Here is a 54839-nt window from a genome sequence, read left to right on the forward strand (position 1 = left end):
CCGTATAGTCCAGGTCAAGTTGGAGAGCCATAATAAAAAACGGATTCATGTTTTGAACATGAATCCGTTTTAGCTCAAGCCACCAAGAGGTCAATGCCTTAAGTGACAGGCATTAGGCCGGATTCCCGGATCAGCTTCTCCTGCGCGATCTTGCCGCGGAAGTAGCCGCTGCCGGCCAGGCGGTCGGTGCCAACCACCGACAGCGCCACGTGGTGCCGCACGCCCGCCCTGGCCGCGGCGGCCAGCAAATTGCGTCCCGAGGTCGTGAAGAATTCCAACACGGCCTCGTCCGCGAACGAGGGCGAGTTCGCCACGTCCACGACGACGTCGGTGCCGGCCAGCGCTTCGTCCAGCCCTTCGCCGGTGATGGTGTTGACGCCCGAGTTGGGCGATGCCGCGACCGCTTCATGGCCGCGCTCGCGCAGGATGCCGACCAGTTTGCTGCCGATCAGGCCGGTGCCGCCGATGACGACGATTTTCATGAACATTCCCCTTGTTTGCCAAATACGTAAGCAAATGGTAGTGCTGCGTCGGCTGGACCGGCAATGACAAAAATCCGCTTTTTTCTGCCACGCGCGGCCGTGCCGATACCCCAGAGGTATCGAGTGCATACCAAATCAGTGTTGGACTGCCTTCCCGGGCTTATCTACTCTGCATTGCAGGAAGCGCCCACGACGGCGCCTCGTCCAAAAAACATCATGGAGACAGCATGCAAGGTCAGGGCCATCACAGCCGTGGCGCGGGCGCAGCCATTCCCGCGCTGTCCGGTGCGCAGCAGGACAGGGCAAGCGCCATGCTGCCCGCCATCGTGGCCGGTTTCCTGGCCGTCCTGGTGTCCTTCTCGGGCCCGCTGGCCATTTTCTTCCAGGCTGCCCAGGCCGCACGCATCTCGAATGAGATGTTCGCGTCCTGGGTCTGGGGCATCTCGGTCGGCGCAGCCGTCGCCGGCATCTTCCTGAGCTGGCGCCTCAAGGTTCCCGTCATCACTGCCTGGTCGGCGCCGGGCACCGCACTCCTGATCACGCTGTTCCCCGAACTGTCGCTGAACGAGGCGGTCGGCGCCTACCTGGCGGCCGCCGTGATCCTGCTCGTGATCGGCTTGTCGGGTTGGGTCGAGCGCGTCGCCGCCTGGGTGCCGCCCGGCGTCGCCAGCGGCATGATGGCGGGCATCCTGATCCCCTTCGGCTTCAAGGCCTTCACCGGCCTGCAGACCATGCCGGTGCTGGTGCTGGGAATGCTCGCCGCCTACCTGTTCTTCAAGCGCGTGTCGCCCCGCTACTGTGTCGCGCTGCTGCTGGCCACCGGCGCCGCGATCGCCTGGGCCGGCGGCGCCACCCATTTCGGCGGGCTCGCACTCGAATTCGCGATCCCGCAATTCATCCGGCCGGCCTGGTCCTGGTCCAGCACCTTCAGCCTGGCCCTGCCGCTGGTCCTGGTCACCCTGACCGGCCAGTACCTGCCGGGCATGACGGTGCTGAAGACCTCGGGCTACGACAGCCCGGTGCGCCCGATCATCGCCACCAGCAGCCTGGTGTCGCTGCTGGTGGCGTTTGCCGGCGGGATCACGATCGCCATCGCCGCCATCACCGCCGCCATGTGCACCGGGCGCGAGGCCCACGAGGATCCGCGCCGCCGCTATATCGCCGGCATCGCCAACGGCGCCTTCTACCTGGTGGCGGGCCTGTTCGGCGGCTCGATCGTGATGCTGTTCGCGGCCTTTCCGAAGGAACTGGTGATGACCCTGGCCGGGCTGGCCCTGCTCGGGCCGATCCTGGCCAACCTGGGCGGCATCGTGGCCGCCCATGATCACCGCGAAGCCTCGGCGATCGCCTTCGTGGCCACCGCATCGGGCACCAGTTTCCTCGGGCTCGGTTCCGCCTTCTGGGGCATCGTCATCGGGATGCTGGCCTGCAGGGTGCTGCACGGCCCTTGGAAATCAACATAAGACAATTCAAACGACAGGAGACGACAACATGCGACACATCGACGTACACAAGCTGGCCGACGGGGCCCGCTTCAACCGCTTCCACATGGGCATCCTCGCCTGGTGCGCGATCATCATCATCTGCGACGGCTACGACCTGGCCGTGGCCGGGATCGCGCTGCCCTCGATCATGCAGGAGATGGGCGTCACCGCCCAGAACGCGGGCTTCATGGTCAGCTCGGCCCTGTTCGGCATGATGTTCGGCGCCATCTTCCTGGGCACCATCGCGGACAAGATCGGGCGCCGCCTGGCGATCGTCATCTGCCTTGCGCTGTTCAGCGTCTTCACGGCGGCCGCCGGTTTCGCCAGCGATCCCTATACCTTCAGCGTGATGCGCTTCCTGGCCGGCCTGGGCATCGGCGGCGTGATGCCGAACGTGGTCGCCCAGATGACGGAGTACTCGCCCAAGCGCATCCGTTCCACCATGGTCACGCTGATGTTCAGCGGCTATGCGGTCGGCGGCATGCTGGCCGCCCTGCTGGGCAAGGGCATGATCGAAGCCTACGGCTGGCAATCGGTGTTCCTGGCCGCCGGCGTACCGGTGATCCTGATCCCCTTCATCCTGAAGGGCATGCCGGAATCGATGCCCTTCCTGATCCGCCAGGGCCGCCATGCCGAGCTGCAAAGCATCCTGGTGCGCATGGACCCGGCTTACCGCGTGCAGAAGGAAGACAGCTATACGCTGCCGGCGGCCGACCGTGCCGAAGGCACGCCGATCGGCAAGCTGTTCCAGGACGGACGCGGCTTCTCCACCATCATGTTCTGGGTCGCCTTCTTCATGTGCCTGTTCATGGTGTACGCGCTCAGCTCCTGGCTCGCCAAGCTGATGGCCGGCGCCGGCTACAGCCTGGGCTCGGCCCTGAGCTTCGTTCTGGTGCTGAACTTCGGCGCCGTGATCGGCGCGGTCGGCGGCGGCTGGCTGGCGGACCGCTTCCACATCAAGTACGTGCTGGTGGGGATGTACCTGCTGGCGGCCGTATCGATCACGCTGCTGGGCGTCAAGGTCTCGACGCCGGTGCTGTTCCTGCTGGTCGGCCTGGCCGGCGCCTCGACCATCGGCACCCAGATCGTCACCTATGCCTATGCGGGCCAGTTCTACCCGATGGCGGTGCGCTCCACCGGCATCGGCTGGGCCTCGGGCGTCGGCCGCAGCGGCGCGATCCTGGCGCCGATCGTGATCGGTACCCTGGTCGGCATGTCGCTGCCGCTGCAGCAGAACTTCCTCGCCATCGCCATTCCCGCCGCGATCGCCGCCGTCGCCGTGGCCTGCATCCGCCACGGCCGCTCGGCCTCGGCGCTGCCGGCACTGCGCAGCGCCCCGCTCGCGGAAGCCACCAAGGCCTGAGCCATCTACAGGAGACACGCATGAAAGCAGTACCAGCATTAGCCTTTGCCCTCGCCATGTTGTGCGGCGCCGCCATGGCCCAGACCCAGGTGACGGTGTACGGCATCGTCGATGCCGCCGTGGCCCGCACCACCAATGCCGACGCGGCCGGCAACGCCGTCACCAAGGTCTCGTCGCTGTCCGGCAGCCTGCCCTCGCGCATCGGCTTCCGCGGCAGCGAAGACCTGGGCGGCGGCCTGTCCGCCGTGTTCGCGCTGGAAGGCGGCTTCAATCCCGACACCGGCGTGTCGGGGCAGGGCGGGCGCCTGTTCGGGCGCCAGGCCTGGATCGGCCTGAAGGGGAACTGGGGCACGCTGCAGCTCGGGCGCATCCTCAACATGACTTTCCTCGCCACCGCGAAGAGCGACGTGCTGGGGCCGAACCTGTTCTCGATCAACAGCATCGACCTCTATCTGCCGAACGCGCGCAGCGATAACGCGGTCGGCTACCTGGGCAGTTTCAAGGGCGTCACCGTGGGCGCCACCTACAGCCTGGGACGCGATGCTTCCGCAGCCGGCGGGCCCTCGGCCACCAACTGCGGCGGCGAAGTGGCGGCCGACAGCAAGGCCTGCCGCCAGCTGACGGCGCTGCTCGGCTACGACAATGCGGCGTACGGTATCAACCTCAGTTACGACAAGCTGTACGGGAATGCCGGCGCGGCCGGCGGTCTGACCAGCAGCGAGCGCTTCGACCGGCGCGTTACCGTCAACGGCTATGCCATGCTCGGTGCGACCAAGCTCGGTGCGGGCATTATCGACCGCAAGACCAATGCCGTTACCGGCATCACCGAGTCCGATCTGGTCTACGTCGGCATCAGCCATCCGCTGGCCCCCGGCCTGACCCTGGATGCGCAGGTGGCGCGCAAGGACGTGAAGCGTTCAGCGGACGATACGAAGATGGCTGTGGCGCGCCTGACCTACGCGTTCTCGAAACGTACCGCGGTGTACGGAGCGGTGGGCCGGATGGACAACGCGGGCCTGGCCGCAGTCGCGCTCGATGCGGGCGGCACGGTGGCGCCGGGACGGGTGCAGAACGGGCTCATGGCGGGCTTGCGCCACGCCTTCTAGAGCGTCTCCTTGGTGTGCGGCAGCCCGTAGTCGTCGTAGATGGCGTAGATCACCGCCAGCATCTGCTCCAGCTCGGGCGTGCGGTCCATGTGGCGCACGCTGAAGAAGATCGGCGAGAACGCGTGCTTGTCCTCGATCTGGCGGTACACCACGTTCCGGTGATGCATGCCCTGCACGCTCGCCGGCACGATCGACAGGCCCTGCTCGGCCGCCACCAGACCCATCGCGATCTGCAGTTCGCGCACTTCCACCACGTGGTCGGGCCGCAGGTTGGCTTCGTTGAACAGCCCGAGCACCTGGTCGGCGAAGCTGGGGCGCGGCGTGCTCGGATAGACCAGCAGCGGCTCCTGCACCAGGTCGACCAGGCGCAGCGGCGCCTCGTTCGCAGCCAGGCGGTGGCCGGGGAACAGCGCCACCACCATGCGCTCCTCGCGCAGCAGGATGCGGCGGATGCTCGGGTCCTCGCTCTTCAGGCGCCCGAAGCCGACGTCGATCCGCCCCTCTTTTAACGCCTTCATCTGCTCGACGGTGGTCATTTCGTGCAGGACCACTTCGACTTCGGGATAGGCCGCGCGGTAGCGCCGGATGATGTCCGGCAGCAGGCCGTACAGGGTCGAGGCGACGAAGCCGGCATTGATGGTGCGTTCGAGCTTGCCCACGCGCTGGGTCATGCTCTTGAGGTCGCGCACCTGGTCGAGGAGGGGCTTGGCATGCGCCAGGAAGAACTGGCCGGCCTCGGTCAGGCGCAGCGGACGCGTGCCTTTCTCGATCAGGGCCACACCCAGGTATTCCTCGAGTTGCTGGATCTGGCGGCTCAGCGGCGGCTGCGCGATATGCAGGCGTTCGGCCGCCCGCGTGAAGTTGCGCTCTTCCGCCACGGCGACGAAATAGCGCAGGTGACGCAGTTCCAACATCATACCTCCCAGGTATCGAATCGATACTAATACAGTCTTGGACGACGCTCTTGAGCAGGATTATCGTGTTTCTACCGACAGAATTATACGCATTGAATATGGAAACCAACATCGCCAACATCGAAACTTTCCTGGTCGACGTCCCGACGATCCGTCCCCACAAGCTGTCGGTCGCCACCATGAACACCCAGACCCTGGTGCTGGTGCGGGTGCGCTGCGAGGACGGCATCCATGGCTGGGGCGAGGCCACCACTATCGGTGGACTGGCCTACGGCGAAGAGAGCCCGGAGAGCATCAAGACCAATATCGACACCCATATCGCCCCGCTGCTGGTCGGCATGGAAGCCTCCGCAGTGGCCAAGGCAATGGCGAAAGTGCGCAAGGCAGTCCAGGGCAATCGTTTCGCCAAATGCGCGATCGAAACTGCGCTGCTCGACGCCCAGGCACGCCGCCTCGGGGTGCCGCTGTCCGAGCTGCTCGGCGGCCGGGTGCGCGACGCGCTGCCGGTGGCCTGGACCCTGGCCAGCGGCGACACCAGCCGCGACATCCAGGAAGCCGAGCAGATGCTCGAGCTGCGCCGCCACCGCATCTTCAAGCTGAAGATCGGCCTGCGCAGCGTCGACCAGGACGTCGACCACGTGCTGGCCATCAAGCGCGCCCTGGGCGACCGCGCCAGCGTGCGGGTGGACGTCAACCAGGCCTGGAGCGAACTCGATGCGGTGCGCGGCATCGCGGCCCTCGAAGCCGGCGGCGTCGACCTGATCGAGCAGCCGGTCAAGGCCGGCAACGTCGCCGCGCTGGCCCGCCTGAAAACACGCTTCGACGTGGCCATCATGGCCGACGAGGCCCTGCACGGTCCGGACGATGCGATGGCGATCGCACGCGCCGACGGCGCCGACGTCTACGCCGTCAAGATCACCCAGTCCGGCGGATTGACCGCGGCGCTCGAGGTGGCGACCGTCGCACGCCTGGCCGGCATCGGCCTGTACGGCGGCACCATGCTGGAAGGCGGCATCGGCACTGCGGCCACCGCCCACGTCTGCGCCACCTTCGCCGACCTTGCCTGGGGTACCGAACTGTTCGGCCCCCTGCTGCTGACCCAGGAAATCCTGGCCGAACCCCTGGTCTACCGCGACTTCATGCTGCAGGTGCCGACCGGCCCGGGACTCGGGGTCGAGCCCGACCTGGACAAGCTGCACGCCATGCAGCGCCGCTGAAGAACACACGAGGAGACCAAGACATGCTGTTCCACGTCCGCATGAACGTTCAATTGCCGCCCACGATGCCGCCGGACGAAGCGGCGCGCCTCAAGGCCGACGAAAAGGCGCTGGCCCAGCGCCTGCAGGAAGAGGGCGCCTGGCGCCACCTGTGGCGCATCGCCGGCCAGTACGCCAACGTCAGCATCTTCGACGTCGAGAGCAACGAGGCCCTGCACGCGCTGCTCATGTCGCTGCCGCTGTTCCCCTACATGCAGATCGAGGTGACGCCCTTGTGCCGGCACCCGTCTTCCATCCGGCTGGATGACCGCTGAACCCACCACCCACTACAAAGGAGACTGAAATGAATCACGCAGACATCGAAACCCTGGCAAGGAACTGGGTCGTGGACGCCGCCTCGAAACCGGCCGACGCCCGAGTGCAGCAAGTCGTCGTGCGCCTGCTGGGCGACCTGTGCAAGGCCATCGAAGACCTCGACATCAGCCCGAGCGAATTCTGGAGCGGCGTGTCCTACATGTCCGCCGCCGGCGCCGCCAACGAGCTGGGCCTGCTGGCCGCCGGCCTGGGCCTGGAGCGCTTCCTCGACATCCGCGCCGACGAGGCCGAGGCCAAGGCCGGCCTGGAAGGCGGCACCCCGCGCACCATCGAAGGCCCGCTGTACGTGGCCGGCGCCCCGGAAAGCACCGGCTTCGCGCGCCTCGACGACGGCAGCGAGAGCGAGCAGGCCGAAGTCCTGTTCATGCAGGGCAGCGTGTTCGACGGGGACGGCCAGCCGCTGGCCGGCGCCAAGGTCGAGGTCTGGCACGCCAACCTGATGGGCAACTACTCCTTCTTCGACCGTACCCAGTCGGACTTCAACCTGCGCCGCAGCATCGTCACCGACGCGAACGGCCGCTATGCCTTCCGCAGCATCCTGCCCAAGGGCTATGGCTGCCCGCCGAACGGCACCACCCAGCAGCTGCTCGACAAGCTGGGCCGCCACGGCCAGCGCCCGGCGCACATCCATTTCTTCGTGTCCGCGCCCGGCCACCGCAAGCTCACCACCCAGATCAACATCGACGGCGACGAGTACCTGTGGGACGACTTCGCCTTCGCCAGCCGCGAAGGCCTGGTGCCGCCCGTGACCCGCGTCGACGACCCGGTCCAGCTGGACGCGAAACGCGTCAACGCGCCTTTCGCCTCGATCGATTTCGATTTCCGCCTGTACCGCGACACCGCCGCCGCGCCTAGCCCGCTGGTGGAACGTCCGCGCGCCGCCGCCTGAGGAGAACACGATGATCCCGATCCGTCCCGTCAGCGCCTTCGCACCGAAGCGCATCGACGACTACCTGATCGAAGACGAAGCCAGCGGCGACTACCGCCTGCACCGCAACGCCTTCACCGACGAAGCCCTGTTCGAGCTCGAGATGAAGCATATCTTCGAGGGCAACTGGGTCTACCTGGCCCATGAAAGCCAGGTCCCGAACGTCAACGACTACTACACGACCCACATCGGGCGCCAGCCGGTGTTCATCGCGCGTAACCGCCAGGGCGAGCTGAACGCCTTCATCAATGCCTGCAGCCACCGCGGCGCCCAGCTGTGCCGCCACAAGCGCGGCAACAAGGCGACCTATACCTGCCCCTTCCATGGCTGGACCTTCAATAACAGCGGCAAGCTGCTGAAAGTGAAGGACCCGGAAGACGCCGGCTATCCGGAGTGCTTCAACAAGGAAGGCTCGCACGACCTCAAGAAAGTGGCGCGCTTCGGCAACTACAAGGGCTTCCTGTTCGGCAGCCTGAATCCTGATGTGTCTTCGCTCGAGGAATTCCTCGGTGACGCCGGCAAGATCATCGACATGATCGTCGACCAGTCGCCGGACGGCCTGGAAGTGCTGCGCGGTTCCTCGACCTATACCTACGAGGGCAACTGGAAACTGCAGGCCGAGAACGGCGCCGACGGCTACCACGTGAGCGCCGTGCACTGGAACTACGCGGCCACCACCAACCGCCGCAAGGAAGAGCAGGCGGCGCGCGAAGACAAGATCCGCGCCATGGATGCCGGCAAGTGGGGACGCCAGGGCGGCGGCTTCTATGCCTTCGACCACGGCCACATGCTGTTGTGGACCAAGTGGGCGAATCCCGAAGACCGCCCCAACTATCCGCGCCACGCCGAATACGCGGCGCAGTACGGCAAGGCCACCGCCGACTGGATGGTCGAGCGCTCGCGCAACCTCTGCCTGTACCCGAACGTCTACCTGATGGATCAGTTCGGGTCGCAGATCCGCCTGCTGCGCCCCCTTGCCGTGAACAAGACCGAAGTCACGATCTACTGCATCGCGCCCAAGGGCGAACCGGACGAAGCGCGTGCGCGCCGCATTCGCCAGTACGAAGACTTCTTCAACGTCAGCGGCATGGCGACACCGGACGACCTGGAAGAGTTCCGCGCCTGCCAGGAAGGCTATGCCGGCGGCGCCATGCAGTGGAACGACATGTGCCGCGGCGCCACCCACTGGGTCAAGGGTCCGGACGAGGCGGCCCGGGAGATCGGCCTGCAGCCCGTGATGAGCGGCGTGCGCACCGAGGACGAGGGCCTGTACACGGTGCAGCACCGCTACTGGCTGGACGTGATGAAGCGGGCACTGGCCGCGGAAGGAGGTTCCAAGTGAGCGAACCGAGCATGCAGGCGCTGTGCGCCTTCCTGTACCGCGAGGCGCGCCTGCTCGACGACGAGCAGTGGGACGACTGGCTGGAATGCTATGACCCGGACGCGCAGTTCTGGATGCCGGCCTGGGACGACGACGGCAAGCTGGTGTCCGACCCGCAGCGCGAGATCTCGCTGATCTACTACCCGAGCCGCCAGGGCCTGGAAGACCGCGTGTTCCGCATCAAGACCGAGCGCTCCAGCGCCACCATGCCGGACACCCGCACCAGCCACAACATCGCGAACGTGGAAGTCGAGAAGACCGAAGGGAGCCGGGTAACGCTGCGCTTCAACTGGCACACCCTGAGCCACCGCTACAAGACGACCTACAGCCATTTCGGCATGTCGCGCTACGTGATCGACACCGCCGGACCGGACTTCAGGATCCTGGACAAGTACGTGGTCCTGAAGAACGACTACATCAGCCAGGTCATCGACATTTACCACATTTAAGCATCAGTAACGCATCGCAGGAGACGACGATGAGCCATACGATCGCACTGCAGTTCGAGGACGGCGTGACCCGTTTCATCAGCTGTAACGTCAACGAAAAACTGGCGGATGCCGCCTATCGCCAGAAAGTGAACATTCCCCTCGACTGCCGCGACGGCGCCTGCGGCACCTGCCGCGGGCTGTGCGAATCGGGGCAGTACGAGATGCCGCCGGAGAGCTATATCGAGGACGCGCTCGAGCCCCAGGACGCGGCGGCCGGCTACGTGCTGGCCTGCCAGATGCGTCCGACCTCGGACTGCGTGGTGCGGATTCCGGCAACCTCCAGCGCCTGCAAGACCGGCGTGCACAGCTTCGGCGGCAAGATCGCCGAAGTGACGGCGCTGTCGCCGTCGAGCTTCCGCTTCTCGGTGGCGCTGGACGCCCCGGACGCGCTGGACTTCCTGCCCGGGCAGTACGTGAACGTCACCGTGCCGGGCACGGACCAGACCCGCTCCTACTCCTTCAGTTCCGCACCGGGCGCGGCGCTGGCCAGCTTCGTGGTGCGTAACGTGCCCGGTGGCCTGATGAGCGGCTACCTGGCCCAGGCCAGGCCGGGCGACGCGGTCAGCTTCGCCGGCCCTTTCGGCAGCTTCTACCTGCGTCCGCTCCAGCGTCCGCTCCTGCTGCTGGCGGGCGGCACCGGCATCGCACCCTTCCAGTCCATGCTCGACGTGCTCGACCGGCAGGGCTTCAGCCAGCCGGTGAAGCTGGTCTATGCGGTCACCAACGACCACGACCTGGTCGAACTGGAACACCTCGAGCGCATCGCTGCCGCGCACCCGCAGTTCGAGTATGTCACCTGTGTCTCCAGCGACGCCAGCTGCCACCTGCGCAAGGGCTATGCCACCGCCCACGTCGAGCCGGCCTGGGTCAATGGGGGTGACGTCGACATCTACCTGTGCGGTCCGGTGCCGATGGTGGAGGCGGTGCGCGGATGGCTGGACAGCGCGGGCGTCAAGCCGGCCAATTTCTACTTCGAGAAATTCTCGGCCAGCAGCGGAGGCGCCGCATGATGCATCCGGAGCGTTTCAAGGACCAGGTCATGGTCGTGACGGGCGCGGCGCAAGGCATCGGCCGCGGCGTCGCACTGGGCGCGGCGCGCGAAGGCGCCCAGCTGGTGCTGGCCGACCGCTCGGCCCTGGTGCACGAAGTGGCACAGGAGGCCATGGCGCTGGGCGCCCAGGTGGTAGTGGTCGAGGCCGACCTCGAAACCTGGGCCGGGGCAAGCGGCATGGCGGCCCGGGCTCTCGAGGATTACGGCCGCATCGACATCCTGGTCAACAACGTCGGCGGCACCATCTGGGCCAAGCCCTACCAGGACTACGACGAGGCGCAGATCGAGGCCGAGATCCGGCGCTCGCTGTTCCCGACCCTGTGGGGGTGCAGGGCGGTGCTGCCGGCCATGCTGGCACAGGGCGCGGGCGCGATCGTCAACGTCTCTTCGGTGGCCACGCGCGGCATCTACCGCATTCCGTATTCGGCGGCCAAGGGCGGCGTCAACGCCCTGACCGCGAGCCTGGCCTTCGAGCATGCCGAACATGGCATCCGCGTGAATGCGGTGGCGACCGGCGGCACCGAGGCGCCGCCGCGCAAGATCCCGCGCAATCCGCAGCCGCTGAGCGAGCAGGAGCAGGCCTGGTATGCCGGCATCGTCGAACAGACCCGGTCCAGCAGCCACATGCACCGCTACGGGACCATCGACGAACAGGTCGGCGCGATCCTGTTCCTGGCCTCGCGCGAGGCTTCCTACATCACGGGAACCGTGCTGCCGGTCGGCGGCGGTGACCAGGGCTGAGGACCATCATGGCATTCGCACACCTCCACGACATTCAGCTGTACTACCAGACCGACGGCAACCGCAGCAAACCCTGCCTGGTGCTGTCCAATTCCCTCGGCACCGACCTGGGCATGTGGGACCGCCAGGCGCCGGCCCTGGCAGCGCATTTCTTTGTGGTGCGCTATGACACCCGCGGACACGGCCGCTCCGGCCGCGCGGGCCCGGTCACGATCGCCCGGCTCGGCCAGGATGTAGTGGGCTTGCTGGACCACCTCGACATCCCGCGCGCGCATTTTTGCGGCATTTCGATGGGCGGCATCACCGGGCAGTGGCTGGGCATCCATGCCGCCAGCCGGATCGGCAGTCTGGTGCTGGCCAACACGGCGGCGCGCATCGGTGCGCCGGAGGCCTGGTTGGCGCGCGCCGCCCAGGTTCGCGCCGAAGGCATGAAGGGCGTGGCCGACGGCGCCGCCGGGCGCTGGTTCACCCCAGGTTTCATCGCACGCGAGCCGGCCGCGGTGGATCGCCTGGTGCAGGGGCTGCGCGCCACCGCGCCGGACGCTTATGCCGCCTGCTGCGAAGCGCTGGCCGGGGCCGACCTGCGCGCGGAGGTTTCCGCGATCGCGAACCCGACGCTCGTGATCGCCGGACGTGACGATCCTGTCACGACCGTGGACGATGCGCGCTGGCTGGCGGCGCAGGCGCAGGACGCGCGGGTCGAGGAACTGGCGGCTTCGCATCTTTCCAACATTGAATGCCCCGAGGAGTTCAGCGCCTTCCTGCGCCGCTTCCTTGCCAACTGATAGAGGACACCATGATCGACAAGACATGCGCATCGCTGGAGCAGGCGGTGGCCGGCATCCCCGATGGCGCCACCATCATGATCGGCGGCTTCGGCAATGCCGGCATGCCGGCCGCGCTGATCGACGCGCTGCTGGCCCAGGGCGCGCGCGAACTCACCATCGTCAACAACAATGCCGGCAACGGCGAGACCGGGCTGGCGGCGCTGATCCGCGAGCGGCGCGTGCGCAAGATGATCTGCTCGTTCCCGCGCCAGCACGATTCCCACCATTTCGACGCGCTCTACCGCGCCGGCGACGTCGAGCTCGAGCTGACGCCCCAGGGCAACCTGGCCGAGCGCATCCGCGCCGCCGGCGCCGGCATCGGTGGTTTCTTCACGCCCACCGGCTACGGCACCTTGCTGGCCGAGGGCAAGGAAACCCGCGTCATCGACGGCCGCCATTACGTGTTCGAGACGCCGATCCGCGCCGACTTCGCCCTGATCAAGGCGCTGCGCGGCGACCGCTGGGGCAACCTCGTGTACCGGAAAACGGCGCGCAACTTCGGGCCGATCATGGCGATGGCCGCCAAGACCACCATCGCCCAGGTGGCGGAGGTGGTGGAACTGGGGGAGCTCGATCCGGAAACCGTGGTTACCCCAGGCATTTTTGTCCAACGTGTCGTGAAGGAGGCAACATGAGCCGCTATAGCCGTGACCAAATGGCCGAGCGCGTCGCGCGCGACATCCCCGAGGGCGCCTACGTCAACCTCGGGATCGGCCTGCCGACCAAGGTGGCCAACTACCTGCCGCCCGAGCGCGAGGTCTTCCTGCACAGCGAGAACGGCCTGCTCGGCATGGGCCCGGCCCCGGCGCCGGGAGAAGAGGACGAAGACCTGATCAATGCGGGCAAGCAGGCGGTGACCCTGCTTGCCGGCGGCGCCTACTTCCACCATGCCGACTCCTTCGCCATGATGCGCGGCGGCCACCTCGACATCTGCGTGCTGGGCGCGTTCCAGGTGGCTGCGAACGGTGACCTGGCCAACTGGCATACCGGCGCTCCCGATGCGATTCCGGCCGTGGGCGGCGCCATGGATCTCGCGATCGGCGCCAAGCAGGTGTTCGTCATGATGGAACACCAGACCAAGAACGGCGACAGCAAGATCGTCGGCGCCTGCACCTATCCGCTGACCGGCATTGGCTGCGTCAGCCGCATCTACACCGACCTGGCGGTGCTCGATGTCACGCCCGAAGGGCTGCGCGTGCGCGAGATGGCGCCCGGCCTGACCTTCAACGATCTGCAGGCGGTCACGCAAGCCCGGCTGCTGCCTGTACTGGGAGAACCGGCATGAACGACGCCTACATCTGCGATGCGATCCGCACCCCCATCGGCCGCTACGGCGGCGCCCTGAAGGACGTGCGTGCCGACGACCTCGGCGCCGTGCCGATCCGCGAGCTGATGCGCCGTAACCCGGACGTGGACTGGCGCGCCGTCGACGACGTGATCTACGGCTGCGCCAACCAGGCCGGCGAAGACAATCGCAACGTGGCGCGCATGTCGGCCCTGCTGGCCGGCTTGCCCTCGGAGGTGCCCGGTTCCACCGTCAACCGCCTGTGCGGTTCGGGGCTGGACGCGGTGGGCAGCGCCGCGCGCGCCATCCGCAGCGGCGAGGCGCGCCTGATGATTGCCGGCGGCGTCGAATCGATGACGCGCGCGCCTTTTGTGATGGGCAAGGCCGACAGCGCCTTCTCGCGCAATGCGGCGATCTACGACACCACTATCGGCTGGCGCTTCCCGAATCCCCGTATGCAGGAGCTGCACGGTCTCGACGCGATGCCGGAGACGGCGGAAAACGTCGCCGTCGACTACCGCATCTCGCGCGCCGACCAGGACCTGTTTGCCCTCCGGAGCCAGCAGAAGACGGCGCAGGCGCAGCGCGACGGGCTGTTTGACGACGAGATCGTCCCGGTGCTGGTGCCGCAGAAAAAAGGCGAGCCGCTCAGCTTCGCGCGCGACGAGCACCCGCGCGAAACCAGCCTCGAGGCCCTGGCGAAACTGAAGGGCGTGGTCCGTGCGGACGGCAGCGTCACGGCCGGCAACGCCTCCGGCGTCAACGACGGCGCCTGCGCGCTGCTGCTGGCGAGCGCCGAGGCTGCGCAGGCCTATGGCCTGGTGCCGCGCGCCCGCATCGTCGGCATGGCGACCGGCGGCGTCGCACCGCGCGTCATGGGCATCGGGCCGGCGCCGGCGACACAAAAACTGCTGCGCCGGCTCGGCATGACGCTCGACCAGGTCGACCTGATCGAACTGAACGAGGCCTTCGCCTCCCAGGGCCTGGCCGTGCTGCGCGAGCTGGGCATCGCCGACGACGATCCGCGCGTGAATCCCTATGGCGGCGCCATCGCGCTCGGTCATCCGCTCGGCATGTCGGGCGCGCGCCTGGTGACGACGGCGACGTACCAGCTGCAGCGCACGCAAGGCCGTTTCGCGCTGTGCACCATGTGCGTCGGCGTCGGCCAGGGCATCGCCCTGATGATCGAGCGGGTGTGAAGAAGATCAGCGGCCGCGCGCGAGCAGCGCCTCTACCTCGTCGCGCTCCAGCGGCTTGCTGAACAAGTAGCCCTGGTACTCGTCGCAGGCCATCCCGCGCAGCACCGCCAGCTGCGCCTCGGTCTCGACGCCCTCGGCCACCACCTTCAGCTTGAGGCCGCGCGCCAGGTTGACGATCGAGAGCGCGATCGCGGCGCTGTCCTCGTCGCGCCCGAGGTCGCGCACGAAGGCGCGGTCCACCTTCAGGCGCGACACCGGGAAGCGCTTCAGGTAGGCCAGGCTGGAATAGCCGGTGCCGAAATCGTCGATCGACAGGTTCACGCCGAGCCGGCGGATCTCGTGCATGAGCTGGTCCACTTCCTGCTCGCGGCTCATCAGGGCGGTTTCGGTGATTTCCAGTTCAAGGCAGCCTTCACCGACCCGGTATTGCGCCAGGCAGCGCCGGATCGTGTCGAGCAGGGACTTCTGGTGGAACTGGCGCGGCGACAGGTTGACTGCCACGTTCACCGGCATCCCGAGGCGCGCCGACCACGCGTCCATCTGGCGGCAGGCCTCTTCCAGCACCCAGGCCCCGATCGGGATGATCAGGCCGGTGCGCTCGGCGATCGGCACGAATTCGGCCGGCGGCACCACGCCCAGTTCCGGACTGGTCCAGCGCAGCAGGGCCTCGAGGCCGACCACTGCCTGTTCCCGCACCGTGACCTTGGGCTGGTACACCAGGCGCAGTTCGCCGCGCTCGAGGGCACGGCGCAGGTGCGCCTCGACGGTCAGGCGCTGGCCGAGTTCCGTATGCCGGCTGCCCGAGAAGAAGTGCACCGCTTCATCCACTTCGAAGCCGGCGCCGCTGGCCGCGCCCTGGGCGCTGCGGTACAGCTCGTCCGCATTGCGTCCGTCCGGCGGATACACGGCCACGCCCAGCACCGGATCGAGGAAGAAGTCGCGTCCGTCCACCTGCAAGGGCGCCGACATCAGCGCATGCAGTTCCATGGCGAAGCGCTCGACGTCGTGGCGCCCGCAGCCGGCGTCGAGCACGAAGGCGAATTCGCTGCCGCGGATGCGCGCCGCCACCGCCCCGTCACCAGCCGCGCTCCAGGCGCCGCATGCGCTGCGGAGCATGTCGGCCACCCCGCGCAGCGCGCGGTCGCCGGCGTCGTGGCCGAGCAGGTCGACGACCTCGTGCAGGCGTTCGAGCACCAGCGCGACGGCGGCCAGCTCGCGACCGCCAGTGGCGGCGGAGGCGATGCGGGCTTCCAGCAGGCGCCAGAACTGGGCCTGGTTGGGCAAGCCGGTGACGGCGTCGAATTCGGCCAGCCAGGCCAGGCGCGCCTCGGCCCGTTCGCGCTCGGTGATGTCGGTCAGCACGTTGACCAGGTGGGCGGTGCCGTCGTCGCCGGTGAGGCGGGTGGTCAGCTGGATCACGGTGCGGCTCCCGCCGCTGCCGTCGTGCATGGTGCCGGTCGAATCGAGGGTCTTGCCGTGCGCGAGCACCTCGTCGTAGCGGCGTTCGCGCTCGGGGTCGGCGCCGTCGAGCACCGCGCGCTCGTCCAAGCCCGGCAGGGTCGCGCGCGGGCGGCCGACCAGGCGCGCGAAGGCTTCGTTGGCCAGCACGATGCGGCGCGCGCCGTCCAGCACCCAGATCGGCGCGCCCACCGCATTGACGATCGAGGCCAGGTAGTCGAAGCTCTTGGCCAGGCGGGCCTCGCTGGCCGAGACCATGTCGATCAGGCCGAACTGGCGGCGCGAATCGCGCGCCACGCGCCAGGCCAGCAGCGACAGCACGGCTGCCAGCAGCAGGTAGAAGACAAGGGCGGTCCACAGCCGGCCGTACCAGGCGTCCAGCGCCACATGGCGCGCCATGCCGGTAATGATCACCAGGTCGGCACCCTCGACCGTGTCGTAACCGTAGAGGCCCGGCACGCCGTTGATCGGGCTGTATGTCTGGAAGCTGCCGCGGCTGGCACGCGGAAGATGTTCGCGGAACAGCGGCGTAGCGGCGAAGGAGCGCCCGATCCCGGGCGGAAAGCCGGGGCCGCGCACCAGCATGGTGCCGTCGCGGTGCAGCAGGGTGACCGAGCCGCCCTTGCCGAGTTCGACCAGGTTGTAGAGGCGTTCGAAACGCATCGAGTCGACCTGCGCCACCGCGGTGCCGGCGTGGCGGCCGTTGCGGTCGCGCACCGGCTGCACGAAATTCAGGATGCCGCGTCCGGTGGCGCGGTCGATGTCGGTGATCGTGATGCGGCGCGCGGGCGCGCCGGCGGGCGCCTTGGGAAAGCTGGGCAGCTTGCGTGCGCTGTTGCCTGGCGTGACACTGCCGACCGGCCGTCCGGCGGTGTCGAACAGCACGATACGCAGCAAATAGGGATGGGCCAGGCCCTCATCGCCGTCGGCCAGGCCGGACTGCGAACTGGCGGAGGGCGTCAGCACCATGCGCGCGGCCTGCCGCGCCGCGCTGTCGATCGCCTGGGCCACGCCGGCGGTCTGGGCCGCGAAGGCGATCGCCACGTTGCGCAGGGTGACCTGCTGTTCGCGCAGCGCATCCTGGTAGCTGGCGTACAGCATCGAGCCGGTAATCAGCCCGAGGGCGGCGATCAGCCCGGCCGTGACGATCACGAGCCGCGACAGCGGGTAGGGCCGGATCGTGCGCACGGCTGGCGGGGATACTTGCATGAAGCGGGGGTTTTCAGAACGGTAACGTGACGATTTTACCTGTTCCGTATTCCGGTACGCGCTGCACGGTGTACCCATGTGAAAACGGCCGGGAAGTCCCGGCCGTATCGGTGCAGGCTGGAGGGGTTCAGGCGGCCGGCTGTACCACGCGGTCCTTGCGGTTGCGGCTGGCCATGTACCAGATGATCGCGACCGGGATCAGCAGCGGCAGCAGCAGCGGCGAGAGTGCCAGCGCGACGGCGATCGCGGCGCAGCCCAGCGCACCGACCACGATCACGCCAATGCCGGCGAACACCACCGCCAGCACCAAACCCACCACCAGCATCACCACGCCGGCGATCACCAGGCCGCCGCCCGCGAAGACCACGGCCAGCAGGGCGTCCAGCGGCCCGTCGATGTGCTCGCCGTCGACGTTGAAACTCATGAAGTCGGCGGCATCGAAGGCGATGTCCAGCAGCAGCACGGCAAACAGGAACAGGATGGCGATCTTGGCAAAGTTTTTCATGGCGGTCCTCTTGGGTTGGGTATTGGTTCGGTGCGCATTTCGCTGCGGCATGGTTGAACTGTAAGCGCAGCCCGCACGCGGGGCCACGGCTTTGCGACAGGCTGCAATTTCGGCGCGTCGGGACGCATGCAGACGCGATGAATGGACGGAACTGGCGAGCAAAACTCATGACTAGAAGCAGCAACCACGCGGCAACAAACGTGGTCGATTTGGCCTTGCAATGAACGGATCCTTTCCTATACTGACAGCCTGTTCCGCAACAGGGGGATCCTATGCACGCAGTCATCCACAAGATGGAGGACCACCTGGCCGTTCTGCATCCCGCGTTGGCCAACGGCGGTCCCAAGGGCCCGCCATCGGCGCCGCCGACCATCCCGCCGATCATCATCAATCCGTTCAATCGAGAAGCACCGCCTCCCGCAGTCGATCCACGCCGTACGCCGGACCGCCCGCCGGTGCGGCCCCCGCGCGGCCCCGACTGGCGCTGCCCGCGTTATGCGTAAGGTTTAAGCCAATCGGGCTTCTTGATGGGGCCGGTTTCCTCTATGATCTGTACTTTGCAGCTGAGGAAACACGAGATGAACGACAACATTGAACACGGGCACGAAGGTTCCGACGAGAACGCCCTCGTGCAGGAAGCCCGCCTGTGGCAGGCCAACGGCTGGACCGCGCGCGTGATCAAGAACGAAGACGACGAAGGCTGGGCCGTCGCCATGTACAAGGATGGCGAGCCGGAGCCGGCGCTGGTCGGGCCCTGGACCATGGGCCGCGACAAGAAGAACCCGAAGCCGCTCGACGTCAACGCCTTCAACACCCTGGTCAAGACCGCGTCGGAAGTCATCCGCCGCCACGAGCAGCACCTGCACGCCATCCTGCACAAGAACACCGTGGTCTCCACCGGGAACGGCGAACTGAAGGTGACGCTCGACATCGTGCCGGACGACGACGACCCCTACGCGATCCTGGCCGCCCTTGACGAGATGGGCGAGCAGGTGGCCAAGGTGCGGGTGCCGGCCAGCTTCAAGCTGACCCCGGCCTCGGCCTATGCCTGGATCGAGAACGACTTCCGCGCCCCGCGCGGATAGGGCAAGGCGGGCTATTCCCGCCCGATGCGCTCCAGCAGCGCGTCGACCAGGGCGCGCCGGTTGAAAGGATCGTCGGGCAGGGCGATGTCAGGCTGCACCAGCAGCGGCGCGTCCTTGCCCGCCGGACGCTCGAGGATCATCCGCGGCAGCACCAGGTCCAGCCCGGTATTCGGCAGGGTGCGGACCTGGATGCCGCCGCTCTGGCGGGCGCGGGCATAGCCGCCGGTCCCGACCAGTTGCCCGAATTTGAAATCCTGCATGACGTTACTGAACAGCACCGCTGACGAGTACGTCATTCCACCCACCAGCACATAGACGCGGCCGCTGAAACGCAGCGGATTGCCCGGCTCGGGCTGCACCCAGTTCGCGAGCTCGCCCCGGACGATGTCGCCGACGCGCTCGCCGCCGCCGGCGCGGCCGGCGATGACCTTCTTCACATAGGTCGAGGTATGGCGATACGGCCGGGTGGCGATATAGGGCAACAGGCCCTGTTTCCACATGTCGTCGTCGCCGCCGCCGTTTTCGCGGACGTCGACCAGGAGGGTCGTGACGCCGGCTTCACGCATCCGGGCAAATGCCGCGGCCGTGAATGCATAAAACCTGTCCTTGTCCGGCCAGCCGAACTGCCTGATCGTCAGGAGGGCCGCGCGGCTCCCCAGCAGCTCGAACTGGAACACGCGCTCGAAATCGTCCTCGCGCTCACCGAGGAGGGCTTCGGGACGCACCCGGCTTCCCGCTGCTTCGCTCAGCCTGCCATTGTGCGAGAAGGCGTAGCGGGCCGGCGCCCCAAACATTTTCCAATAGTAGAACCACCAGCGGCGCGACAAGACCTCGGCCCGGAATTGCGGCGTATCGCCATGTACCAGCTGCAGGAGTTCGTGCACGAGACGGTCTGCCTGAATTCCGTTGACGCTGTCGATGCGTGTGCCGGCGAGCGCGCTGGCGCCGCCGCCGAGGCTTGCACGGATGAACAGCTTGCCATCGGCGGAGGCTTGCATTTCGAAGGGGAACAGGGCGCCGCCGGAGGCCAGGAAAGCGTCGCCCTGGGCGCGCCACGCCGGCTGCACCAGCGCGAAATGGGCATCGGCAAAGCGCGGATTGAACCGGGCGAGGACGCGCCAGGCTTCGTCCCGGTTCATCGGTGCCGCAAGCTGTTGCTGCGCCGTCGACAATGCGTCCTCGAGTTGCCCTGCCGGGATCGAAAAGCCCGGATCGGGATGGATCTCGCCGATCGACTGCCGGATGAATTGCAGGTCCTGCTGGAGCTGTTCCACCGTGAAGCGCGGCTCTGCCGCATGGGCGGCAAACCCCGCCAGCATGCCAAGGATCAGGAGCCCGATTGTTTGTCGCATGCACACCTCTTGTTAAGAAAAATCCATTGTATAGTTGAGCATAAGGCCATAGATTTACGTCGGCTGATTTCTTGATTAAGGCTGCACTTAATGCTGCGATGCGATGCTGACGAGCGATGACCTGCGTTTCTTTTGTGCCGTTGCCAGCCAGCCGACGCTGGCGGCGACCGCGCGCTTCCTGCATGTCACGCCGCCGTCGGTCACGCAGCGGCTGCAGGCGATCGAGGAAAAGCTGGGACTGCGCCTGCTCGACCGTTCCGGCCGGCGCACCACGCTCACCGGCGAAGGCCAGCTGCTGGCGGCGCGCGCCCGGCTCATCCTGGCGGACATGGACGCCCTCAGCGAAGCCCTGCTGGACCACAAGAACGACATGGTGGGCGTACTGCGCATCCTGGCCCCGCTGGGATTCGGGAATGCCTACGTCGCACCGCTGGCGGCGCGCTTCCAGGCCGCGCATCCCATGCTGTCGGTCGAGCTCGAGCTGTCCGACCGGCCCAACCTGGCCGCCGGCGACGGCTGGGACATCGTGGTGCACATCGGCGAGTTGCGCGATTCGCGCCTGAAGCGGCAAGTCCTGGCGAAGAACCGGCGCATGCTGTGCGCCGCGCCGTCCTACCTGGCGCGCCACGGCACGCCGCGCTCGGCGGCGGAACTGCGCCGGCACCGCTGCCTGGTCTTGCGCGAGAACGCCGAGGACGTGAGCCTGTGGCGCCTGCGCGTGCCGGGCCAGGCCGATTACGAGGCCGTCCGCATCAACCCTGCGCTGTCCAGCAACGACGGCCGCGTGCTCAAGGCCTGGGCGCTGGATGGCTACGGCATCATGCAGCGCTCGGAATGGGACATCGCGCATGAACTGCGGCAGGGGACCCTGGTGCAGGTCCTGCCCGACCATGGTGTTCCCGAGGCGGACATCGTCGCGCTGCTCGGCGCCCAGCACGGCAGGCGCGCGGCGCGCACCGAGCGTTTCCTGGACCTGCTGAAACAGGAACTCAGGCCGATGCCCTGGACCACCCCGGACGCATGAGTCCGAGTGTTGTCTTTTGGCCTTGCCGGACCGTCCTCGCGGCCTCAAGCCTGTCTGCCGGCACGATCTCCTGCTAATATTTCCCTTGGGAATCAATCACCAAGGAATAGCATGGAACGTCTCGCCCGGCTGGAAGCGGTCCAGTCGATGCTGCTCGAGATCGGGGAGCTCTCGACCTCGTGCAGCGACATCGTCGACTTCATCGGCGCGGTGCACCGCGCGCTCGGCCGCATCATGTATGCGGCCAACTTCTATGTGGCGCTGTGCGACCGCGAAGAGGGGACCATCTGGTTCCCGTATTTCGTCGACGAAGCCGACGACGAGGTGCCGGTGGCCGGCCAGAAGGTGGCGCTGGCGGCGCCGGAAGATTCGCCGACCTCCTGGGTGGTGGTGAACAAGCGCCGCCTGATGATCACCGCCGACGATTTCGAGGCGCGCGAGCGCGAAGGCATGCAATGGGGGCACGGGTCCGCCGCCGAGCACTGGATGGGCGCACCGCTGCTCGACCGCCATCAGCAGGCGCTGGGCGCGATGGTCATCCAGAGCTATACCAAGGGCGTCACCTACAGCGAGGAAGACCAGGCGCTGTTCTCGGAGATCGCCAACCACGTGTCGAATGCGCTGCAGGGCCTGCAAAGCATGGACCGGCTCGAGCGCGCGGTGCACGAGCGCACCGCGGCGCTGGCGGTAGAGGTGGCCGAGCGCCGCCGCGCCGAGCAGGTGCAGCACGCGCTGTACCAGATCGCCAACCTGTCGGCCCAGGCGCTGGATACCGCCACCCTCACCGCCAGCCTGCACCGCATCATCGGCGAGCTGATGGTGGCGAAGAACTTCCTGATCGGGCTCTATCATCCGGATACGCAGGAAATCAGCATTCCCTACTTCGTCGACGAAAAGGACAGCACGGCGCCGGTGACGCGCTTCCCGTTCGGGAAAGCCATGTGCTCCTACGTCCTGTCGAGCAAGCAGGCGCAGCTCCACGACGCCACCAGCTTCCGCCACCTGGTCGCCAACGGCCTGGTGCAAGAACCGCTGGGGAACCACGACATCGCCAGCTGGATGGGGGCGCCGATGCTGGTGCACGACCAGCCCTACGGCGTGCTGATCGTGCAGAGCTACGATCCGTCGACGGTCTACACCAAGGCCGACCTCGACCTGCTTGCCTTCATGGCCAGCCACGTCGCGGTGGCGCTGGCACGCATGCAGGCCGACCGCAAGATCCGCAAGACCAAGGAAACGCTGGAGCTGCAGAACGCGGCGCTGAACGAAGCGCTGCACAAGCTGCAGGAGGCGCAGTCGGAGCTGGTGCGCCAGGAGAAGCTGGCCTCGCTGGGCCGCCTGGTGGCCGGCGTGGCGCACGAAATCAATACCCCGCTGGGCATCTGCGTGACCGCGACCAGCCACCTGGTGCAGGAGCTCAAGCTCACGCGCGAGGAGCTGGCCGCCGGCGAGATGACCGAGGACAGCCTGAACAGCTTCCTCGACATCGTCGACCAGTCGCTGCGCATCATGACCACCAACACACAGCGTGCGGCGGCGCTGGTGCGCAGCTTCAAACAGGTGGCGGTCGACCAGTCCTCCGACGACATCCGCAACTTCAACCTGTGCAGCTACCTGAACGAAGTGCTGCTGTCGCTCCAGCCCAAGTTCAAGGGACGGCCGGTCAAGGTCGAGGTGGACTGCCCGAAGGACCTGGTGATGGACAGCTTCCCGGGTGCGGTGTCGCAGATCGTGACCAACATGCTCATGAACTCGCTGGTGCACGGCTTCGAGCGCGACCAGCCGGGAACCATCGCGATCCGCGTGGTGCAGGAGGGGGACGAGGTGGTGTTCGACTACGGCGACGACGGCGCGGGGATGGACCAGGACACGCTGGACAAGCTGTTCGACCCCTTCTTCACGACCAAGCGCGGCACCGGAGGCAGCGGACTGGGGGCGCACATCCTGTACAACCTGGTGACGGGGGCGCTGGGCGGGACGGTGAGGGTGGAAAGCGCGCCGGGGAAGGGGCTGCAGTATCACCTGCGCTTCCCGCGTTCGCAGAAGAAGTAAAAACGTGATCTGGTCCACTGGACCAGATCACGCCTATGGAAATCAATCCGGCCACTGCGCGTTGATTTCGAGCGCCGCGTCCATATTCTTGATCAGCAAATCCACGTAATACGGATCCAGGTGGTGCCCCGCCACCTCGCGCAGGTGTTCGGTCACCTTGGCGGCCGGCCAGGCGTCCTTGTAGCAGCGCTTGTGGCTCAGGGCGTCGAACACGTCGGCCACCGCCACGATGCGGGCATAGGGGTGGATGGCCTCGCCCCTCAGGCCCTGCGGGTAGCCGCTGCCGTCGAACTTCTCGTGGTGCTGGTGGGCGATCACGGCCGCGGCCTTCAGGATCGGGCGCTGCGAGCCGTCGAGGATCTGCAGGCCCACGGTCGGGTGCTGCTTCATCACTTCCCACTCTTCCTCGGTCAGCTTGCCCGGCTTGAGCAGCACCGCGTCCGGCGTGGCGATCTTGCCCACGTCGTGCATCGGCGCGGCGTGCATCAGGGTCGCGGTCTCGTCTTCCGGCATGCCGGCCGCCTGGGCCAGCAGGTGGCAGACCTGGGCCATGCGGCGCACGTGGTTGCCGGCTTCGTTGGAACGCGATTCGACCACGTCGCCGAGGCGCAGGATCAGCTCCGCCTGGGTATCCGTGATCTCCTGGTTCAGCAGGATGTTGTCGAAGGCGATCGCCACGCCCGAGCAGAACACCTCGAGCAGCTGGGCGTCGATTTCCGCGATCTCTTCCACGCCCTTCAGTACCAGCAGCGAGGCCTTGCCGGTGCGGTTCGGGAAGTAGCCGACGTAGGTATCGCCATGCAGGCGCGAGATGCGGTTGTGGCGCGCGTCATCCAGTTGGGCGACCAGCTGCGGACCCATCTCGTGGCCTTCCATGTCGCCGATCTGGGCCAGCACCTCGTACTGGCTTTCGCCGGTGATCACGCTGGCGCCCTTCAGGCGCAGCAGCATGCTCTGCTCCAGGCGCAGCAGCGCCACCACCTGCTGCAGCAGGCCGTTGGCGAAATCCTTCAGGTTACGCTGCTGGAAGATGTGGGTCGAAGCGGCGATCACGCGTTCCAGGCCTTCGCGGTAGGTCTGCTGGGTGCGGCGCGCTTCCTCGACCTTCATGATGTCGCGGTAGGCGCGCAGGGCGGCGAAGGTGGTCGTGAACAGCTTGGTGCGATCGAGCTCGGTCTTTTCCTTGTAATCGTTGATGTCGTAGTCGACGATCACGCGCTCTTCCGGGGCCTGGCCCGGCTGGCCGGTGCGCAGCACGATGCGGGTGAACTGGTTGTCCAGGTCCTGGCGCATCCAGCGCGCCACCTCGAGGCCGCTGTCCTCGTTCTCCATCACCACGTCGAGGAAGACCAGCGCGATGTCGTTCTCGCGCGCCAGCACTTCCTTGGCTTCGGCGCCGCTGTAGGCGTGCACGAAGCTCAGCGCACGGCCGTCGAGGCGGAAGCGGGACAGGGTCAGCTTGGTGATGTCATGGATATCCGGCTCGTCATCGACCAGCAGAACTTTCCATGGAGCCAGCTTGGGCGCCGCGTTGGAGAGGAAGGACATAAGCTTACCTGGCGTGGGTTGATGTTTCGCAAAAGCAAGCGGCGAAATTCCTATTAAGACATAGCCGCAAGTCAAATCGATTGTAGTACGACCATCAGCCCTTAACAACAGGCAACATTAAAAGTGTTGGTTAATGATGTCACAGAGCATCAAGCACTGTTCGATCAAAAAGACAGGCAGCCGAAAACCCGTCAAATGTATCGCTTTTGGCAGCGTTCGCAGTAGAAGCTACGGCGGTTGCTGCGGCCAAGATTGGTCTTGAGGAAGGGGATATGACAGCGCGGACAGATCCGTTTCGCATGGGCGAGCCAATGCTGCTTGAGCACGTACTGGCGTTTCCATTCCAGGAAGTCGAAGGAATATTGCCGCGCTTCGTCGACGAGGGCGCGCAGTTTCGGCGCCGGCAGGGCGCCGACCGTCGACAGCGGGTGGATCCGGATGCGGAACAGCACTTCGTTCTTGATGATGTTGCCGACGCCGGAAAAGATGTCCTGGTCGAGCAGGGCGTCGCAGGCCAGCATGTCGGGCTGCGCCCGCAGCTTCTTGCGCGCCTTCTTCGGGTCCCAGGCATCCGACATGACGTCGGCACTGAAGTCGTAGGCCGCATAGGTGGCGCGGTCGATCTCCCTGACCTGGCAGGCGTAGAGGTTGAGCACATCGCCCCTGGCCGTTTCGATCGACAGGCGCGGGGTCTTGCCTTCGCGCCCTTCGTTGATGCGGTAGGTGCCGAACAGCAAAAAGTGAACGCGGACGACCATCTCCGGCGTCTCGATCAGCAGGTGCTTGCCCCAGGTATGGATCGCCTCGATGCGCTGGCCGACCAGGCGCGCCGGATCGATGGCGCAGACGTTGCCGTCGGCGCGGACGATTTCATGGCCGCTGAAGTCCTTGACCAGTTCTTTCAAAATATACAGTGACGGTCCTTCCGGCATGCTCGGCCTCCTCCCTGTCATTGTCGGTCGAGTCCGGAATATGCCCTGTGCGTAAGCTAACCTTCAGATACAAAACTTCCACAAAAGGGGCATGGAATAGCAGCGGAATGCGCGTATATTGATTGATGGGTAAAAATATTGAACAACGAAACGGAGAGAGATGAAGATGAAGTCCTTGATCGCTAGAACAGCTATCGCCGCCGTATTCGCCCTGGGTGCCGGCGCCGCCTCGGCGGCCGTGACCGTCAATTACGTCAACATGGACCAGTTCGCGGACCTGCCGAGCACCGACTGGGAGCGCGAAGAGGTGCTGAAGGGCCTCACCGACTACATCAAGAAGCTCGGCGAAGATCTGCCGGCCGGACATGACCTGACCATCAACATCTACAACGTCGACCTGGCCGGCCGCGAATATCCGGGTAACCGTGCCAGCGGCGACATGCGCGTCCTCGAAGGCAAGTCCGACTGGCCGCTGATCGAGCTGCAATACAGCCTGAGCGCCAACGGCCAGGTGATCGACAGCGGCACCGCCCAGATCAACGACGTGAGCTACATGAACCGCATGATGAAGCGTTCCCAGGAAACCGACCGCCTGCGCTACGAGAAGCGCATGCTGCAAGCCTGGTTCAAGAAGACCTTCCTGGACAAAAAGCCCGGCTGAAGCGGCTGGATGGACGAACGGCGCCGCGGCGCCGTTTTTTTTTCGCCTGCTTTCTGCTTCTAACATCTGGATACAAAACTTCGACAAACCGGGGACTGGAAAGCCGGCGCAAAGGGCGTATATTCAATATACGGATGCATATGGAACAACGAAAGGAACTGCAATGAAAGCCTTGATCGGCAAGACGGCCCTCGCGGCCGTCCTCGCGCTGGGTGCCGGCGCCGCCTCGGCGGGCGTGACCGTCAATTACGTGGAGTCCGACAAGTTTGCGGACCTGCCGTTCGCGCCATGGGAACGGAAGGAAGTGCTGGACGACCTGGCGAGCTTCTTCGCCGAACTGGGCAAGTCCCTGCCCGCCGGCCAGGACCTGACGGTGGACGTGACCGAGATCGACCTCGCCGGACGCGAGTACCCGAACTCGCGCGGCGCGCGCGACCTGCGCATCCTGAAGGGCGGCGCCGACTGGCCCATCATGGAGCTGCGCTACACCCTGAGCGCCAATGGCCAGGTGCTCACCAGCGGCAATGCCAAGCTGACCGACATGAATTACCTGGGCCGCGTCAACCGCATGTCCGACGGCGACCGCCTGCGCTACGAAAAGCGCATGATCGAGGACTGGTTCAACAAGACCATCCTGCAGAAGAAGTCCTGAGCGGTCTTTAACGGGCATGGAAAACGGCGCCGCGGCGCCGTTTTCCTTTTCTGGCTGCGGTCAGCCGTTCTTCTCGACCTTGGCGCGGGCAGCAGCCGCCTTCTCGGCCGCGGCCTTGACGATGGCCGCCGTATCCTTCACGGTGTAATCCGAGGGCACGGTGAACAGGGCGGCTGCCGGTTCCTCGCGCTTCAGGCTCTCGGTGCGGAACACGAAGTCGCCGCTGCGCGGGTCGCTGCGCTTCTGGTACACCACGGCCTTCAGTTCCGGCGAAGTCCAGGTCTCGGTGCTGACCACGATCGGGTTGCGGTTGCCGATCTCGCCGGCCGGAATCTCGTAGCTGCGCTGCACGCCGGTCGCCTTCACGCCGCTGAATTCGCGGGTGCCGAGGTCCTTGGTGTCGGCCTTCGCGGCCCATTTGTGCTCGCCGAGCGCGCCGGCAATCATCGGCGCCACCCGCGCCGCGGCGTGCGCGCCCGCCACCTGGGCGATCCGGATCTGCACGTCCTTGTGCTCGCCCGCGGCGCCGGCGGAGCGCTCGACCTGCTTGATGATCACGCGCTCGCCCTCGGGCAGCTTGCCTTCGCGGCGCAGTTCTTCGATCCTGATGCGTGCCTGGTCGGCGGCGATGCGGGCCTCGGCGCCGGCGACGCGCGCTTCGGTGGCCGATGCGCGTGCTTCGGCGGCGGCACGGGCCAGCTGGCGGGCGGCGAGCGCCGTGGTGTCGGGAGTCTTGATCTTGAGCGCGGTCTTGTCGTGCGGGCGCAGGACGTAGCGCACGCCTTCCACCGGGTCGTGGATCGTCACGAGGCTCACAGCGCCGTCTTCGTTGCGCACGTCGGTGCGAGTGCGGCCGGCGCTGTCGCGGTAGCTCATCGTGCTGGTCTTGCGGACGATCTGGTTGCCGTCGCCCAGGGTCTGGATGCGTTCCGACACCATCTCGGCGCTGTATGGCGCGTTCTTGACCATGCGGGGATTCGCCATGTGCACCATCGTCGCACCGCCGCCGGCGGCGTCGACGAAGTTCATGCCGGCGTGGAGGTCGCCGCCGCCGCGGGTGACGATGCGGCGCTCGACCTGCGGGTCGTCCTCGAAGCCCATGTCCCCGGCCAGGGCCGGTGCGAAGGCGCAGGCCAGCAGTGCTGCAATCAAGATCTTCGTGGTTTTCATCGTGTCCTCTTGTGGGTGATGGTTAAGGCCTAGTTGGTGGAAGTGAGCCGCACGGCCAGCGGATGGCCGTCTGCGGCGACAAGCATTTCGGCGCGCACGGTGTCGGCCGCGTTGTCCGGGCTGACCGTCACGCCGAGCGGCGCCAGCGCGGTGCGCGGCACCTCGGCCTCGATCAGCTGGGCATCGGGTTCGGCTTCGATCCGCTCGAGCGAATCGAGGGCGACGAAGGCGCCGCCGTTGTCGAAGCTGACCGGCGGCGGGCTGTCCACGCTCACCGCCTGGTGCGGCGACTGCGCCAGCAGCAGGACCACCGCCGTCAGCGAGCACAGGGCGCCGGCCGTGCCCCATTGCGGCAGGCTCAGGGCGTGGTACCAGCGGCGCTTCGGTGCGTGCTGCTGCGCGAAGGCCTGCAGCAGTTCTTTTTCCACGCAGCGCGGCGTGTCGATGCCGGCCAGTTCGCCGCGCAGGGCAGCGAAGGCGGCGTCGAGACCGGCGTCCGGCTGTTCGTTCCTGTCCCTGAAATTCATATCCATCTCATGCTCCATTCGTGTGGCTTGCCGGCGCGTGCGCCTGGAGGCGCTTGGCCAGGGCCGCCCTGCCGCGCGACAGGCGCGAGCGGACGGTGCCGATGTCGACCTGGCAGACCATGGCGATCTCCTGGTACGACAGCTCATGCAGTTCAAACAGGATGACCACGTCGCGGTAGTACGCCGGCAGCAGGCTCAGTGCGCGCCGCACTTGCTCGGCCGCCTCGTTGCCCAGCAGGCGGGCGAGCGGCTCGGCGCCTTCGCAGGCGATATCCAGATCCAGCTCGCCATCCTGATCCTCTTCCCCCCGGGGCTCCGGCAGCGCCACCTGGCGCTGGCGCGCCTCTTCCATTTTCAGGATGAGGTTGCGCGCCACCCCGAACAGGAAGTGCTGCAGCTGGCCGCGCAGCGGGTCGAAACCGAAACGCCGGGTCAGCAGGCCCATGAAGGATTCCTGCACCACGTCGGCCGCCATGTCCGCCGCGCCGCAGCGCATCAGCGCATAGCGGTACAGCGGTCCCTGGTGGCGCCGGTACAGTGCCGTGAAGGCGTCGGCGCGGCCCGCATGCGTCTGGCGCAGCAGTTCGTGGTCGGCGGTGTCGGGTGGAAGGGCGGTCATGGTCGTCATCTTTACCTGTATTCCGCCGGCGGGAAGGAAAAGTTCCAACTATTTTGGAGGCCGCCTGAAACAATCCGCGTGTTTTTGGGAGGCGAAACTTTGCTATCGTCCGGAGGACGAGCAGCCCCCAGACAGGAGCGACCATGAAAATTGCAGTGTTGGCGATCGCGGCCGCCCTGAGCGTCACCGACGCCGGCGCCTGCCCCCAGCTGAATCAGCTGGCGGAGCGCCATGGGATCACGTCCGGCGGCTTCATCACCACCATCCCGGCCGTGGCGCATCCGAGCCCGTCGAAGGAGGGGCGTTTGCTGCACCTGTCGATCAACAGGGTGGAACTCGTCAGCGACGGATTCCGGTACAAGATCCTGTTCGACAGCGCCACGCGCAAGCTGTGGATCCTGCGCACCGGGGGCTTTGCGGACGAGCGTCAGTGGTACGGTCCGGTGGACGCCGGTGACGCCAGGCTCGAGGAGTGCCCGGCCGAAGCCGAGCGGATCCGGATTCGTGAGCCCCTCCCGCAGAGCTGAACGCTTTTAATCTACCCAGTTCACCCGGTCGAACTTGCCGCGGAACTCTTCCGGCATGACGACGACCTCGCTGGTCTTGTAGTTGAAGAAGACGAAGCCCGACTTGGCCATGGCGATCAGCTTGCGGTCGCGCGGGCGGGTGATGCGGAAGATGATGTCGCCGCCGTACTTGTTGAAGTCCATGACCCCCACCTCGAACAGCAGCTGGTCGCGCGCATGCGCCTCGGCGCGGTAGGTCGTGGCCAGGTCGGTGACGATGATGCCGGTGCCGTCGCGTTCGGTCTCGGCGACGCCGAACTCGAACAGGAAGCGCGCCCGCGCCTCGGAAATCATCGAGATCATCGAATCATTGCCGAGGTGGTTGCCGGCGTTGATGTCGGTGACGCGCACCGACATCGGGGTGGAATAGTAGAACTGGTCTTCGGGGAAGGAGAGTTGTAATCGTGCCATTTCTCTATTGTAAGCTCATGGAGTCGCGGATCGTCCAATTCTATAGACGATACCGCGCGACGTCATGAGATACAGCTCGCCCTGTCCATCCTGTCCGAAGGAGACCACGTTGCCGATGTCGCCCACGCTCCAGTCGCGCTGCTCGCTGACGTTGCCGCCGCCGGCAAGGAAGCTCTTGAGGAAGCCGCCGCAGTAATCGGAATAGAAATAGCGTCCCTGCAGACCCGGAATCGCACTGCCGCGGTAGACGAAGCCGCCCGTGATCGAGCAGCCGTTGGCGTCGTTGGTCCCGTGGTCGTATTCGAAAACGGGCAGGGTCAGGCCTGCGCGGTCGCAGGTGGCGGCGTTGTAGCACAGCGTGCCCTCCATGGTGTTCCAGCCGTAGTTGAGGCCGGCCGCACCGGCGGCGCCGATGTTGACTTCCTCGCGCCGGTCCTGGCCGACGTCGCTGAGGTAGAGCTGGCTCCCGTCGAAGCTGAAGCGCCAGGGGTTGCGCAGTCCGGCGGCCCAGATCTCGGCGCGCCGGCCGGCCTGGTTGAGGTAGGGATTGCCGGCCGGGATCGCATACGGCTGGGCGGCGCTGGCGTTGCGCACGTCGATCCGCAGCAGCTTGCCCAGCAGGGAATTCAGGTTCTGGCCGTTGCGGTTCGGATCGCCCGCGCCGCCGCCGTCGCCGGTGCCGAGATACAGGTTACCGTCCGGGCCGAAGGCGACCTGGCCGCCGAAATGGTTGGTGAAGCCGGGGTGGGGGATGCGCAGGATGACCAGGCTTGAGGTCGGATCGGCCAGGTTCGGATTGCTGCCGGCGCTGAAGCGCTCGATCACGATGTTCTGCTGCGGATCGGTGTAGTAGAGGTAGAAGTAGCGGTTGCTGGCGAACTGCGGGTCGAAGGCCATCGACAGCAGGCCGCCTTCGCCGCCCGTGAAGACGCGGCTGCTGATGTCGAGGAAGGGCGCGCTCAGGGTATTGCCGTTGTCGACGATGCGGATGCGGCCCGGCCGTTCGACCACGAACAGGCGTGCGTCGCCCGCCGGAGCGGTGAGGAAGGTCGGGTTGTCGAGGTTGGAGGCCACCTGGCTCAGCGCGATGTTCACCGGCGCGCCGCCGTAGGCCACCGTGACGCTGGCGGTGGCGCCGGCCGTAACGACCGCGCTCTGGGTGGTGGGCGAGGCCGTGTAGGTGGTGCCGCCGGCAGTGACGGGGGCGGCGGTCACGGTGTAGCTGCCGGGCGCCAGGCCGGTCAGGGTCTGCGAGGCGGTGAGGTCTTGCTGGAAATTGCTGGGTCCGTTGACGCGTATCGAGGCGTTGGTGCCCGTGGGCAGGCCGCTGGCGGTGACTGCCAGGGTGCCGGTGGTGGCCGCCGGCGGCGGATTCGGGTTCGGCCCCGGGCCCACGGTGCCGGGATTGCCGCCGCCGCCTCCGCAGGCTGTCAGGCAGAAGGAAATGACGATCAACAAGGTGGTCCAGGCACGCATGACAGCCTCCAGGAAGCGGCACATCGGTAGCCCATTGTGCAGCGAAGCGGCAAGCTATGCCATTGAAATCCGCCTGCCGTGCGCGCCTCCTAGCGGGTCAGGCGGTACATCAATAGTGCGGCCCGGATCGCGGAACGCTCCAGCGAAGTCAGGTCGACCCGCTCGTTCGGCGAGTGCGCGCCGCCGCCGCTGGCGCCCAGGCCGTCCAGGCTGTCGATGATGGGCGCAATGAACTGGATGTCGCCGGCGCCGCGCGCCGTCGGCGGCACCGTCCCGACTGCGCCCAGGCCGGCGTCCAGGCTGGCCTGCGAATACAGTTCCAGCAGTTTCACATTGCCCGGCGTGACCGCCATCGGCGGATAGGAATCGCGGAAGGAAATGCTGGCGCTGGCGCCCGGCAGGCTGTGCGCGACAATCTCGCGCATGCGCGCGTGGGCGCGGTCGCGCTGGGCGTAGTCGAGGTAGCGCAGGTCGCCGCGCACGGTCACCGTGTTGGCGATGACATTGGTCTTGCCGGCCGCCGCGCCCTTGGCATTGGCTTCGTCGAAGGCGACGTCGGTGCCGCCCAGGATCACGCCCGGATTGAAGGTCAGGCCCGGCTCGACCACCTGCTGGCGGAAGCCGTCGAGGATGCGCGCGGCCTCGTACACGGCGCCATAGCCGCCGGGGCCGAACACGCCCTGCGAATGGCCCTGCCGTCCCTTGACGTCGAGGTCGAAGCTGGCGGTGGCGCGCCGTCCCACCGTGGCCATGGGCTGGCCCTCCGGACCGGTGACGGCGCCTTCGAAGCTGAGCGCGACGTCGCTGCGTTTCGCCAGTTCGACCATGTCGCGGCGCGAGACCTCGCGCGGGTGGCCGGCGTCTTCCTCGTCGCCGGTGAACATCACGGTCACGGTGGCATTGTCCAGCGCACCGGCGCGGTGCAGGGCGCGCAGTGCGGCGATCACGACCACGTTCCCGCCCTTCATGTCGCCGACGCCCTGGCCGCGTGCGCTGTCGCCCTCGCGTTCCCACAGCGGACCGGGCGCATCCTGCTCGAACACGGTGTCGAGGTGGCCGAGCAGCAGCAGGCGCTTGCCCTGTTTGCCCATGCGGTTGGCGACGAGGTGGCCGGCGCGTTTCATGTCGCCCGGCATGTCGATCCACACGGTCTTGAAGCCCAGCGCTTCCAGCTCTTGTCGATAGACGTCGCCGACGGCGCGGACGCCCGCCAGGTTGAAGGTGCCGCTGTTGATGCGCGCGCTGCGCTCGAGCAGCTTGATCGCCTCCGGTTGCCAGGCCTTGACCTCGTCGGCGATGCGCTGCTCGACGGGCGACAGGCCCTGGGCCTGGGCGGCCGTGGCGAGCAGGACGCTCAGGACGAAGGAGAGGGCGAGCTTGCGCGGCATGTCGGCATCCTGTGTAATGAAGATATGCAACTTTACTAGCTTCTCACCCTGATGCACACTGCAAAGTCTCATCGCGAAAGGTTTGCCATGGCCAAGCTCGTATTCGGAATGAACCAGTCGCTGGACGGCTACGTCGACCACATGGCGTTTGCGCCCAGCACGCAGCTGTTCCGCCACTTCATCGAGGAGGCGCGGGCGCAGACGGGCAGCCTGTACGGCCGCCGCATCTACGAGATCATGCGCTACTGGGACGAGGAGCATCCCGAATGGGATGCCGACCGACAGGCTTTTGCGGCGGCATGGCGCAGGCAGCCGAAGTGGGTGGTGTCGCATTCGCTCGAAGCGGTCGGCCCGAACGCCAAGCTGCTCGAGGGCGATCTGGCGGACGCGATCCGTAAGCTGAAAGCCGAACACGACGGAGAAATCGAAGTCGCCGGGCCGGACCTGGCGCGCAGCCTCACCGAGCTCGGCCTGATCGACGAATACCGCATCTACCTGCACCCCGTCGTGCTTGGGCAGGGCAAGCCCTATTTCGCCGGACCGCGGCCAAGGCTGCGCCTGGTGGCACACGACCGGATCGACGAGGATGTGATCAGGCTGCGCTACGTTCCCGCCTGATCCTGGGCTTGATGGAAAGAGATTTGCCGGATTTAAATAATGCTAATCTAGGTGCTTTCATCACGCGAGGACGATCATGTTCAAGAAACTGGCGGCGGAAGCACTGGGCATCAGCGATATCGGCGTCATCGTCGGACCTGCGGACTACAGCAAGGTCGATGCCGACGATTACCTGTTCAATGAAGACGGCGAACAGATCTTCTTCCTCATCAAGAGCAAGAAAGATGAATACTGCTTCACCAACCTCGCGCTGATCCACGTGGACGGCGACTCGGCCGTGTCCTCGAAGCGTTCGATCAAGCGCTACGACTATGCGACGCACCAGATCTCCGCCGTCAGCATCGAGACCGCCGGTACGCTGGATATGGATGTCGAACTCAAGTTCAATGTCGACAACACGGTGTTTTCGATCGACGTGAAGAAGACCTTTATCGAACAGCTCAAGGACATCTACAAGGCGCTGATCTCGATCGGCAAGCAGCAGAAGCGCGATGCCGCGTCCCGCGACAATGCGCTGCGTGCGCTGGATGCCACGGCGTCGGTGCACAAGCTGAATGTCGCCCACGGCGAAGGCGGGCTGGTTGCCCTGTACAGCGATCTGCTGGAGGCCTTGAATACGGCGATGTTCGAGACGCACACCAAGCGCGATTTCAGTGATGTGTTTGCGAAGTACATTCACAACTGAGTTCACGACGGAAAGTCGTTGGGCGACAAGTCACTTAATAAGTGAGTTGTCGCGCTGGCGATGTCGTGGCTGATATTGGTGATGTGGGAGCGGTGGCGTCATGACCCATGCAGCGTCGCAAGGTGAATCGTTGATGTCTGTTGATGTGCAGAGAATCGGCTTTGGTGGAGGCTGCCATTGGTGTACCGAAGCCGTGTTCGCTGCTCTTCGCGGCGTTATCCGCGTGGAGCAGGGGTTTATCCGGGCCGACGCGCCCGACGACAATTTCTCCGAAGCCGTGCTGCTCACCTTTCAACCAGACAAAATCTCGCTTGGGTCCTTGATCGAGATCCATTTGCGGACGCATTCAAGCACATCGAACCACTCCATGCGGCGCAAGTATCGCAGCGCGGTGTATGTGATGGATGAGGTCCAGGCCGAGGCTGCACGGCGGGTCCTGATAGAAGTCGGGCCAGGATTCGATGTGCCTCTTGTCACCCGAATCCTTCCCTTTCGAACCTTCACAGCATCGGATGAGCGCTTTCAGCGCTATTCTGAAAAGAATGCCGGCGGCCCCTTTTGCACCACCTATATCGACCCGAAGCTGGCGCTACTGAGAAAGGAATTCGGCGGTTTACTGAGGTCGGCAGGTGAGTAGCCGCGAATCCTGACGCGTGCGAACTTCCGAGATCGGTTCCATTTGAAGCCCTTGACGTTGCGCAGGTACAGGAAGCACAAGCCGAAGCCCCAGTTACGCTGGTTGTTCGTCAGCCGTACCAGCCAGTCGGCAATGAGGACGTTTTCCGCGTTCAGCTTGGCCTTGTACCGGTAGCAGGTCTGGCTGATGCCAAATGCCTGGCACGCCAGCTTGACCGTCGCTGAGCGCTCCGTTACCGCCCATTGCGCCATCTCCCGCCGCTGAGATGGCGCTACCATTTTTTTGTGAGCGCCTCCGCGACGATCTCGGCCTTGAGGCGTTCCTCGACATACATCTTCTTGAGTCGCCGGTTCTCCTCCTCCAGCTCCCACGGTCGAGAGCAGACGCTACCGAATGTCTGTTTCGCTTCCCCAGAAAGCAGCGGAAACGCCGTGCTCATCTGAATGTTTCCACCACTTCCAAGCGCCGGTTGCGCCTACAATATCGAGAAACACACCGACAGGTTACAGATGCCGAAAATCGCCTTCGAAACGCTGATGCGCCTGGCCCAGGCCTCCGCCTCGGTGACCGCGCCGTGCAGCTGCAACAAGGAATCGCTCACCGCCTGGCGCGCCTTGCCCTTGGGTCTGGAACTGGACCGCTTCGAAGAAGTCGGCACCCTGTTCGACGATCCTTACGACGAACCGACCTTCGCCGAGTTTCATCCGGCCGGTACGCGCTACGACAGCGACGCCGCCCCGATCGCCCCCGCCTTCTACCCCTATAACCGCTGCGCCGTGGCGCGCTGCCTCGACTGCGGCCGGCACTACCTGCGCTACAACGAGGCCGGCGGTTACTTCACGGAATTGCGCATCCGCGCCCTACAACCCGAATTGATCGTCGATCCGCCGGCCGGCGCTTGATGGTCAAGCGCCAAACACTAAGTTGTCCCAAATAGTTCACGGAATAGCCGAAACGGGAGCAGTCAGCCATTTCGGGCCCCAAGCACACCTTCCACAGAAGGTGAACATCATCTGAACATTGAAGGATGCACTTCTCATGAATGACGCCTTGACGATTTCCGTGCCTCGCCTTCACACAGATAGGCTTACGCTTCGGGAATATCGTGTCGAAGACTTCGAACCATTTGCAGATCATTTGTCGAATGCTGAAAGCTCGGCCCATTTAGGCTCGGCAGACCGTCAGACCGCTTGGCGCATCTTCAACTCGCATGCCGGATTATGGCTCCTGAACCAGGCCGGTTGGTGGTCAATAGAGGACCGGCAGACAGGTCGGCTGGTTGGCAGCGTGGGAGCTTTCTTCCGCTACGAATCAACTGTGATGGAGATGGGGTGGAATACCTATCGCGCATTCTGGGGAAAAGGCATTGCGAACGAAGCGGCGGCGGCAGTCTTGAATTATGCCTTCGAGGTTCGGCGTGAGCCGAAGCTTCGGGCACTGATTGCTTCTGGCAATGAATCATCGCGTCGTGTTGCCGAGCGCCTGGGTATGACCTACGAAATGAAAACTGAGCTGAACGGCAAGGAAGTCAATAGTTACATGCGTGAGCGTACCTGAGGCGGCTGCGATCGGCGCATTCAGCCGCCGCCCAGCGCAATCCGCGTCGGCGCATCCCGCTCCACCCGCAGCGATTCGCCCTCCAGGATCAGCTCCGTCACCTGAATCGTGCTGCGCCGCTGCTCGACTCCATCCTTTTTTGCGTCCGCCCCATGGCGCCCCGGATGCGTAAAGTAGAACAGCCACGCCCGGTCGCCCTTGACCACGACGTCGCAATGCCCACCGATGACGCCGTCGTCGATGCCCGTTCCCGGCTGTTGCAGCAGGTTGCCCGGCTGGCGCGTCCAGGTGCGCGCATCCTGTGAGCGGTACACGGCCAGGCCGCGCCAGACGTCGGTGATCATCCACCACGCGCCGCGCCACTGGAACACCTTCGGTCCTTCGCCGGCCTGGTCGGACACCACCTTGCCGCGGTCGGTCCAGGTGACCAGGTCCGGGCTGTCGGCGTAGTAGATCGACTTGTGATCGCGCTCGTTGTTGTACCACATGCGCCAGCCACCGCCGGGCAGGCGGGCGACGCCTGCGTCGATGACGCGGTCCGAGGCGAGCGGGATCTCGCGCGCATTGCGCCAGGTGCGCAGGTCGGTGCTGGTGAGGTGGACGATGCGGCGCGGGTGGTTCCAGTCCGTGAACACGCCCGGCACCACGGTCAGGAACATGTGGTAGCTGCCGTCGTCGGCGCGCACCACGTCGGGCGCCCAGTGGGTCGGCTCGGCGCCGGCCAGCGCCGCCGGCAGCTCGATGTCGGCGGTGCCGAGGTAGCTCCAGCTGGCGCCCTCGTCGCGCGATTCGGCGATGCCGATCCGGGTGCCATGTATCCACGACACCCCTGGCAGACCCGTGGCCGTGGCGCGGCGGTTGGTATAGAACATCCACCAACTGCCGCGTGCGGGGTTGCGGATGAGGACGGGATCGGCGGCGCCGTCGAACACCGGATCGCGGAACAGCGGCTTGGCGGCGATCCTGCCGGGTTCAGCCACCACCTGCTGGACCGGGCTGGCCGGTGCGGTTTGCGCAGCTGCGTGCGCACTGGCGAACATGGAAGCACAAACGAGGCAGCGCAGCAGGGGTGTCATCGGCATGGGGGGCGTAAGGAGCAGGGCAGGGCCCCAGTATCTGCATGCACGCCCGGCCCCGTCAATCCTGACGGAGCAGCTTGAAGAAAGAATCACGTAGCTGATCAGTTTTTTCCGGTTTAACGCTTTCTTAACGCGCCGCTAACGTCTGGATAATGCTGAGCTGTCCAGGATAAGGCGCCAGCCAGGGGCAGTGCGCTCCTGCTTATTCAAGCAGCTTTAGATCGGTAGAAATGGTCGTTCGAACCTCAGGTATCCGCAGCAAAATTCAATCATGCGGGGAGCGGCTCGCGCGCATCACCAGATGGGCCGGGCCCTATGCCGGGATCCTGCAGATGCTGATGATCGGGCTCGCCCTCCTGTCCCTGTCGCGCATCGCGCTCGTGATCTGGCAGTGGGAGAGGGTGCAGGCCACAGGCCTGTCCAGCCTGATGTTGATCCAGGGCGTACGTGCCGACCTGATTGTGCTGGGCTATTTCGCGGCAATCCCGCTATTGATCGCACCCCTCGCCGCGCACCGGTCTTCCGCACGCTTCTGGAACGCCTTTGTCGCGTACTGGGGGACCTTCGCCCTTATCTTCATCCTCTTCATGGAACTGTCGTCGCCGCAGTTCATCATGCAGTACGATGTCCGCCCCAACCGCCTGTTCATCGAATACCTGGCTTACCCGCGCGAGGTGTTCGCCACCTTGTGGAAGGGCTTCCGCGTGGCGCTGATCGGCGGCGTCTGCATGACCCTCCTTCTCGGTGCGGCAATCGTCGTCCTGCTGCGCCGCGCATCGACCGATACGGCCATGTGGCCCGCGCGTAAGCTGCTCCTGGTCTGGCCGCTGGCATGCCTCGCCGTATTCATGCAGGTACGCTCGACGACCGGGCATCGCCCGGCCAACCCGGCGATGTTCGCCCTCACCGGCGACGCCATGGTGAATTCCCTGATCATCAATTCGGGGTGGTCGGTCCTGACGGCCTGGCGCTCGATGCAGAATGAGGCGGTTTCCTCCGAGATCTATGGCGATATGCCACGCGAGCGGGTACTGGCGGAAGTGAGGGCGGCGCCCTGGCTGCGCGACGCGCGCTTCGACAACAGCGCGCTTCCCACGATGCACCGGCAGGAAGCCGCGATCGCGCGTCCACGCCCGCTCAATCTGGTGATCATTCTGCAGGAAAGCCTGGGCGCGACCTTCGTCGAATCGCTCGGTGGATTGCCTGTCACGCCCGAGCTCGAGAAGCTCAAGCATGAAGGATGGTGGTTCGAGCAGATGTACGCGACGGGCACGCGCTCGGTCCGCGGCATCGAGGCGGTGGTGGCCGGCTACGCGCCCACGCCGGCACGCAGCGTCGTCAAGCTGTCGCTGGCCCAGCAGAACTTCTATACGCTGGCGGCGGGACTGGGGCAGCAGGGTTATCACACCGAGTTCGTGTATGGCGGAGAAGCGCATTTCGACAATATGCGCAGCTTCTTTACCGGAAACGGCTTCCAGAAAATCGTCGACATGAAGGAAATGCGGCCCGCCTTTATCGGAAGCTGGGGCGCATCGGATGAAGACCTGTTCGACAAATCGCTGGAACGTCTCGCGCAGCTGCACGCTGAAAAGAAGCCCTTCTTCAGCCTGATCTTTACCTCATCCAACCACGAACCCTTCGAATTCCCGGACGGGAAAATCGCACTGCACGATCCGGTCAAGCAGACGGTGAACAACGCAGTCAAGTATGCCGATTTCGCCCTCGGAAAATTTATTCGACAAGCAAAGAAGGAAGCGTACTGGAAAGACACGGTCTTCCTGATCGTTGCCGATCACGATAATCGGGTATATGGCAATAGCCTGGTGCCGATCAAGAAATTTCATATCCCGGCGCTGATCCTCGGTGCCGATGTCCAGCCGAAGCGCATCGACAGCATTGCAAGCCAGATCGATCTTGCTCCTACCCTGCTGTCGCTGCTCGGCGTGTCGAGCGAGCATCCGATGATCGGCCGGGATTTCGTTCGTGACAGCACAGCCCCCGGCCGTGCCCTCATGCAGTTCAACAATTACTATGCCTGGCTGGAGGGTGGATCGGCGACCATCCTGCGTCCGGGGCAGTCGCCGCTGCAGGCGGACTACCACGCCGCTACCGGTATACTGGATACAAATACGGGCACCCCGGACCAGCAGCGGGTCGCCAGGGCGATGGCGCATGTGATGCTGCCGTCGCTGCTCTACCGCGAGCAACGCTACCGTTTGCCGCGTTGAACCGGCGTTCCGCCTGATTGCTCTAGAATAGCCGCATGCGCGTCCTCATCGTCGAAGATCACCCCGATATCCTCGCCAATCTCTACGGCTTCCTGGAACCGAAGGGCTACCAGCTCGACTCCGCCCGCAACGGCTATGGCGGACTCGCGCTCGCCTCCGAGCATGACTACGACGTGATCGTTCTCGACGTCATGCTGCCCGGCCTGAACGGGCTGGAGCTGTGCCAGAAGCTGCGCACGGAACTCGGCAAGCTGACGCCGGTGCTGATGCTGACGGCGCGCGATACCCTGTCCGACAAGGTCGCGGGTTTCGACAGCGGCGCCGACGACTACCTGGTCAAGCCGTTCTCGCTGGTCGAACTCGAAGTGCGCCTGAAGGCGCTGGTACGCCGTTCCGCAGCCAGCCATACGGTCCACGCGGCCATGCGCTTCGGTGAACTCAGCTTCGAGCCCGATACCCAGGAAGCCTCGCGCGCCGGCGTTCCCGTGGTGCTGACGAAAACCGGCTACACCTTGCTGCGCTGCCTGCTCGCCGCCGCCCCGCGCATCGTGACGCGCGAGTCGCTCGAACATGCGGTCTGGGGCGACAACCGGCCCGACAGCGATGCGCTGCGCACGCATATCCACGCCCTGCGCCAGGCGATCGACAAACCCTTCGCCACGCCCATGCTGAAGACGGTTGCCGGCGTCGGTTACAAACTGGTGCAGCCGGATGCCCCGGCTGGCGAGGACTCCGTCGCGGCGCGCGATGAAAAGCGCTGATTCGCTGCAGCGGCGCATCATCGTCGCCTTCCTGTTGTTCGGCATCGGCGCCTCGGTGTGTTTTGCGCTGATCGCCGCCCTGGCGGTGGAAGGCATCGAGGTGGAGCTGGTGGACAAGCGCCTCGAGGCCGCCGTTGCCTGGGCCGCGCCGCGGCAGGCGGCGGGACTCGACGTCGACATGCCGGCCGGCCTGCGCTTCCACCGCGGTGCGGCGATTCCCCGGGCGCTGCGCAATCTGGCGGACGGCGTGCACAAGGTCGACGTCGGCGATACGCGCCTGCACGTCCTGGCCGGACAGGATGCGCGCGGCAGCTGGGTGCTGGTCGACCATGAGAGCGATTACGACAAGATCGAAGTAGTGGTGTATTCGATGTTTGCCGCAGCCTTCGCCGGCTTCCTGCTGCTGGCCGCCATGCTGGGCCGCTTCCTGGGCAGGCGGGTGGTGACACCCATCCGCGAGCTGGCGCAGTCGGTCGGCAACGACACGGCGCCGGCCGCCCTCACGGGGCGCAAGGATGAACTGGGTGTGCTGGCGCGCGCGCTCGAGGCGCATACCAGCGAGCTGCGTGCCTTCCTCGATCGCGAGCGCTATTTCACCGGGGACGTCAGCCACGAATTGCGCAGCCCGCTGACCGTCATCATGGGCGCAGCCGAGATCCTGATGCAGAGAGCCGACTCCCCCGCCGTGAGCGCACCGGCCGAGCGGATCTATCGGGCGGCGCGTGAAGCGGCCGAATGCATCACCGTGCTGCTCCTGCTGGCTCGCGCGCCGGAACTCGGCGACCAGGCTCCCGTTGCCATCGACGACATCGCGGAAGACGAAGTCGAGAAATACCGGCCGCTGGTCGCGGGCAAGCCGGTCTCCATCCATTTTGCCGATGGCCCCGCGCTGGCGGTGCGCGCGCCACGCGAACTGTGCGCCGCCGCGATCGGCAACCTGGTGCGTAATGCCTGCCAGTACACCGACCAGGGGGAAGTCAGGGTCGTGCTGCTGCCCGGTGCGGTCGTCGTCGAGGACACCGGGCCGGGCCTGCCGCCCGCCGTCGTCGCGACCCTCGGCCGCGGCGGCGCCAGCCCGTCGACCGGATCGTCGGGCACAGGCCTGGGCCTTGCCCTGGTGCGCCGCATCTGCGAGTTCCTGGATGCCGGCTTCGCCTACGCGGAACGCGAGGGCGGCGGCAGCCGCTTTACTATTACCTTTCCCAAGGCCCTGACGAAAACTTAACGCCGCGCTGACGGAGCGATCACGGCCGTCACACTAAGCTTCACCGGTCACAATATCCTTGGTGAAACGAAGTGCCTGATTTTCTCTCCCGGCGTATCCACGTCAATTCGCTCGTCTTGTCCGTATCGCTGCTGCTGGCGTCCGTCGCCAACCTGCATTTCTGGTCCACCCTGGTCGACGCACTCGGCGGCGCGACCCTCGCGCGCCTGCCCGTGTTGCTGGGCAGCTTTGCCATCGTGGTCCTGCTGTTCCATGGACTGCTCACGCTGGCGAGCTTCCGCTTCGTCGTCAAGCCGGCCCTGATGCTCGTCCTGCTGACCGCGTCGGCAGCGGCCTGGTTCATCAACGAATACGGTATCGTCATCGACAAGGCGATCATCCAGAGCATCTTTGAAACCGATCCGCGCGAAGCTGCCGAGCTCCTCAACTGGCGCCTGGTCGTGTTCATCGTGATGACGGGCGGCCTGCCGGCGATGCTGGTGGCCCGGGCACGGATCCGTTTTCCCAGCGGTGTGCGCGGCCTTGCGCAGCGCGCCGGCATCGCCGCCGGGGCACTGGCGCTGGCCGCTCTCCTGCTGGTGATGTTGTTCAAGTCCCTGGCGCCGGTCGTGCGCGAGCATCGCGAACTGCGCTACCTGCTGACGCCGACGAACGCCGCGCAGGCGCTGCATGCGTATGTGCGCGGCAGGTCGCGTATCCCGGTCGTCGTTGCGCCACTCGGCCGCGACGCGGTGAAGGGCAGCCATTGGGCCGGACAGGCGCGCCGCACGGTGACCGTCATCGTGGTCGGCGAGACCGCGCGCGCAAAGAACTTTTCACTGAATGCCTATGCACGGGACACCAACCCGCGGCTGGCCCGGGAAGATGGCTTGATCAACTTTGCCAACGTACAGTCCTGCGGTACGGCGACGGCGGTGTCGGTGCCCTGTGTCTTCTCGGTGCTCGGACGCGAGCACTACGACGAAGACCGGGCCCGGCGCCAGGAGGGCTTGCTGGATGTCCTGTCGCATGCCGGCTTCGAGGTGCTTTGGCGCGACAACAACTCCGGCTGCAAGGGCGTCTGCGACCGTGTCGCGTTCACCGACCTGTCCACGCCGCAGGCCGGCAACCGCTACTGCGCCGGGGACGAATGCTACGACGAAGGTCTGCTGGAAGGCTTGCCCGCATTGATACGCGGGTCCGGCAAGGACCTGGTCATCGTCCTGCACCAGAAAGGCAGCCATGGACCGGCCTATGCCAGGCGCTACCCGGCCGGCTTCGGCCGTTTCGGCCCGGTATGCGAGAGCAGCGAATTCGAGACCTGCACGCGCGAGTCGATCGCGGCGGCCTACGACAACACGATCCTCTATACCGATTATGTCCTGTCGAAGACGATCGACATGCTGCGCGCCGCCGCCAAGGAGGGTGGCGTGGATACCGCCATGCTGTATTTCTCGGACCACGGCGAATCTCTCGGCGAAGGCAATATGTACCTGCACGGCGCGCCCTACATCGTCGCGCCCCAGGAGCAGACCCATGTGCCGATGATGCTATGGCTGTCCGATGGTTTTGCCGATCGCTTCCGCATCGACCGCGTCTGCCTGCAGGCACGCCGGGATCAAGCGCTGTCGCACGACAACGTGTTCCACTCGGTGCTCGGCATGCTCGATGTCCAGACCGCCATCCTGAATCCGAAACTCGACCTGTTCCATGCCTGCGTTCGAAACGGCTGAGCTCAGTGAAGCGCAGGGCGAGGCCTTGATGTTATTGAGCACCAGGGATGGCATGTGGGCCGGCGCCCTGTTGTGCCTTGCAGCTGTGCTGGTCTTCGCCCTGGGACGATTCACCGATGTGGATCTGGTTCTGGCCGACGCCTTCTACGATGGCGCCACCGGCAGCTTTCCCTGGCGCGACGCCTGGCTGACCGACATCGTCGGCCACCGGATCCTGAAGGCGGTGCTGGTCGCGTTCGCCTTGCTGTTCATCGCCGCCGCCATGCGCAGTGCTATCTGGCCGGAAACCATGTCCCCGCTGCGCAGGCTGCAGCTGCAGGTGATTGCCTGCTCCGCGGTGCTGGTGCCGCTCGCCATCAGCCTGCTCAAGCAACACAGCAATGCGCATTGTCCCTGGGATGTGACGCGCTACGGCGGAAGCGAGCCCTATGTCCGGCTGTTCGAAGCGCTGCCACCCGGGGTGCACCCCGGTCACTGCTTGCCGGCCGGGCATGCCTCGAGTGCGCTCTGGCTGATCTCGCTGGCGGTCTTGTGGCTGCCGGGACAGCGGCGCAGGGCATGGCGCGCCGCTTGTGCCGCCGCCGGGCTTGGCCTGATGGTCGGATGGATGCAGCAAATGCGAGGTGCTCACTTCCTGACGCACACCTTATGGTCAGTCTGTATTGCGTGCGGCATCGTGTTGACACTGGTGATGCTGCTGCAAGCGCTCAGGGTTGAGCAGCCGCGCGGGTGCGCGTCCTGGTGACGATGCCGGCAGGGTTGATCAGCACGACGAATTCGGCGAAGCGCCCGCCGCCGGCCGGGGACTGGTACACCCAGGCCTCGTAGCCGCTGTCGAACACCACGCTCCTGGTTGGTCCGAAGGCCGCCAGCAACTGAGCCTTGGTGGTCGTGCCGGGAACGACGGCCTGCCGCAGGCGCTCGGCCGCCACCTGGGCGCCGGGCGGCGCAGACGTCGTGGCGCAGCCGGCCAGCAGCAGGGCGGCGAACAGGATGCGCTTCATGGCGCGTCCTCCATGCTCTCGAATTCGACCAGGGTGTCGTCCGGCCAGGAGCTGTCCCAGATCGGGGCGTAGAAGGTACGGTCGAGCATGACCTGGCAGTCGCAGAACTGCAGGTCGGCCTTGCTCTGCTCTCCACCCGCGTACAGCATGTTGAAGGGCAGGGTCTCGACCCGCGCGCCGGCACGCAGGCGCACCGCGAATACCGGGCGCTCGGCAAAGAACAGGTAGTTGCCGTTCGGGCTGCCGCACACCTGCTCGGGCGTGGTGAGCGCGTTCGAGATCCAGCCGAAGATCGGGGAACTGTTGGACACCAGGCCGGCTTCGACGCCGACCAGGCATTCCAGGCGCATGTCGCCCAGGCGCCGCGTGCCCGCGGGCAGGCCGGGGGTGATGATCTGGGCGCGCCAGGTCATGCTGGTGGTCTTGCGGTTGGCGACCACGGCGGCGTCTTCGCGCAGGGCGGTGTCGTTGCGCGGCAGGACGAAGCTGTTGTCCGGCGCCACCGGGACCGGGATGCTGACGGTATCGCCCGCGATGCGCAGCGTAATCCCCGTCATGTCGACGGTCGGCAGGCGCGGCAGCAGCTGGAAGCGCAGCGGCGCAGTGGGCGCCAGGGCATGCGCGCGTTCGAAGCGTTCCATGCCCTTTATCATTTTTCTGTAGGATTTGTCGACCGGGTCGCGGGTGGATTGCACCTTGACGGTCGCGGGCTGCCCGGCTCCTTGGGCGAGGGCAGCCGCTGGCCCGGCCAGCGCAGACAAAAGCGCCAGGCTGAGAATGACGCGGACCGTGAGCCGCGTCATGGGATCACCAGTAACGGACGCGGCCGGTGTCCATGTGGACGAACTGCGAGCTGTCGTAGTAGCCGACGCCGCCGCCCTTCAGGGACATGGCTGCCTTGTGCAGCATCTTCAGGTCCTTGCCCGGCAGGCGGATGTCGATCGCCTTGGCTTCCATGTGCAGGCTGCGCTTGGCGACACCGCCGCTGGCGGCGTGCAGCCTGGCGTTCGACTCCGGCGCGCGGTAGCCGGAAATGATGTGCAGTTCGTGCTTGTTCTCCAGCTTTTCGTTCAGCTGGGTCAGCAGCAGCAGGAGTTCGGGGTCCATCTGCGCCACCTTGTTGGTGCGGTGGTCGCGCAGCACCTTGTTGATGTCCTTCATCGCATCAGGGATGAACTCGCCCTCGGCCCAGAACGTCGTGTTCAGCTTCTCGCCCGTATGCGTGTTATACAGGCGCAAGGTACGCTCGCCGGGAGCGGCTTGTGCTGTTTTGGCAAGTGCTGGGATGCTGAGGGTGGGCGCTGCTACGGAAACTGCGAGGAGGGAGGACTTCAGAAAGGCTCGGCGTTGCATCATCGGATGGGATCCTTATGGCTGGTTCGCTCAAATGTGAATTCTACGCCGCTTGTGTTAAACGTGCAGAGAAAATGCAGGAAAATGCGGTAAAAACACCACTTTGTTAATGCTTTGATCAATCCCGGGAGATATTTCATGCAAAGTTATAAACGAATTGCCGTGTCCGTTGCCAGCCTGATCACGCTCTTGTGCTCGAATGCCATCGCACAGGGTGTCGAACCGGTGGCCGAGCCGCCCGCTGCTAAGGGCTGGAAACTTGAAACCGTCGTCGACAGCCTGCCGCAGCCCTGGGGCATGACCTGGCTGGCCGACGGCCGCATGCTGGTCACCGGCAAGAAGGGCACGCTGCACCTCGTCGAGGGCAAGCGGGTTCAGGAGGTCGCGCTCGACGGCCTGCCCTCGCTGTTCACGGGCGGCCAGGGCGGCCTGCTCGACATCGCCGTGCACCCGCTCGACAAGGGAGCGCACCCGCGCATCTACATGACGATGGCCGGCGGCACCCAGGACGAGAACCGTACGGTGCTGGTGCAGGGCATTTTTGACGGCAAGCGCGTGCACGGCATCAAGACCCTGTTTACGGCCTCGCCCGCGAAGAGCGGCGGCCAGCACTTCGGCTCGCGCATCGTGTTCCTGAAGGACGGCACGCTGTTGATGAGCATCGGCGACGGCGGCAATCCGCCCGCCCGCGTGGGCAATATGCTGGCGCGCGACCAGGCGCAGAACGTCGGCAGCCACAATGGCGCGATCCTGCGCCTGACGGCGGAGGGCAAGGCGGCGCCCGGCAATCCGCTGGCGGGGCAGAAGGGCGCGCTGCCGGAACTGTGGAGCATCGGCCACCGCAACATCCAGGGCATGGTGCTCGACCCGAACGGCCGCGTATGGGCCAGCGAGCACGGCCCGCGCGGCGGCGACGAGATCAATGTGATCGAAGGCGGCAAGAACTACGGCTGGCCGCTGCAGAGCTATGGCCTGGATTACCAGACCCGCGAGCCGATCGGCAAGCGGGTGGTCGCCGGCATGGTGCAGCCGCTGGTCGTGTGGACGCCGTCGACCGGCGCCTCGGGCCTCGCGTGGTACACCGGTTCGGCCTTCCCGGCCTGGCGCGGCAGCCTGTTCTCGGGCGGCCTGGCGACCGAGGATATCCGCCGCGTGGCCTTCGACGCCGGCGGCAAGGTGGTCCAGCAGGAGCGCCTCGAGATCGGCAAGCGGGTGCGCGACGTGCGCCAGGGGCCGGACGGGCACCTGTACGCCATTACCGACGAAGCCAGGGGCAGCCTGCTGCGCATCGTCCCGCAATAAAACACCCCGCGCAACACTCCGATGCAAGGCGCATGGATTCCTCCTCCATGCGCAACTATTCTTTGTTGCAACAACAAAAGCTGCCTAGAATGCAAGGATCACGGCAATCCGCCGTTATCCATCCTATCCGGATGATCCTTGGGAGGAGCAGCATGGCAGTAAGCATCCGTCGCAGTCTCCAGCTGGCAGCAGCGCTCGCGCTCGCCACTGGCGTATCCGCCGTCAGCGCGGCCCCGGCCAAACAGGCCAGCACGCCCGACATCCCCATCCCGGACGTCAAGTACACCAAGTTCACCCTGAAGAACGGGCTCACGGTGCTGGTCCACGAAGACCACAAGACCCCGGTGGTGGCGATCAATACCTGGTACCACGTCGGGTCCAAGAATGAAAAGCCGGGCAAGACCGGCTTCGCCCACCTGTTCGAACACCTGATGTTCAGCGGCAGCGACAACTTCAAGAAGACCTACCTGAACGCCATGGAAGGCATCGGTGCGACCAACCTGAACGGCACCACCAACCAGGACCGCACCAACTACTTCCAGAACGTGCCGACCTCGATGCTGGACTACGCGCTGTTCGCCGAGAGCGACCGCATGGGCCACCTGCTCGGCACCGTCGACCAGAAGAAGCTCGACCTGCAGCGCGGCGTCGTGCAGAACGAAAAGCGCCAGGGCGAGAACCAGCCCTACGGCGTGGCTTACGAGCTGCTGGTCAACAACACCTACCCGGCCGGCCACCCGTATTCCTGGACCGTGATCGGCAAGATGGAAGACCTGGACGCGGCCTCGATGACCGACGTGCAGGACTGGTTCAAGAAGAACTATGGCCCCAACAACACCGTGCTGGTGCTGTCCGGCGACATCACCCCGGAAGTGGCGCGCCAGAAGGTCGAGCAGTACTACGGCCACATTCCTCCGGGCCCGCCGCTGGCCAAGCATGAAGCCTGGATCGCCAAGCGCACCGGCACCCACCGCACCACCGTGCAGGACCGCGTGCCGCAGTCGCGCATCTACCGCACCTGGAACGTCCCGGGCGCGAATACCCAGGAAGAAGCGGAACTCGACCTGGCGGCCCTGGTGCTGGGTGGCGGCAAGACCTCGCGCCTGTACAAGCGCCTGGTGTACAAGGACCAGCTGACCACCAGCGCGGTCGGCAGCAACGACAGCTCGGAAATCGGCGGCCAGTTCGACCTGACCCTGACCGCGCGTCCGGGCGCCGACGTCGCCAAGATGGAAGGCATCGCCGACGAAGAACTGAAGGCCCTGATGAAGAGCGGTCCGACCGAGGCCGAACTGCGTCTCGCGAAAACCACCATCCTGGCGCGCTACACCCGCATGATCGAGCGCGTCGGCGGCTTCGGCGGCAAGAGCGACCTGCTGGCCTCGTGCCAGACCTACACCGGCAATCCGGACTGCTACAAGGTCTACCTGCAGCGCATCAAGGCCGCCACCCCGGCATCCGTCAAGAAGGCCATGAACGACTGGCTGGCCGATGGCGACTTCGTCCTGCAGGTCGATCCCTACCCGACCGGCCTCCTGGCCGGCAAGCCCGGCGTCGACCGCAGCAAGGAACCGTCGCTCGGCAAGCCGATGGCGCTCAAGCTGCCGGAAATGCAGAAGACGACCCTGTCGAACGGCCTGAAGGTCGTGCTGGCGGAGCGTCATGATGCGCCGGTGGTGAACTTCCAGCTGCTGGTCGACAGCGGCTACGCCTCGGATGCGGCGGACAAGCCGGGCGTCGCCAGCCTGGCGATGCGCATGCTGGAAGAGGGCACCAGGACCCGCAAGTCGCTGGAGATCGGCGAAGCCTTCGAGAGCCTGGGTGCGCAGTTCGGCGCCGGCGCCAACCTCGACAGCGGCATCGTCTACATGAACACGCTCAAGGCCACCATGCCGCAGGCGCTGAACCTGTACTCGGACCTGGTGCTGAACCCGTCCTTCCCGCAGAACGAGTTCGTGCGCCTGCAGAAGGACCGCCTGGCCGCGATCCAGCGCGAGAAGACCGTGCCCCAGCTGATGGCGCTGCGCGTCCTGCCGAGCATCCTGTACGGCAAGGAACACGTCTACGGCAAGCCCTTCACCGGCACCGGCACCGAAGAGGCCGTGCAGCGCATGACCCGCGACGACCTGGCCAAGTACCACGCGACCTGGTTCAAGCCGAACAACGCCACCCTGCTGGTGGTGGGCGATACCACGCTGGCCGAGGTCAAGCCGATGCTGGAGAAGGCCTTTGCGGGCTGGAAGGCGGGCGAGGTGCCGAAGAAGGTGCTGGCCGAGGTTGCCGCGCCCGGGAAGAGCGTGGTCTATCTGGTCGACCGCCCGGGCGCGCTGCAGAGCGTGATCGTCGGCGCCCAGCTGGCCGTGCCACGCAGCCATCCGGATGCGCTGCCGCTGGAAATCGTCAACGACCTGTTCGGCGGCACCTTCAGCTCGCGCATCAACATGAACCTGCGCGAAGACAAGCACTGGTCCTACGGCGTGCGCAGCCAGCTGCAGGCGGCCCTCGGCCAGCGTCCGTTCATGAGCGTCTCGCCAGTGCAGACCGACAAGACCCGTGAAGCGATGCAGGAACTGGTGCGCGAGTACCGCGACATCGCGGGCGGCAAGCCGATCACGGCGGAAGAGTTGAAGGCTGCGGTCGACAACAACACGCTGGGCCTGCCGGGCGGCTTCGAAACCGCCGGCCAGCTGACCAGCGCCTACACCAATGTGGTGCAGTACGGCCTGCCGGACGACTACTACAACACCTACACCCAGAAGGCGACGTCGCTGAGCCCGCAGCAAGCCAACGTACTGGCGGCGCGCAGCTTCACGCCGGACCGCCTGGTGTGGGTCGTGGTGGGCGACCTGAGCAAGATCGAGTCGGGCATCCGTGCGCTGAACATCGGCGAAGTCCGCAAGATCGACGCCGACGGTAAACCCGTACAGTAAACCTTACTCCATGTCTTCGAACAGCGCCGTAGCGATCTTCGCCTGCTCCGATTGCGGCATGTCGGTGTTGTTCAGCAAGACCACGGCCCGGCCATCCGCCGGGTCGTAGGCGAGCAAAGTCTTGTAGGCCCCGATGGCGCCCGCTTCCCACGCAAGGGAGCGGGCGCCTTTTTTCGTGATGACGGTTTTCACCTTCCCGCCCAGCGCGTAGTCTTCGGACGCCACCACCACGGTGGACAGCTCCTTGCGCGCCTTATCCGACAACAGCTTGCCGAGGTAGACGGTATCTGCGATCTTCACCAGGTCGCTGGCCGTGCTGTACAGCGTGCCGCTGGCCGCGATCATCGGCGGCACCGCAGAGGTCTTGCGCTGGCCCGCGGCGTTGTAGGCGACCGCCATGCCGACTTCATCCTCGTAGCCGGTGGCGGCGAAACTCGTGTCGCGCACGCCGCTCGGGGCCAGCACCAGTTCTTCCACCGTTTCCGTGAACGGTTCCTTGCGGGCACGTTCGACGACGGCCGCGACCAGGATCCAGTTCGTATACGAGTAATCCCATTGCTCGCCCGGCTTCGAGGCGGGCGCGCCCGTACCGAAGCGCAGGGCCGCCTCGACCGGGCCGATCTCGAGCTTCTCGACGGCCCGGTCTTTCTTCAAGGCATCGGAAAGACCGTTGGGGATGCCGCTGCGGTTCGACATCAGCTGGCGCAGCGTGACCGCGCCGTTGGCCGCCGGCAGTTCCGGCAGGTGGCGCGCGATCGGGGCGTCGAGGTCGAGCGTGCCCATGTCGGCCAGGCGCAGCACGGTGACGGCGGTGATCCATTTCGTCATCGAACCGACCAGGAAGCGCGTGTCCTTGGTGATGGGCTGCTTTTCCTCGCGCAGCGCCAGGCCGCTGGCGTGCACCACCAGCGGCGCGCGCGCATCCTTGCGCACGGCCACCACACCGCTGTAGTCCTTCGGTACATGACGATCGATCAGCGGTCCGGTAGTCAAGTTGGCGACCGCGGCGCAGCCGGGCAGCAGGGCGGCGCCTGCGGCGAGCGAGGAAAGTTGGATGAACTGGCGACGTTGCATGCTTGCTCCAGATAGAGTAGGTCGGGGCATTGTAGCCGTATGCCGGCGTGCGCCGTGCCGTACACGAATCGGCAATACTGGGCCCAGGAGGAAACCATGGACGAACAATCCCTCAAGCTGGCGCGCACGGCCCTGGTGCTGATCGACCTGCAGAACAGCAATGTCGGCCGCGAGCTGGCGCCCTATACCGCCGAGCAGGCGGTCGGCAACTGTGTGCTGCTGGCGCAGGAAATGCGCGGCCGCGGGGCGATGGTGGTGTACGTGCGGGTGCTGGTGAACGAGCTGCCGACGCCGCTGGCCGACGCGCCGATGCGCCCGCCCGGCGCCGCCGCACCGCCCTACGATGCTTCGGAGCTGGCTGCCATGGCCGGCGTGGAGGCGAGCGATCTGGTCGTGACCAAGCGCCAGTGGGGCGGCTTCTACGGGACCGAACTCGACCAGTTGCTGCGGCGGCGCGGCATCGACACGCTGATCCTTGGCGGCATCGCCACCAATTTCGGGGTCGAGTCGACGGCGCGTGCGGCTTTTGATCGCAGCTACAAGCTGGTGTTCGCGGAAGATGCGATGACCAGCATGGATGCGGAAGCCCACCGTTTCGCATGCAAGCACATCTTCCGGCGCATGGGCAGAGTACGCTCGACCCGCGCCGTGATCGACATGCTGCAGGCCGGGACCGGCGACGCGTGAAGGGCCTCAGCCCTTTTTGTGAATTTCCGCCGTGATCTCGTAAGCGCGCAGGCGCGCCGCGTGGTCGAAGACCTGCGAGGTGATCATCAGCTCGTCCGGCCTGGTGCGCGCGATGAAGCTGCGCAGCTGGCTTTCCACCGCGGCCGGCGCGCCGATCGCGGTGCAGGACAGGACGCTGTCGAGCATCATGCGTTCGGCCGTGCCCAGGCTTTCCAGGTAACCTGGAACTGGCGGCTGCAGCTTGCTGGGGCGTCCGCTGCGCAGGTTGACGAAGGCCTGCTGCATCGAGGTGGCCAGTACCTGCGCTTCCTCGTCGGTATCCGCCGCGAACACGTTATAGCCGAGCATCACATAGGGTTTGTCGAGCTGCTTCGAGGGCCGGAAGGTTGAGCGGTAGAGCTCGATCGCCTGCAGCATCATCTGCGGCGCGAAGTGCGAGGCGAACGCATAGGGCAGGCCGAGCGCCGCCGCCAGCTGGGCGCCGAACAGGCTGGAACCGAGGATCCACACCGGCACGTCCAGGCCCGCGCCCGGCACCGCGCGTACCTGGCGGCGCGGCGAGTCGGCGAAATAGTCCAGCAGCTCGACGACATCCTGCGGGAATTCGTCGGCGTCCGAGGCCAGGTTGCGGCGCAGGGCGCGCGCCGTGGTGTGGTCCGAGCCGGGCGCGCGGCCCAGGCCGAGGTCGATGCGTCCCGGGTACAGCGATTCGAGCGTACCGAACTGCTCGGCGATCACCAGCGGCGAGTGATTCGGCAGCATGATGCCGCCGGCGCCGACACGGATCGTCTTGGTGCCGGCCGCCACGTGGCCGATCAGCACCGCCGTGGCCGCGCTGGCGATGCCCGGCATGCCGTGGTGCTCCGCCAGCCAGAAGCGTTGGTAACCCCAGCGCTCGCCGTGCTGGGCGAGATCTAGTGAACGGTGGAAAGAAGTTGCCGCATCGCTGCCTTCGACGATGGGCGCGAGGTCGAGGATTGAAAATGGAATCATCCATTGATGATACGCCGATGCCATTTTTCGCGTGCGCGGCTGCTGGGAGTGCTCGTCGTAAAGATTGACCGGTGGCAGACCCGTCCTTATGATCAGGCGAGAATCCGAGCCACCCATCCATCCCTGTCCAATGTCCAGAACCCCGACTTCGCCATGCCGCCGCGCCGCCATCCTTGCCACCCTGAGTGCAGCCCTGCTGGGCGCCGGCTGCGCGCAGCTGCCGGGGCAGGGGAGCGCCATGCGCGCTGAGCTGCGGCTCGATGGGGCGAGGCTGGCCGAGATCGATCGCGCCATCCTGGACAACATCGGCGCGCGCAAGCTGCCCGGCGCCGTGTTCCACCTGGAGCGCGAGGGCGCGGTCTACGAACAGGCCTACGGGCGCTTCACCTACGATGAAGGCGCGCCGCCGGTCACGCCGGATACGGTGTTCGATGCCGCCTCGCTGTCCAAGGTGCTGTCGACGGCGACCTCGGTGCTGTTGCTGGCCGAGGAAGGAAAGCTCGACCTGGAGGGGCCGCTGCTGCGCTATTTCCCGGAATGCGGCGGTGGGGGCAAGGAGGCGATCACCGTGCGCCAGCTGCTGACACATTCGTCCGGGCTGCCGGCGGGCCTGCCGGCCAGGCCGGCGTGGGCGGGCAAGGAGGCGGCCCTTGCGCTGGCCTGCCGCCAGGAGCTCACGCACGCGCCGGGCAGCTACTTCCGCTACTCGGACATCAACTATATTTTGCTCGGCCAGCTGGTCGAGCGGGTAGCCGGCATGCCGCTGGATCGCTACGCGCAGCAGCGCATCTTCACGCCGCTCGGCATGCGCGACACCGGTTATCGTCCATTGGAGCGCATGGCGGCCGCGCGCATCGCGCCGACCCAGCGCGGCGCCGATGCCGTCGCCGGCGCCGCCCTGCATGGCGACCTGGCGCCGGGCCAGCTGCTGGCAGGCGTGGTGCATGATCCCACCGTGCGGCGCATGGGCGGCGTGGCCGGATCGGCCGGCGTATTCTCCACCGCACGCGACGTGGCGCGCTTCGGCCGCATGCTGGCCAATGGCGGCGAGCTCGATGGCGTGCGGGTATTGAGCAAGGAAAGCGTACGCCTGCTCACCACCGCGCAGTCGCCGCCCGGCCTGGCCCTGCGCGGCATGGGCATGGACATCGACTCGCCCTATGCCCTGCGTCCGCGCGGCACGGTGTTCCCGGTCGGCTCCTACGGGCATACCGGCTTTACCGGCTGCATCCTGTGGGTCGATCCGCAATCGCGCAGCTTCTACGTGTTCCTGTCGAACCGCGTCTACCCGGACGACAAGAGCAATGTGCTGGCGCTGTACACCCAGCTCGGCACGCTGTCGGCCCAGGCGGCTACGCCCCGCTGAGCAGACTTCTAGTAGCAAGGATTCTTTTTCCGGAAGGCTACCGTGCGCCTCCCTCCATGTCCCCTCTCTACACTCCTAAGCCTAAATTCAATATCTTATTGATATTGTTGAGTATTTTGCCCCGAAGACAAATTTTAGGAGATCGACAT

54 protein-coding genes and 2 pseudogenes (1 of these 56 running past the window's edge) are annotated in these 54839 nt (G+C 65.8%); 36 read left to right on the forward strand and 20 right to left on the reverse strand.

Annotation, left to right across the window (positions count from 1 at the left end; translation table 11 throughout):
• Positions 1-113 precede the first annotated feature (113 nt).
• A pseudogene (locus tag AC56LK_RS19290) lies at positions 114-482 on the reverse strand (SDR family oxidoreductase); the annotation flags it as partial.
• 311 nt (positions 483-793) lie between these two features.
• On the opposite strand from AC56LK_RS19290, the gene AC56LK_RS19295 reads away from it, so the two are divergent.
• From AC56LK_RS19295 to AC56LK_RS19305, 3 genes are read left to right on the forward strand one after another with little or no spacing between them, the layout of a single operon-like run.
• Complete coding sequence (locus tag AC56LK_RS19295; RefSeq protein WP_497186190.1) at positions 794-1945, forward strand: benzoate/H(+) symporter BenE family transporter; 1152 nt, start codon at positions 794-796, stop codon at positions 1943-1945.
• Between the two features lie 28 nt (positions 1946-1973).
• Positions 1974-3329: an MFS transporter gene (locus AC56LK_RS19300; protein ID WP_497186102.1), complete on the forward strand. Its 1356-nt coding sequence runs from the start codon at positions 1974-1976 to the stop codon at positions 3327-3329.
• Between the two features lie 20 nt (positions 3330-3349).
• Positions 3350-4435: a porin gene (locus AC56LK_RS19305; RefSeq protein WP_497186103.1), complete on the forward strand. Its 1086-nt coding sequence runs from the start codon at positions 3350-3352 to the stop codon at positions 4433-4435.
• Here AC56LK_RS19305 and AC56LK_RS19310 read toward each other — a convergent pair.
• Positions 4432-5346 (reverse strand): LysR family transcriptional regulator, encoded by a 915-nt coding sequence (locus AC56LK_RS19310; protein WP_436108117.1) that lies wholly within the window; start codon positions 5344-5346, stop codon positions 4432-4434. The genes AC56LK_RS19305 and AC56LK_RS19310 overlap by 4 nt on opposite strands.
• Positions 5347-5447: 101 nt before the next feature.
• Between AC56LK_RS19310 and AC56LK_RS19315 the strand changes: the two genes are divergently transcribed.
• The 11 genes from AC56LK_RS19315 to pcaF are packed head-to-tail and all read left to right on the forward strand — an operon-like array spanning position 5448 to position 14844.
• The gene (locus AC56LK_RS19315) at positions 5448-6566 is read left to right on the forward strand and encodes a muconate/chloromuconate family cycloisomerase (RefSeq protein WP_497186104.1); all 1119 of its coding nucleotides are present in this window, start codon (positions 5448-5450) and stop codon (positions 6564-6566) included.
• A gap of 23 nt (positions 6567-6589) precedes the next feature.
• Complete coding sequence (catC, locus tag AC56LK_RS19320; protein ID WP_497186105.1) at positions 6590-6880, forward strand: muconolactone Delta-isomerase; 291 nt, start codon at positions 6590-6592, stop codon at positions 6878-6880.
• 29 nt (positions 6881-6909) lie between these two features.
• Positions 6910-7830 carry a catechol 1,2-dioxygenase gene (gene catA / locus AC56LK_RS19325; protein WP_497186106.1) on the forward strand — a complete coding sequence of 307 codons (921 nt, stop codon included), beginning with the start codon at positions 6910-6912 and terminating at the stop codon, positions 7828-7830.
• 10 nt (positions 7831-7840) lie between these two features.
• Positions 7841-9211 carry a benzoate 1,2-dioxygenase large subunit gene (benA, locus tag AC56LK_RS19330; protein WP_497186107.1) on the forward strand — a complete coding sequence of 457 codons (1371 nt, stop codon included), beginning with the start codon at positions 7841-7843 and terminating at the stop codon, positions 9209-9211.
• An 11-nt stretch (positions 9212-9222) separates the two neighbouring features.
• Positions 9223-9699 (forward strand): benzoate 1,2-dioxygenase small subunit, encoded by a 477-nt coding sequence (gene benB, locus AC56LK_RS19335; RefSeq protein WP_497186191.1) that lies wholly within the window; start codon positions 9223-9225, stop codon positions 9697-9699.
• A 29-nt stretch (positions 9700-9728) separates the two neighbouring features.
• Complete coding sequence (gene benC / locus AC56LK_RS19340) at positions 9729-10751, forward strand: benzoate 1,2-dioxygenase electron transfer component BenC (RefSeq protein WP_497186108.1); 1023 nt, start codon at positions 9729-9731, stop codon at positions 10749-10751.
• On the forward strand, positions 10748-11533 hold the full coding sequence (locus AC56LK_RS19345; RefSeq protein WP_497186109.1) for a 1,6-dihydroxycyclohexa-2,4-diene-1-carboxylate dehydrogenase: 786 nt from the start codon (positions 10748-10750) through the stop codon (positions 11531-11533). The genes benC and AC56LK_RS19345 overlap by 4 nt, the downstream gene beginning before the upstream one ends.
• A gap of 8 nt (positions 11534-11541) precedes the next feature.
• Positions 11542-12318: a 3-oxoadipate enol-lactonase gene (pcaD, locus tag AC56LK_RS19350; protein WP_497186110.1), complete on the forward strand. Its 777-nt coding sequence runs from the start codon at positions 11542-11544 to the stop codon at positions 12316-12318.
• An 11-nt stretch (positions 12319-12329) separates the two neighbouring features.
• Complete coding sequence (locus tag AC56LK_RS19355) at positions 12330-12995, forward strand: 3-oxoacid CoA-transferase subunit A (protein WP_497186111.1); 666 nt, start codon at positions 12330-12332, stop codon at positions 12993-12995.
• The gene (locus AC56LK_RS19360; protein WP_497186112.1) at positions 12992-13645 is read left to right on the forward strand and encodes a CoA transferase subunit B; all 654 of its coding nucleotides are present in this window, start codon (positions 12992-12994) and stop codon (positions 13643-13645) included. The genes AC56LK_RS19355 and AC56LK_RS19360 overlap by 4 nt, the downstream gene beginning before the upstream one ends.
• On the forward strand, positions 13642-14844 hold the full coding sequence (gene pcaF, locus AC56LK_RS19365) for a 3-oxoadipyl-CoA thiolase (RefSeq protein WP_497186113.1): 1203 nt from the start codon (positions 13642-13644) through the stop codon (positions 14842-14844). Before AC56LK_RS19360 ends, pcaF begins: the two co-directional genes overlap by 4 nt.
• A 6-nt stretch (positions 14845-14850) precedes the next feature.
• Here pcaF and AC56LK_RS19370 read toward each other — a convergent pair whose 3' ends face one another.
• The gene (locus AC56LK_RS19370) at positions 14851-17511 is read right to left on the reverse strand and encodes a bifunctional diguanylate cyclase/phosphodiesterase (protein WP_497186114.1); all 2661 of its coding nucleotides are present in this window, start codon (positions 17509-17511) and stop codon (positions 14851-14853) included.
• A gap of 127 nt (positions 17512-17638) precedes the next feature.
• Positions 17639-18016, reverse strand: coding sequence for a hypothetical protein (locus AC56LK_RS19375; protein WP_497186115.1), 378 nt, complete (start codon positions 18014-18016; stop codon positions 17639-17641).
• A gap of 272 nt (positions 18017-18288) precedes the next feature.
• On the opposite strand from AC56LK_RS19375, the gene AC56LK_RS19380 reads away from it, so the two are divergent.
• Both AC56LK_RS19380 and AC56LK_RS19385 read left to right on the forward strand, forming a co-directional pair.
• Positions 18289-18519, forward strand: coding sequence for a hypothetical protein (locus tag AC56LK_RS19380; protein WP_497186116.1), 231 nt, complete (start codon positions 18289-18291; stop codon positions 18517-18519).
• Positions 18520-18594: 75 nt separating this feature from the next.
• Positions 18595-19101: a hypothetical protein gene (locus AC56LK_RS19385; RefSeq protein ID WP_497186117.1), complete on the forward strand. Its 507-nt coding sequence runs from the start codon at positions 18595-18597 to the stop codon at positions 19099-19101.
• A gap of 11 nt (positions 19102-19112) precedes the next feature.
• On the opposite strand, the gene AC56LK_RS19390 is transcribed toward AC56LK_RS19385, so the two are convergent.
• Positions 19113-20453: a S41 family peptidase gene (locus tag AC56LK_RS19390; protein WP_497186118.1), complete on the reverse strand. Its 1341-nt coding sequence runs from the start codon at positions 20451-20453 to the stop codon at positions 19113-19115.
• 103 nt (positions 20454-20556) lie between these two features.
• Between AC56LK_RS19390 and AC56LK_RS19395 the strand changes: the two genes are divergently transcribed.
• Together AC56LK_RS19395 and AC56LK_RS19400 are read left to right on the forward strand one after the other, a co-directional pair.
• Positions 20557-21477 (forward strand): LysR substrate-binding domain-containing protein, encoded by a 921-nt coding sequence (locus AC56LK_RS19395; RefSeq protein WP_497186119.1) that lies wholly within the window; start codon positions 20557-20559, stop codon positions 21475-21477.
• Positions 21478-21588: 111 nt separating this feature from the next.
• The gene (locus AC56LK_RS19400) at positions 21589-23529 is read left to right on the forward strand and encodes a GAF domain-containing sensor histidine kinase (protein ID WP_497186120.1); all 1941 of its coding nucleotides are present in this window, start codon (positions 21589-21591) and stop codon (positions 23527-23529) included.
• Positions 23530-23571: 42 nt separating this feature from the next.
• Here the strand turns inward: AC56LK_RS19400 and AC56LK_RS19405 are convergent, their stop codons facing one another.
• Positions 23572-25077 (reverse strand): HD domain-containing phosphohydrolase, encoded by a 1506-nt coding sequence (locus AC56LK_RS19405; RefSeq protein ID WP_497186121.1) that lies wholly within the window; start codon positions 25075-25077, stop codon positions 23572-23574.
• 191 nt (positions 25078-25268) lie between these two features.
• Positions 25269-26009, reverse strand: a complete 741-nt coding sequence (locus AC56LK_RS19410; protein WP_497186122.1) for a DNA-formamidopyrimidine glycosylase family protein — start codon at positions 26007-26009, stop codon at positions 25269-25271.
• 166 nt (positions 26010-26175) lie between these two features.
• Between AC56LK_RS19410 and AC56LK_RS19415 the strand changes: the two genes are divergently transcribed.
• Complete coding sequence (locus AC56LK_RS19415; RefSeq protein WP_497186123.1) at positions 26176-26670, forward strand: DUF3016 domain-containing protein; 495 nt, start codon at positions 26176-26178, stop codon at positions 26668-26670.
• Between the two features lie 163 nt (positions 26671-26833).
• A complete protein-coding gene (locus AC56LK_RS19420) occupies positions 26834-27322 on the forward strand; it encodes a DUF3016 domain-containing protein (protein ID WP_436107736.1) in 489 nt (162 codons plus the stop codon).
• Positions 27323-27382: 60 nt separating this feature from the next.
• On the opposite strand, the gene AC56LK_RS19425 is transcribed toward AC56LK_RS19420, so the two are convergent.
• Genes AC56LK_RS19425 through AC56LK_RS19435 form a run of 3 tightly spaced genes read right to left on the reverse strand, consistent with a single transcriptional unit; the run spans position 27383 to position 29638 of the window.
• Positions 27383-28492, reverse strand: coding sequence for a hypothetical protein (locus AC56LK_RS19425; RefSeq protein WP_497186124.1), 1110 nt, complete (start codon positions 28490-28492; stop codon positions 27383-27385).
• A gap of 29 nt (positions 28493-28521) precedes the next feature.
• The gene (locus tag AC56LK_RS19430; RefSeq protein ID WP_497186125.1) at positions 28522-29019 is read right to left on the reverse strand and encodes a hypothetical protein; all 498 of its coding nucleotides are present in this window, start codon (positions 29017-29019) and stop codon (positions 28522-28524) included.
• Positions 29020-29026: 7 nt separating this feature from the next.
• Positions 29027-29638: an RNA polymerase sigma factor gene (locus AC56LK_RS19435; RefSeq protein ID WP_497186126.1), complete on the reverse strand. Its 612-nt coding sequence runs from the start codon at positions 29636-29638 to the stop codon at positions 29027-29029.
• Between the two features lie 143 nt (positions 29639-29781).
• Between AC56LK_RS19435 and AC56LK_RS19440 the strand changes: the two genes are divergently transcribed.
• Positions 29782-30165, forward strand: a complete 384-nt coding sequence (locus tag AC56LK_RS19440) for a hypothetical protein (protein WP_497186127.1) — start codon at positions 29782-29784, stop codon at positions 30163-30165.
• A 6-nt stretch (positions 30166-30171) separates the two neighbouring features.
• Here the strand turns inward: AC56LK_RS19440 and AC56LK_RS19445 are convergent, their stop codons facing one another.
• From AC56LK_RS19445 to AC56LK_RS19455, 3 genes are all read right to left on the reverse strand, one after another.
• Entirely contained in the window at positions 30172-30615 is a 444-nt protein-coding gene (locus AC56LK_RS19445) for a thioesterase family protein (RefSeq protein WP_497186128.1), read from the reverse strand.
• A gap of 15 nt (positions 30616-30630) precedes the next feature.
• Positions 30631-32091 carry a PQQ-dependent sugar dehydrogenase gene (locus AC56LK_RS19450; protein ID WP_497186129.1) on the reverse strand — a complete coding sequence of 487 codons (1461 nt, stop codon included), beginning with the start codon at positions 32089-32091 and terminating at the stop codon, positions 30631-30633.
• An 89-nt stretch (positions 32092-32180) separates the two neighbouring features.
• Positions 32181-33479 carry a M20/M25/M40 family metallo-hydrolase gene (locus tag AC56LK_RS19455; RefSeq protein WP_497186130.1) on the reverse strand — a complete coding sequence of 433 codons (1299 nt, stop codon included), beginning with the start codon at positions 33477-33479 and terminating at the stop codon, positions 32181-32183.
• Between the two features lie 87 nt (positions 33480-33566).
• On the opposite strand from AC56LK_RS19455, the gene AC56LK_RS19460 reads away from it, so the two are divergent.
• From AC56LK_RS19460 to AC56LK_RS19470, 3 genes are all read left to right on the forward strand, one after another.
• Positions 33567-34097: a dihydrofolate reductase family protein gene (locus tag AC56LK_RS19460; protein WP_497186131.1), complete on the forward strand. Its 531-nt coding sequence runs from the start codon at positions 33567-33569 to the stop codon at positions 34095-34097.
• 76 nt (positions 34098-34173) lie between these two features.
• On the forward strand, positions 34174-34782 hold the full coding sequence (locus AC56LK_RS19465; protein ID WP_497186132.1) for a PH domain-containing protein: 609 nt from the start codon (positions 34174-34176) through the stop codon (positions 34780-34782).
• A gap of 100 nt (positions 34783-34882) precedes the next feature.
• Positions 34883-35419: a peptide-methionine (S)-S-oxide reductase gene (locus tag AC56LK_RS19470; RefSeq protein ID WP_497186133.1), complete on the forward strand. Its 537-nt coding sequence runs from the start codon at positions 34883-34885 to the stop codon at positions 35417-35419.
• A gap of 20 nt (positions 35420-35439) precedes the next feature.
• Here the strand turns inward: AC56LK_RS19470 and AC56LK_RS19475 are convergent.
• Positions 35440-35856: pseudogene (locus AC56LK_RS19475) on the reverse strand (IS3 family transposase); the annotation flags it as partial.
• A 72-nt stretch (positions 35857-35928) separates the two neighbouring features.
• Between AC56LK_RS19475 and AC56LK_RS19480 the strand changes: the two are divergent.
• Complete coding sequence (locus tag AC56LK_RS19480; protein WP_497186134.1) at positions 35929-36321, forward strand: hypothetical protein; 393 nt, start codon at positions 35929-35931, stop codon at positions 36319-36321.
• A gap of 136 nt (positions 36322-36457) precedes the next feature.
• The gene (locus AC56LK_RS19485; RefSeq protein WP_497186135.1) at positions 36458-36976 is read left to right on the forward strand and encodes a GNAT family N-acetyltransferase; all 519 of its coding nucleotides are present in this window, start codon (positions 36458-36460) and stop codon (positions 36974-36976) included.
• 20 nt (positions 36977-36996) lie between these two features.
• On the opposite strand, the gene AC56LK_RS19490 is transcribed toward AC56LK_RS19485, so the two are convergent.
• On the reverse strand, positions 36997-38016 hold the full coding sequence (locus AC56LK_RS19490) for a hypothetical protein (protein ID WP_497186136.1): 1020 nt from the start codon (positions 38014-38016) through the stop codon (positions 36997-36999).
• Positions 38017-38393: 377 nt separating this feature from the next.
• Here AC56LK_RS19490 and AC56LK_RS19495 point away from each other — a divergent pair, with 377 nt between their 5' ends.
• The 5 genes from AC56LK_RS19495 (at position 38394) to AC56LK_RS19515 (ending at position 44726) form a co-directional block, all read left to right on the forward strand.
• The gene (locus AC56LK_RS19495; RefSeq protein WP_497186137.1) at positions 38394-40283 is read left to right on the forward strand and encodes an LTA synthase family protein; all 1890 of its coding nucleotides are present in this window, start codon (positions 38394-38396) and stop codon (positions 40281-40283) included.
• Positions 40284-40318: 35 nt separating this feature from the next.
• Complete coding sequence (locus tag AC56LK_RS19500; RefSeq protein ID WP_436107724.1) at positions 40319-41044, forward strand: response regulator transcription factor; 726 nt, start codon at positions 40319-40321, stop codon at positions 41042-41044.
• Complete coding sequence (locus AC56LK_RS19505; protein WP_497186138.1) at positions 41031-42269, forward strand: sensor histidine kinase; 1239 nt, start codon at positions 41031-41033, stop codon at positions 42267-42269. The genes AC56LK_RS19500 and AC56LK_RS19505 overlap by 14 nt, the downstream gene beginning before the upstream one ends.
• 71 nt (positions 42270-42340) lie before the next feature.
• On the forward strand, positions 42341-43981 hold the full coding sequence (locus AC56LK_RS19510; RefSeq protein WP_497186139.1) for a phosphoethanolamine transferase: 1641 nt from the start codon (positions 42341-42343) through the stop codon (positions 43979-43981).
• Positions 43959-44726 (forward strand): phosphatase PAP2 family protein, encoded by a 768-nt coding sequence (locus tag AC56LK_RS19515; RefSeq protein ID WP_497186140.1) that lies wholly within the window; start codon positions 43959-43961, stop codon positions 44724-44726. Before AC56LK_RS19510 ends, AC56LK_RS19515 begins: the two co-directional genes overlap by 23 nt.
• Here the strand turns inward: AC56LK_RS19515 and AC56LK_RS19520 are convergent.
• From AC56LK_RS19520 to mepK, 3 genes are all read right to left on the reverse strand, one after another.
• Positions 44689-44985, reverse strand: coding sequence for a hypothetical protein (locus AC56LK_RS19520; RefSeq protein ID WP_497186141.1), 297 nt, complete (start codon positions 44983-44985; stop codon positions 44689-44691). The genes AC56LK_RS19515 and AC56LK_RS19520 overlap by 38 nt on opposite strands.
• Positions 44982-45626 carry a hypothetical protein gene (locus tag AC56LK_RS19525; RefSeq protein WP_497186142.1) on the reverse strand — a complete coding sequence of 215 codons (645 nt, stop codon included), beginning with the start codon at positions 45624-45626 and terminating at the stop codon, positions 44982-44984. Before AC56LK_RS19525 ends, AC56LK_RS19520 begins: the two co-directional genes overlap by 4 nt.
• 166 nt (positions 45627-45792) lie before the next feature.
• On the reverse strand, positions 45793-46341 hold the full coding sequence (gene mepK / locus AC56LK_RS19530; protein WP_497186143.1) for a peptidoglycan L,D-endopeptidase MepK: 549 nt from the start codon (positions 46339-46341) through the stop codon (positions 45793-45795).
• A gap of 135 nt (positions 46342-46476) precedes the next feature.
• Between mepK and AC56LK_RS19535 the strand changes: the two genes are divergently transcribed.
• Together AC56LK_RS19535 and AC56LK_RS19540 are read left to right on the forward strand one after the other, a co-directional pair.
• Positions 46477-47640 (forward strand): PQQ-dependent sugar dehydrogenase, encoded by a 1164-nt coding sequence (locus tag AC56LK_RS19535; protein WP_497186144.1) that lies wholly within the window; start codon positions 46477-46479, stop codon positions 47638-47640.
• Between the two features lie 152 nt (positions 47641-47792).
• Positions 47793-50570: a M16 family metallopeptidase gene (locus AC56LK_RS19540; RefSeq protein ID WP_497186145.1), complete on the forward strand. Its 2778-nt coding sequence runs from the start codon at positions 47793-47795 to the stop codon at positions 50568-50570.
• Positions 50571-50573: 3 nt separating this feature from the next.
• On the opposite strand, the gene AC56LK_RS19545 is transcribed toward AC56LK_RS19540, so the two are convergent.
• Complete coding sequence (locus AC56LK_RS19545; protein ID WP_497186146.1) at positions 50574-51644, reverse strand: serine hydrolase domain-containing protein; 1071 nt, start codon at positions 51642-51644, stop codon at positions 50574-50576.
• A 96-nt stretch (positions 51645-51740) separates the two neighbouring features.
• Between AC56LK_RS19545 and AC56LK_RS19550 the strand changes: the two genes are divergently transcribed.
• Positions 51741-52331, forward strand: coding sequence for an isochorismatase family protein (locus tag AC56LK_RS19550; RefSeq protein ID WP_497186147.1), 591 nt, complete (start codon positions 51741-51743; stop codon positions 52329-52331).
• A gap of 6 nt (positions 52332-52337) precedes the next feature.
• Here the strand turns inward: AC56LK_RS19550 and AC56LK_RS19555 are convergent, their stop codons facing one another.
• Complete coding sequence (locus tag AC56LK_RS19555) at positions 52338-53324, reverse strand: LLM class flavin-dependent oxidoreductase (protein WP_497186148.1); 987 nt, start codon at positions 53322-53324, stop codon at positions 52338-52340.
• 130 nt (positions 53325-53454) lie between these two features.
• Here AC56LK_RS19555 and AC56LK_RS19560 point away from each other — a divergent pair, with 130 nt between their 5' ends.
• Together AC56LK_RS19560 and AC56LK_RS19565 are read left to right on the forward strand one after the other, a co-directional pair.
• The gene (locus AC56LK_RS19560; RefSeq protein ID WP_497186149.1) at positions 53455-54690 is read left to right on the forward strand and encodes a serine hydrolase domain-containing protein; all 1236 of its coding nucleotides are present in this window, start codon (positions 53455-53457) and stop codon (positions 54688-54690) included.
• 147 nt (positions 54691-54837) lie between these two features.
• Positions 54838-54839, forward strand: a 2-nt sliver of a protein-coding gene (locus AC56LK_RS19565) for a hypothetical protein (protein WP_497186150.1). The gene runs 754 nt beyond the window's last position; only 2 of the gene's 756 nt are visible here; the start codon is cut by the window's right edge — 2 of its three bases fall inside, at positions 54838-54839; its stop codon lies beyond the right edge, outside the window.

The sequence above is a fragment of the Telluria sp. ZB4P36 genome, from assembly GCF_059685865.1.

What these genes read in the sequence shown, in the direction of transcription:
- AC56LK_RS19295 (WP_497186190.1), top strand. Translation starts at nt 794, where the DNA reads ATGCTGCCCGCCATCGTGGCCGGTTTCCTGGCCGTCCTGGTGTCCTTC.
- AC56LK_RS19300 (WP_497186102.1), top strand. Translation starts at nt 1,974, where the DNA reads ATGCGACACATCGACGTACACAAGCTGGCCGACGGGGCCCGCTTCAAC.
- AC56LK_RS19305 (WP_497186103.1), top strand. Translation starts at nt 3,350, where the DNA reads ATGAAAGCAGTACCAGCATTAGCCTTTGCCCTCGCCATGTTGTGCGGC.
- AC56LK_RS19315 (WP_497186104.1), top strand. Translation starts at nt 5,448, where the DNA reads ATGGAAACCAACATCGCCAACATCGAAACTTTCCTGGTCGACGTCCCG.
- catC (WP_497186105.1), top strand. Translation starts at nt 6,590, where the DNA reads ATGCTGTTCCACGTCCGCATGAACGTTCAATTGCCGCCCACGATGCCG.
- catA (WP_497186106.1), top strand. Translation starts at nt 6,910, where the DNA reads ATGAATCACGCAGACATCGAAACCCTGGCAAGGAACTGGGTCGTGGAC.
- benA (WP_497186107.1), top strand. Translation starts at nt 7,841, where the DNA reads ATGATCCCGATCCGTCCCGTCAGCGCCTTCGCACCGAAGCGCATCGAC.
- benB (WP_497186191.1), top strand. Translation starts at nt 9,223, where the DNA reads ATGCAGGCGCTGTGCGCCTTCCTGTACCGCGAGGCGCGCCTGCTCGAC.
- benC (WP_497186108.1), top strand. Translation starts at nt 9,729, where the DNA reads ATGAGCCATACGATCGCACTGCAGTTCGAGGACGGCGTGACCCGTTTC.
- AC56LK_RS19345 (WP_497186109.1), top strand. Translation starts at nt 10,748, where the DNA reads ATGATGCATCCGGAGCGTTTCAAGGACCAGGTCATGGTCGTGACGGGC.
- pcaD (WP_497186110.1), top strand. Translation starts at nt 11,542, where the DNA reads ATGGCATTCGCACACCTCCACGACATTCAGCTGTACTACCAGACCGAC.
- AC56LK_RS19355 (WP_497186111.1), top strand. Translation starts at nt 12,330, where the DNA reads ATGATCGACAAGACATGCGCATCGCTGGAGCAGGCGGTGGCCGGCATC.
- AC56LK_RS19360 (WP_497186112.1), top strand. Translation starts at nt 12,992, where the DNA reads ATGAGCCGCTATAGCCGTGACCAAATGGCCGAGCGCGTCGCGCGCGAC.
- pcaF (WP_497186113.1), top strand. Translation starts at nt 13,642, where the DNA reads ATGAACGACGCCTACATCTGCGATGCGATCCGCACCCCCATCGGCCGC.
- AC56LK_RS19370 (WP_497186114.1), bottom strand. Translation starts at nt 17,511, where the DNA reads ATGCAAGTATCCCCGCCAGCCGTGCGCACGATCCGGCCCTACCCGCTG.
- AC56LK_RS19375 (WP_497186115.1), bottom strand. Translation starts at nt 18,016, where the DNA reads ATGAAAAACTTTGCCAAGATCGCCATCCTGTTCCTGTTTGCCGTGCTG.
- AC56LK_RS19380 (WP_497186116.1), top strand. Translation starts at nt 18,289, where the DNA reads ATGCACGCAGTCATCCACAAGATGGAGGACCACCTGGCCGTTCTGCAT.
- AC56LK_RS19385 (WP_497186117.1), top strand. Translation starts at nt 18,595, where the DNA reads ATGAACGACAACATTGAACACGGGCACGAAGGTTCCGACGAGAACGCC.
- AC56LK_RS19390 (WP_497186118.1), bottom strand. Translation starts at nt 20,453, where the DNA reads ATGCGACAAACAATCGGGCTCCTGATCCTTGGCATGCTGGCGGGGTTT.
- AC56LK_RS19395 (WP_497186119.1), top strand. Translation starts at nt 20,557, where the DNA reads ATGCTGACGAGCGATGACCTGCGTTTCTTTTGTGCCGTTGCCAGCCAG.
- AC56LK_RS19400 (WP_497186120.1), top strand. Translation starts at nt 21,589, where the DNA reads ATGGAACGTCTCGCCCGGCTGGAAGCGGTCCAGTCGATGCTGCTCGAG.
- AC56LK_RS19405 (WP_497186121.1), bottom strand. Translation starts at nt 25,077, where the DNA reads ATGTCCTTCCTCTCCAACGCGGCGCCCAAGCTGGCTCCATGGAAAGTT.
- AC56LK_RS19410 (WP_497186122.1), bottom strand. Translation starts at nt 26,009, where the DNA reads ATGCCGGAAGGACCGTCACTGTATATTTTGAAAGAACTGGTCAAGGAC.
- AC56LK_RS19415 (WP_497186123.1), top strand. Translation starts at nt 26,176, where the DNA reads ATGAAGTCCTTGATCGCTAGAACAGCTATCGCCGCCGTATTCGCCCTG.
- AC56LK_RS19420 (WP_436107736.1), top strand. Translation starts at nt 26,834, where the DNA reads ATGAAAGCCTTGATCGGCAAGACGGCCCTCGCGGCCGTCCTCGCGCTG.
- AC56LK_RS19425 (WP_497186124.1), bottom strand. Translation starts at nt 28,492, where the DNA reads ATGAAAACCACGAAGATCTTGATTGCAGCACTGCTGGCCTGCGCCTTC.
- AC56LK_RS19430 (WP_497186125.1), bottom strand. Translation starts at nt 29,019, where the DNA reads ATGAATTTCAGGGACAGGAACGAACAGCCGGACGCCGGTCTCGACGCC.
- AC56LK_RS19435 (WP_497186126.1), bottom strand. Translation starts at nt 29,638, where the DNA reads ATGACCGCCCTTCCACCCGACACCGCCGACCACGAACTGCTGCGCCAG.
- AC56LK_RS19440 (WP_497186127.1), top strand. Translation starts at nt 29,782, where the DNA reads ATGAAAATTGCAGTGTTGGCGATCGCGGCCGCCCTGAGCGTCACCGAC.
- AC56LK_RS19445 (WP_497186128.1), bottom strand. Translation starts at nt 30,615, where the DNA reads ATGGCACGATTACAACTCTCCTTCCCCGAAGACCAGTTCTACTATTCC.
- AC56LK_RS19450 (WP_497186129.1), bottom strand. Translation starts at nt 32,091, where the DNA reads ATGCGTGCCTGGACCACCTTGTTGATCGTCATTTCCTTCTGCCTGACA.
- AC56LK_RS19455 (WP_497186130.1), bottom strand. Translation starts at nt 33,479, where the DNA reads ATGCCGCGCAAGCTCGCCCTCTCCTTCGTCCTGAGCGTCCTGCTCGCC.
- AC56LK_RS19460 (WP_497186131.1), top strand. Translation starts at nt 33,567, where the DNA reads ATGGCCAAGCTCGTATTCGGAATGAACCAGTCGCTGGACGGCTACGTC.
- AC56LK_RS19465 (WP_497186132.1), top strand. Translation starts at nt 34,174, where the DNA reads ATGTTCAAGAAACTGGCGGCGGAAGCACTGGGCATCAGCGATATCGGC.
- AC56LK_RS19470 (WP_497186133.1), top strand. Translation starts at nt 34,883, where the DNA reads ATGACCCATGCAGCGTCGCAAGGTGAATCGTTGATGTCTGTTGATGTG.
- AC56LK_RS19480 (WP_497186134.1), top strand. Translation starts at nt 35,929, where the DNA reads ATGCCGAAAATCGCCTTCGAAACGCTGATGCGCCTGGCCCAGGCCTCC.
- AC56LK_RS19485 (WP_497186135.1), top strand. Translation starts at nt 36,458, where the DNA reads ATGAATGACGCCTTGACGATTTCCGTGCCTCGCCTTCACACAGATAGG.
- AC56LK_RS19490 (WP_497186136.1), bottom strand. Translation starts at nt 38,016, where the DNA reads ATGTTCGCCAGTGCGCACGCAGCTGCGCAAACCGCACCGGCCAGCCCG.
- AC56LK_RS19495 (WP_497186137.1), top strand. Translation starts at nt 38,394, where the DNA reads ATGATCGGGCTCGCCCTCCTGTCCCTGTCGCGCATCGCGCTCGTGATC.
- AC56LK_RS19500 (WP_436107724.1), top strand. Translation starts at nt 40,319, where the DNA reads ATGCGCGTCCTCATCGTCGAAGATCACCCCGATATCCTCGCCAATCTC.
- AC56LK_RS19505 (WP_497186138.1), top strand. Translation starts at nt 41,031, where the DNA reads ATGAAAAGCGCTGATTCGCTGCAGCGGCGCATCATCGTCGCCTTCCTG.
- AC56LK_RS19515 (WP_497186140.1), top strand. Translation starts at nt 43,959, where the DNA reads ATGCCTGCGTTCGAAACGGCTGAGCTCAGTGAAGCGCAGGGCGAGGCC.
- AC56LK_RS19520 (WP_497186141.1), bottom strand. Translation starts at nt 44,985, where the DNA reads ATGAAGCGCATCCTGTTCGCCGCCCTGCTGCTGGCCGGCTGCGCCACG.
- AC56LK_RS19525 (WP_497186142.1), bottom strand. Translation starts at nt 45,626, where the DNA reads ATGGAACGCTTCGAACGCGCGCATGCCCTGGCGCCCACTGCGCCGCTG.
- mepK (WP_497186143.1), bottom strand. Translation starts at nt 46,341, where the DNA reads ATGATGCAACGCCGAGCCTTTCTGAAGTCCTCCCTCCTCGCAGTTTCC.
- AC56LK_RS19535 (WP_497186144.1), top strand. Translation starts at nt 46,477, where the DNA reads ATGCAAAGTTATAAACGAATTGCCGTGTCCGTTGCCAGCCTGATCACG.
- AC56LK_RS19540 (WP_497186145.1), top strand. Translation starts at nt 47,793, where the DNA reads ATGGCAGTAAGCATCCGTCGCAGTCTCCAGCTGGCAGCAGCGCTCGCG.
- AC56LK_RS19545 (WP_497186146.1), bottom strand. Translation starts at nt 51,644, where the DNA reads ATGCAACGTCGCCAGTTCATCCAACTTTCCTCGCTCGCCGCAGGCGCC.
- AC56LK_RS19550 (WP_497186147.1), top strand. Translation starts at nt 51,741, where the DNA reads ATGGACGAACAATCCCTCAAGCTGGCGCGCACGGCCCTGGTGCTGATC.
- AC56LK_RS19555 (WP_497186148.1), bottom strand. Translation starts at nt 53,324, where the DNA reads ATGATTCCATTTTCAATCCTCGACCTCGCGCCCATCGTCGAAGGCAGC.
- AC56LK_RS19560 (WP_497186149.1), top strand. Translation starts at nt 53,455, where the DNA reads ATGTCCAGAACCCCGACTTCGCCATGCCGCCGCGCCGCCATCCTTGCC.